This is a genomic window from Bradyrhizobium sp. USDA 4486, assembly GCF_054057995.1.
The window spans coordinates 452,498-507,197 of the sequence record NZ_JBSRZV010000001.1 but is presented as its reverse complement, the minus strand read 5'-3'; the positions used below and the strand labels follow the sequence as shown (position 1 = coordinate 507,197).

The window sequence follows — 54,700 nt, the reverse complement described above, 5'->3', positions numbered from 1 at the left end:
GCCCGAGCCGGGCGCCGTCGTGCTGCGCAGCGACGTCATTCGCAAGCAGTTGTTTCAGGTCGGGCAGACCGACCGGCTGCGGCCCTCCGCCTATGGGCCTGAGGTGACGGCGCGCGTCTACGAGGTGCTGATGCAACGTGCCCGGCAGGTGCTGGCGCAAAGCCATTCTACCATCGTCGATGCCGTCTTTGCGCGCGAATCCGAACGGGACGACCTCGCCGCCCTGGCCCGCACCTGTGGCGTGCCGCTCAATGGATTATTCCTGGTCGCAGACCTCGCCACCCGAAAGGCGCGAATCGGCGGCCGTCAAGGGGATGCTTCCGACGCCACGCAAGAGGTTGCCGCGCTGCAAGAGCACTATAGTATCGGCCATATCGGTTGGGCGACCATCGATGCATCCGGGACACAGGCGCAAACGCTGGAGCGCTGCCGGGACGCGATCGCTGAGGGCAAATAGGGCAATCTGATTGGCGCGGGCTAGGATGGCGCGACCCACCAAGAGTTCGGCGGCGGCGGTCGCGCTCGCCAAGCCCGCGGCGCGCCGTGGCGACCTGCCCGGCCGGCTCAGCCCCGGCATGGCCTGCGATACGGCATTCCGGATCATTGCCCGCCGTCATCTCGATGACGTCCTCGCCCAGCATGAGGGCACATGCCGCGGTGACCCGGAGGCGCTGCACCAGATCCGGATCGCACTGGCGCATCTGCGCACCGCAATCCGCTTTTTCGCACCCATGGTCGATGACGCGCTGCGGCCAAGCGTCTGGACCGAGCTGAAATGGCTGAACAGCCAGCTCGGCATGGTGCGGGACCTCGACGTGGCGATCGAGCGCGTCGTCGCCGAAAGCGGCGAGGAGCTCGCCGTGATCGCCGAGCTTCGGCATTGGGACGAGAAGCGCGCCGAGAGCCACCGCCTGCTGACACGCGCGCTGCAATCGGCGCGATATCGCCGCCTGGTCGAGCAGACCTCGGCCTGGATCAAGAGCGGCCCCTGGTCGACCCGGCGCAGCAAAGAGGCCGTCAGGCTGCGCCGCTGCACGCTCGCCGAGCACGCCACGGCGAAACTGACGGAATGGGAAAAGACGCTGCTCAAGAAAGCGCGCAAACTCCGCAAACTCGACACCGAAAAGCGGCACAAGCTGCGGCTGCTCAACAAGCGGCTGACCTATTCGATCGAATCGCTGCAGGATCTTTTCGCCGAGGATTCGCTGACGAAGCAGAAGTCGATCCTCAAGCAATTGCGCAGGGCGCAACGCTCCCTCGGACAGCTGAACGACGATGCGCGAGGGCAGACGCTGGCAGCATCCTTGAACGAGGCGGCCCCCGAGGCCCACATTCGCTTCCTCGACCGCAAGCGGGAAAAGAAGCTGCTGCGAACCGCCGCAGAAGCCTACCGCAACCTGGACAAGGCAAAGCCGTTCCGCTCGTCCGACCTCGCGCCGAATGCCGAGCCTGAGGATTAGGTGTGGACGTAATGGCCCGGCGCGTCGCCTAGATCGCCCCCGATCTGGGGTGGGCCGTAGAGCTCGCCCGAGTGCGCCACCAGCCATTGCCCTCATTTCCGGCCACCAGGAGCCTCCGACATGCGGCGCCAGCTTCAGCCACTCATCCGGGCCGACATAAGGCGCATCCGCAGCCTTGGTCATGACCTGATAGCTGTGCCCGGGCTCGCCCGGGGGCGACGACACAGGCATTGTGTCCACCGCTGGTCAACAGGAACGTCACGTCGGCCTCGACCTGATGGTGGACCTTGTACACGGATGTCCACGGCGCAACGTGATCCGCGACCGGCAAGCTCGGCAACGAGCCCGCGTATCGTGAAATCGCCGTCCTTGATCCCGACCTCCTGCGGCGAAAGACAGCCTCATTCATGCCACGCGAAAGTGCCGTGAGCGCTGGTTCACATACGCGGTCCGGACGCCGAATGGCGAGCTGCATTTCCTGCCAGCGCGGCCGACGCCAGCGACGATGCTCTTCTCGGGCCCGGGAGAGGCCCGAGAGACTCAGTCCATCCCGTCCTTCGGGACCGGCGAAGCATTGGCGCGGCGTTCGTAGTCTTCCGCCAAGGCCGTGAGCCACTGGATCACCTCCGGATCAGTAATCGAGGCAGCCAGGCGCCGGCACCTCCGCGCTTCGGCCAGCAGTCGGGCCTTCTCGTCTTCCATGGCAATCCCAGTTCGCTTCCTCCGAGCGGGTCGTGGCTTCCTCGCTGCCGTGTTCGTCAGCCGTCCTTCAACGCGTCCTTGACGTCCCCTACCGGCCAGCTCTCGCCCGCTGGCCTCACGCGCACCCTGCCGCTGCCGCCAAGCAGTTCGTGCGTGGCAACCTCGTCCTGGGCTTCAACGACTGTCAGTTCGGTCTCAGGTTTCCAGCCGAGCGTCAGGTCGAGATCGCCCGGAAATATCTGCCAGCGCGAGCCGTCCTCAAGCTCGACGATGTGGCTATCGGAGTGGGAGCGGATCTTCATCCAGCGCCTCCCTGATGCCGAGTGCGACGGCTACTTCCGCCCCGACGGCACTTGGGCATTCGAGTCGCTCGGGTTCTTCTGCTTGTTGGCCTCATGGTGCCCGATCGCGCATCCCGCCGCGGCGCCAAGCTTGCCGTGGCCCGCCACGTGGCCGGCGACGCCGCCGACGATGGCACCCTTGATGCAGCCCTTCGCTTCCGCCGGCGAGAACGACGCCAGCGCGAGCAGGCACAAGACGGCTAGGATTGGCTTCATGGTCTCCTCCACTTCTGCACTTGTCCGCCGGATCAAGTCGCGGGAATGCGGCGCGTTCCGGGAACCGTCGCCAAGAGGCTCAGGCGGCGTCGAGACCACCTTGCGAGGAGAGTGGCGAGAGGGCGGCACGCCGGAGCCGCCCGGCTTCCTCGTTGCCGCACTTGGGACATCGGAAGGCGATCTCGCGCTGCGAGAACGTGTCCTTCCCGGAGCTGATGGCCATCGGCCAGGTACCGCACCGGGGACACTTCACCAGCAGGTCATTCGTTTCCAGCATCGCTACGGCTCCTTAGATTGAAGGTCCATAGCCCGCCAACCACATGGCGGAGACGCCGTTCCGCGCAGGACTGCCATCGTTTCGCAGCCCCTCTCCGGAGTCGTCTTGCCCCGTCGATGCGTTGACAATCCTACGCGCGTGCTCGACGGAGGGCCGCTTCGACCTTCTCCCTTTGCTTGTCGTAGCGCTTCTGCTCAGCCTCGGCGCGTTTGTCCAAGGCCGCACGTTCGGCCTCGATCGCGGCCACCCTCTCCTGGTGCTCCCGCCTGGTTTTGTCAAAGACCGCCAGCGCCTTGGCGGTCGCCTTCTCCCAACGCTCGCGCTCCCTCGCCCGGGCAGCTCCTCCTTGCGGCGCTCGGCGTCGCGCCGTTTCCGCTCTCTCTCGGACACCAGTGCGGCCTTGCGGGCATCCTTGTCGCTGATCTTGGGAGCCGACCGCTTCTTCGGCTTCGGTCGCTTTCGCTCGCGCTTGCCCGAGCCCTCTCCGCGTCCGAGATCGGTCGGCAGTTCCGTGCTCGCTGAAGCGGCCGCTCGATCCCGCAGGACGCCTGAGCACGACGCAGGGCTTCCGGGCCAGGCTTTATCATTCGTGTGGGTCTCTTACGTGAACTCGTCGCACGGATACAACCTGATGAGAAAGAGCTCGCCGGGATCCGCCAACAACTCAAGGAGGAAGTTGCCGCCAGCAATAGGCCCCGCAAAAAGAAGGACCAAAAGAATGTCTGATACCCTTTGGTGCCCCACTTTCCAGCAGCGAGCATCAACGAGCACCGCATCTTTCTCGCTCAGCGATGTGCGGAGTGCGGCGGGTTCTTAGACTGGATTAAAACGAACGCACCGAGGTCGAGTTCAAAGAGATCGACATCGGGTACAAGCCTAAGGAAGAGGAGCAAGAAGAAGAAACTACGCGGGCCGAGGAAACGGAAACAATGCTGAGGCCGAATGCTGACCAAAGCAAGAAGAGCCCACCTAACATGTTAACGGCTTGCCACCTTTTTCCCGGTCAGCTGTAGAATCTTCTTCATGTGAGGATCTCGAAGGAATAGCTTCCGTTTAGTTCCAGATTTCGCAAATTCATTTGAAACATTGTGTGGGGGACGTTGCGATGGCAAAGTCTTCAGTTTCCCGTGAGGCCTTTCGTGGGTTGTTCGCCTTTTATGCGGCCAAGGCCCACCATGATCATAATGGTGTCGCCGAAGGCCGGCTTCTCACGCTATTTGGATCAAGCGAACACATCCCGCACGGGCTGTTGGAGTTGTGGTCATCACGGACCGAGCTGCTTGGCTCGGAGTCCATTGGCAACATAATGTCACCGCTCGCTCATCAGATCCTGGACGGCGGCGCAGAATACAACCACGCCAGCGACTTCCTTCATCGACTGTTGCGAGAGTTAGACCGAGACGACCATTAATCGCGATTACGAGTGGCTGACGCTGAGCTGTGGCAAACTACTCTGACAGCGTTGGTCGATCGCCTGGATTTTCGTTCGACGCTGCACCTCGAAACACGACGACGAACCGATCGCCGTCCCAAAGCTCAACCTCGTGCTCGCTATACATTTGTTCGGCTCGACGTCTCGCCGCCCGCTCGTCGATGCAGTCGAGTTTTGCGGCGCAGATCACTCGCCGGTTGCTGTCCACCACGAACACTGGCGTCTGCTATCAGACTGCGGGCCGTAGGCAGGTAAGCGGCTTGGGCCGAAGCATCGAGGATTTCATTTTCGCTGATGACGTAGGCTCTCAGCTTGGCCCCTTGAGCGTGGAGGCCCTGGACAGCGATGGCGCCGATTGCGATGCCCGCGAGCAATGTCATCGAATGTTGAATTTTCGTGACTTCCTCCCAGTTGCTTGCCGACAGCCAATAGTACTGCTTTTTAAGACCGTGCAGTGAGTAATCTAGGCACCGGCTTCGGAATCAGTCCGGCACCCGGCGTCCAACACAACATGAAAGAGGTTCGTCAGCTTCGGGGCCAGAACCGGAAGCTGCCGATCGTTTGTGGGTGAGGTAGCGATCACACGCGGCGTTCTTCAAATTGTTGATCCTGCCGATGCCCCGGTAGACCGCTCGCCCCGCGCCGATACGAAACTACTATGCTGGAGCTGACCAGCTCTAGCCCCCTAGTATTCGACGCACGCAGAGCACTCTGATTTCGTTAGTCCGACGCAGTTGCTCAGCGGTCGGGGTACTAATGGAGCCGAGAGTCTCGCTACCAAAATTCGCTTCCATCTCCGAGGCCATGCAGTTGCAAATTTGCAAGCAAGCGTCCGTTGAAAAGCCACCTTGCTGCTCGCAACCGCTTCGGCACGATGAGAGAAATTGCGGTCGCCAATCTGCAGCCTCGGCGATTGTTACAATATCGATTGCAGCTATCGTCAGAACCAAGAGAAACGCGTGCATTACTTTGCTTCCCTTTTCTATTTTGCTGGGGTGCCGCTCCAATTCGACTCCGCCTATTTGCCTCTAGCAAATATCTTGCTATCTGCGTGGTTTTACCCTGAAGCGGAACCACAAATGACCGATCAGCGATAGGGCGATGACGGCCACAATGATCGGGAGCCAAATCGAGATAGTTATGATGAACAGAGAAATGATGATCACACGTCCAAAGACCGATTCTGTGATCGGATTCTTAAGACCAGCGAAATAGGCGTAGATAATAAAAATGGTGGCTGGCACCATCCAGGCGGCGACAAGCACCAGTAACAGGTCAACAAGTTGGCTGGCATAATGGTGCATGAGCGCACCTCCTGACAGCGTCTGCGCGAATTGCTGTCACCGCTGCGAGAATTGCGGTGATCGTCGCGTTCGCGGGCATCTGCACGCTCGGCGCCGCTGTCCCGCCCGGCGCCCAAATTCATGCGAAGCCGCAGCCTTCAATTCGCCTGAGCTAGGGACTCTCAACGCGCACTCGCGGAGATGGCTCGGGCAAGGGCTCGCCCAATGCAGTCATATCCATCGGCCGTGTTGTGCAATCCGTCCCACGTTACAAGCTCGCTTTGCGCAACTCCGGCACTGATCGAATTTCGCATCAGCGCAAAACGAGAGAATAGCCCGACCCGTTCCTGCTTCGCGACATCCGCGATGATGCCCTCCATCGTTGAGTAGCTGGCGGAAGCAAGCACCTGCGGTGCATATTGCAGATCCATCAACACGACATCTGAAGACCCTGCCTTGAGTGCCCTTACCCCTTCAAGAACGGTCTTTTTGAGGCCTTGGTCTGGCCGCCCCCCCCAGGCGACGTCGTTGGTGCCCAGTTGCCAGATAACGAGATCAGGTGCATGGGCGAAAACATCACGCTCGAAGCGAGCGATGTTGTTCGGAATCGTGTCGCCGACTCGACCGCTGTTGATGACGTCGATCTTGGCGTTCGATCTAAGCCTCGACAGCTCCCGGCGCATCACCTCAGGATATGTGGCCGCGGACCTAACCTGCCAGAGTCCTACTGTCGACGATGATCCGATTGCGACAATCTTTAGCGGCTCACCAGATCTCAAGCGCACCGCCGTGCGGGGCAATTGTGCGCCCAGCGAGATATCCAAATTTGCCGCAAGACATCTCTCCCGAGATGATATCTCGTCCTGCGCTTGAGAGGGCGCCGTGCTGGACAATCCGATAATCATAGCAGCGCCGATCGACGCTATTGCTCGAGCGGTTCGGATTTCACCTCGCAAAATAAAACGACCCATGTTCCCCCATAACTGGTTGATTCTCTCTTGACAATCCTCAAACGTTCATCTCGTTTGATTACAGGTCGATTGACGCGTGGGCAGTGAGTAACACGATGAGTCCGCGGAGAGTCGCGTGTAAGACCATGGCCGAAAAGCCTGTAGCGAAGCGGCTGGTGTTCCATATCGGCGGCTATGATCCAATCACGGCGCATGTCAGCGCGCAACGACGCTTTGTGCGCGAGATTGCCAGGTTCCAACGTACGTGGTCCGTGAAAGCGGCCGTTGACGGTTCGCATGATACCGCCGACCAGATACAGTGGAATGTCACGACGAGGGGCCCCGGCTGGCTGGTCGAAACCGATTACCGTCTGGTCCGATGGCACGACGTAATTGAGGCCTTCGGGCGTCGGAGCACTGGCGCACGCATTTCCGTCGGCATTCTTGCGTTTCTGGATTTCGTTTGGGCCGGAACTCTTTGGCGTTACTTGCAGACGAACTGGCGCTACGCACTTTTCTTTCTCTATCCATTGGTCACGTTCGGACTGCTCGTCGCAGCCGCCTTCTTGATCGGCGTGTTTGCATTCAAGATCACCGGATCAATTGCAATTGCTAGCGGTGGCGGTCTCCTCGGGTTCGCAGCCGCTTTGGCGGGCCCGTGGCACTGGCTGCATCTGGGCGCCTTGTTCGATGACTGGATTTTTTCGCGCGAGTATATTCGATGCGGCAATTCGGCAATCGAGCAAAGGCTCGACAGGTTGGCCGCCGAGCTCGTGGCCGCGGCAAGCAACTCTGCCGCAGACGAAATTTTGGTCATAGCGCATAGTCTTGGCGCCGTACTTGCGGTTGATCTACTTGATCGCGCCTTGAAACTGGACCCTGCGCTCGGTCGGAACAAAACTCCCCTTACGTTCTTGAGCGTTGGTTCATCGATACTCAAGATCGGCCTGCATCCGAAGGCAATACGCTTTCGCACGGCGATGGAACGCGTCGCCAAGTCGCCCGCGATCTTCTGGGGCGATTATCAAGCGCTCGTCGACCTGTTGAACTTCTACAAAAGCCGGCCAATGGCCGAAATGGGCTTGTCGACGGAGAACGAGGCGACCGTGAGGGTCGTGAAACTTAGTCGAATGCTTGACGACGACATATATCGACGCATCCGTTTCAATTTCTTCCGCTTGCATTGCCAGTTCGTCAGTGGAAATGACAGGCGAACATCATACGACTACTTCATGCTCACATGCGGACCTGTTTCAGCCAAAGCCCAGACGCTCGCCCCGGATGGCGCCGTGTCGATGATCGCTGAGGACGGAGGGCTTATTGCGAGCGCGCCGCTGTCGGAAAGCGAACTGCCAGGCAGCCCGGTCGCGGCAGCCTAGTTTAAATGACGCCCACCATTTCAAAAGTCATTTTCGTTGCAATGGCGATCGGCTGGTACCTCATACGTCATAAGTACGCGCGGCGTTCCCGCCGTGAGAAGGTTGTGTGGAGCGCTCGCGGCCCCCGGGAAACTGCGCTTCTGCTCATATCCCTTTCAGGACTTGGACTTGTTCCGCTCGTCTACGTAGCGACAGGAATTCCTCATTTCGCAGCTTACAGCTTTCATCCCTCGTTGGCTTGGGCGGGGTCTCTCGTTGCGATTGCCGCATTGGGCGTATTTCACCTGACTCATCGTGCACTCGGCCGGAATTGGTCGATAAGTCTCGACGTGCGGGAGAATCATAAACTGGTGACGGACGGGATTTACCGGAGAGTTCGACACCCGATGTATTCGGCATTTTGGCTCTGGGCTATCGCCCAGGCATTGCTACTGCCCAATTGGATTGCCGGTTTCGCCGGCCTGGCCGGCTTCGGGATCTTGTTCTTTGGCCGCGTCGCAAGAGAAGAGCGAATGATGCTGCAGACATTTGGCGGCACCTATCGCGAGTATATGGCGCGGACCGGTCGTGTCTTCCCGCGGATCTTCTGAAGTAGGTGCCGAACGCTCGATTTGTGGGACAACGAAATCGATTGGAACCAAATACCTCAATTTGCGTGCTTTTTTCGCAACAGACCGCAAAAAACGGCTGTGAGGAGCGCCAATTCCTCGGTCTATTCATTGCCGTAGTGGCGAGCGTCAGGTTATCTCTATGCTTGTCAGGTGAATTCCAATTTACTCGAATCATGGTGGGGACCAATGTTGAGAGTTGTGATCCTTGGTATTGCTTCTTTGGCTTTCGTGGGAACAGCAGTCGCTGCCGACCTGCCACGGCCTCAGCCAGTTGCCGCTGCGCCCGCGCCGGTTGGCAAATATCCCGTCGGCAAATACCCCGTCGGTAAGAGCCCCGTGGGCAAGTACCCGGTCGCGGCTCCGGCCCCGTTGGTGACCAAAGGTTGATCTGAATATCCATTCGGACGCCCGCGGCGTTCGGGGGGGTAGGCGGAGTATCTGTGGCATCGGATCTTGGATCCAAGAGGATTCGAAGATGGTGGGAATGCTTCGGAGGTATCCCGGCCTGGAGCTTCTTGCAAAGGCCGCCTTGCTGGCGGCCTTTGTGAGCTGGGGAGTCAGGGCCAGTAGTGCCCAGCCGCTCGCCGCGCATCCCCGCCCTCAGCAACGGGACGCTCTCCTTAATTCGACGACGAAACATGCGGACAGCATGGCCGCCGCTGCGCCGAGCGCGTCATTGGCCACACCAGAAACAAAGCCGGTTCGAAGAGCGACTACCGTAGGTCCGTACTACGTTGATTTTCGTGCCCGCACGGCATCAACGTACGGTCATGCATTCGTCTGGTACGGAAAGACGAGCGAAAAGCAGGTCGAGGTCGCTGGTTTGGCCCCCGCCGGCGATGAGGTGCCGTACATCTTGGGACACATCATCTTTGTCCCCTCTGAGACAGGGGCGAGCTATGGTGATCTTGACGAGCAGTATCTGACGGCGAGCTATCGCGTCTACTTGAGTGAGGCAGATGCCAAGAGGGTCTTTGCTTACATCAAGCACCTGCAGGAGACTTCGCCGCTATGGAATGCGGCAACGACCAATTGCACTGCTTTCATCGGCCGCATAGCCACTTTCATGGGCCTCGAAGCTCCGTTTCATCTGCTAAAGCCTGAGGAATACGTAAACCGACTCAGAGAGCTGAACGGGGGAAGAAAAACGGTGCAGCTTGAACCAGATCGAGGCTAAGTCCCTCAGTATTGAGCTCATCAAGCTCTGATCAGTCATCTCGATGGCACTCGATTTCCCACGAATTCAGTGAACGGCATCATCGGAGAAAGTGCGGCGCAATGTTGACCGTCCAAAGCGGCCAAACAACGCTCGATCGTTTGGAGGACCCGCCGCGAACGGTCCAAGATACGTATAGGTCGCGATCGAGGCGATCGCGCCGCGCGCCGACGACCAGTCGTTTGGCGCAGTTGAGGGCGGTTAGCCAGTTCGAAGCGCTTCGCATAGGCAATGGTCGGAACGCCTCGATGTACGGTCTACGGCGCTCGTCCTGCGAGGTCATCGATACGCAGTTGTTGGCCTGCCTCGAACGGTCGAGCACTGACATCAATCGATCAAAGCGACTCGCGTAGGCGCCAGGTTGATAGGCGCTTTCCAGAATCTGTCTGTAGCCCATCAAAATTTCGCGCAGAGGACGCGCGGGGTCGAAATTTGTGCCAGCCGTGCACCGATCGCCGCTGTTCGTGCGCCGATAATCGGAGGACGCTAATGCGGGTCCATATCATTCTTGCCGGCCTGGTGCTCTTACTTATTGGGAGGGTCAGCGGCACGGTCGTCGATAAAGGAACTGACGCGCAGAAATCTTGCGGGCTCCTCGTTCAGAAATCGTTTCGTGATCAGGACGAAGCCCGGTTCGCCGGAGCATGTGAGGGAATGATCGAGACCGCCATGCTCTTTTCGCCAAATCTGCCAGCTGAGGTGCGTGCATGCCCCCCCGCGCAAGGCAGTGCGTTGGAAAGCGCCAAGGTCCTTCTTCAATACATTGACAACAATCCGGATCGACTGAAAGAACCGGGGATTACCCTCGCTCTCGAGGCATTCAGAGATGCTTGGCCTTGCCATGGGGACGATGCGGGGGCGCCAGGTGGCCCGAAACCAAAAAAGCGCGCGCCGAAAACAACAAAACAATGAGGCCTGCACCGCCTGCGAGCAGTCGGGACGGTGTCTTCGGACCTTGGTGCTCCCGCCCGCAGCATTGAACGTATGCCGCTCACAAAAAGAACGTACAGAAAGCGCTTTGTTGAAACGGCGAGCATGAAGGATTGCGGGAAGCGTAATCCAGGGAAGCCTTCAGTCAATTCCGCCTCGGGTCACAGGCAAATAACAGTGGCGAGGGCAGCCACCCTCCGTTCTCGCCTGGAAAGTCGGACCCGCTCGGCGCACAGCGAGGGGCACCGCGGGCCAGGAGCGGGCTTGAGCTTGCGGGCCGCTATCTCGCTCACGCGCTCGCCGCAAAGATCTCCCACTGGCCCCGCAACCCCTTCAGCTCGTGAGTCCCGCGGTCCAAGAACTTCAGCCCGGCTCCGGCAACAAGGTCATTGACAACTCGCGACACCAGCGCTTCATCTGGTCCGGCTTGTGCCATTACACGCGCGGCGGCCTGGCGAAGCTCGCCTCTGATCATCGCAAGCCGAACGGACAGTTCGTCATCTCACCAGAGATGGGCGCGGCCTTCGTCGAGACACTGCCGGTTGGCAAATTCCACGGCATCGGGCCGGCGACAAGCGCAAAAATGAATGCGCTTGGCATCTTCACGGGCTTGGATCTGCGCAACCAGGGCATGGATTTCTTGAGTGCGAACTTTGGTAAGGGGGCGCCTATTACTATTGGATCTCGCGCGGCGTGGACGAGCGGCCCGTCCGAGCCAACCGGATCCGGAAATCAGTGGGCGCGGAAAACACGTTCTCGTCGGACCTCAGCGAGTTCGGCGTCATGGCCGCGGCGCTTCAGCCGCTAATCGATAAGCTGTGGCGCCACTGCGAAGCTACTGGCGACCGAGGTCGTACGGTGACCCTCAAGATCAAGTTCGCGGACCTCGAGATTATCACGCGGGGCCGCTCGGTCTCCGCCTCGTTGTCGAGCCGTGCCGAGCTGGAGCGGCTGGCAATCGGGCTGCTCAAAGCCGAGATACCGATATCGAAACCGGTACGGCTGCTCGGCGTCTCACTGTCTTCTCTGCAGACAACCACAGAGCCTGAGCCGCAGCTCCACCTGCCGATCTGAACAAAAGTATGCGCTACCGGCCAGGCTATAAGGTGCAGCCAACTACCTGTCGAATGAGTCTATTGCCGGATGAACGCTTTGGCATGAGGAGGGCGCGGAGCAGTTTCAAATCAGGAGGCGCAATCACCGATACCGACGTTCAGTTCAAGCCACGATCTAACCACCTAGTGACCTGCGTCCCGAACGCAGTGAGTATCTTCTAAGTGATTGATTTTTATCGAGGTGACGGAGGTTACCGTCTTTTTTTCACGATCGTTTCACCTAATTCGTTGCGACATCGTTGCGGTCCTTTAGAGGCCAGAACGAGAGGTGCCGAAGACCTGAGATCGCCCGGGGCTTGGTCGCAGGACGAAGCGGCGCATTTCAAATGCCGAGTTCCAAATGACAGTCTCAGCTGAGCGCAGGGTCTTGGATTTGGCAGCAATGGGTTTAGGCGCATTTCAAGCGCAACAGTATCTTTCAGACGGGCCTTTCACCCTTCACAGAACCGAACCTATTTGCCGTCCTTTGCGAAAGATTTCGCGGCGTCCTTGATGGCCTGTACCGCGACCTTCGCGCCTTTCCAACCGATAATCTTGAGCTTCTTGTCCTCTAGCTCGTCCGTCGCGATGAAGAACTTCTCAAGTTCCTCTCGGATTGGCTTTGTCAGATCGTCGACGTCGCGCAGCGCCCGTTCCGAGTGCGAGTTGCGGGGCACAGCAAACAGGCGGTCGTTGCGCTCGGATTCCTTCTTACTCTTCTGTTCGATCTGAAGGACGCCAATAACGCGGCAGGTGACGACAAGTCCCGGAAAGGTTGCCGCGTCATGGATAACCATGATGTCGAGCGGGTCTCCGTCGTCTGCTTTGGTCGAGGGCACGAAGCCCCAGTCATGAGGATAGGTAAGCCCCGTCAGCAGTGACTTGCTGAGCGCGAAGCTTTCAAGCTTTGGGTCATAGGCGAATTTGGCACGGCTTCCGCGCGGCGTTTCCACAACGACATGGACCTCCCCATCTTCCGTAAAGGGCGGCAGATTGAAAAAGTTCGGCATGTTGTCTCTTTTAGGAAAAGCGCCAAGGAGGAGATGAGCGAGGAATTCCCCTCATCTTCGCGGAAATAATCCCGCCGCAGCGGCTGTGGGCGACATCGCACTCACTTTTGCCCCGAAGGCGCCTGGGCGTTTGCCTCGTTCGCATCAGCCTTATTCGTTTCGTGATGACCGACGACGCAGCCGGCGGCGGCGCCCAGCTTGCCGTGTCCCGCCAAATGGCCGGCAAACCCGCCGACGACCGCCCCCTTGATGCAACCCTTCGCATCCGCCGCAGGCGTGTAAGGGAGCGAAATCGCGGTCATGCAAACCGCGGCTAACATCCATCTCATGAGCGTTCTCCTGTTCGAAGTCGCAGGATCAATCCGTCCTGACAGCCTCGGTTCCTGTGTACAGGAGCAATGGCTTAGCAGTCCCGGTCGCCGGACGACCAAACCGAGAAGCTTGCCCGGATTTGGTTCCCCCTTGACCTTATCGGCAGCCATCCATATACCATCCACACAGATGGCAACAGGGATGTAAGATGCCCAGCAACATCCACGAAATACGACCAAGGCCCCCCGACACGGAGAAAATCACCATCAATCTTGGCTTCGTCGATCTCGGTCAGGTCGACTTGATGGTCCAGGAAGGCTTCTACTCGAACCGGACCGATTTCATCCGAACGGCAATCCGCAATCAGCTCGAACGTCATGCCGACGTGGTCAAGCAGTCCACGGTCCGAAAGAGTTTAGACCTCGGGCTTCGGCACTACAGCCGCGAGGATCTCGATGCGGCGCGGCGGGCCGGTGAGATGCTGCACATCAATGTTCTGGGCCTTGCCACCATCGCCCCAGACGTGACGCCCGAACTCGCTCGGGCGACGATTGCCTCGGTCTCAGTGTTGGGGGCCCTGCACGCCAGTCCCGCCGTCAAATCCGCTCTCGCTGACAGAACGAGGTAAGGCCATGCTGAAATTGGACAATGTTCGCGAAGCCACACGCCTCACGCGCTCGGGCCAGCTCGTCGAGGCCACCGCGCTGCTCCAACGCATGCTTCGGGGTGAGCACACACGGGATATCACCTCCCCCGCCACACAACGCTCCACCGAGACAGAAAAAGACGTGCCGATCATCGATGCAAAGCCGCATGCCGCGGAAACGAGGCGTCCGAGTCGCACGGTCCGTCCGCCGGTGGATCTCGCCCAGAACCTCCCTGGGCTCGGCCTCGGAGGACCGCTGCGGCGCGCCCGGCCATCCATGGCGGACATCGTGCCGGACGGCACCCGGTTCGTCGAAGGCAGCTACGGCAACGCCGCGGGAAGCCGCACCTACCGGCTCTTCATCCCCAGCGGCTATCATGGACAGGCCATTCCGCTGGTGATCATGCTGCACGGTTGCACGCAGTCGCCGGAGGATTTCGCCGCGGGCACCCGGATGAACTTCATCGCCGAAGAACAGACCTGCTTCGTGGCCTATCCCGCGCAGCGGGCCGAAGCGAACCAGGCGAAATGCTGGAATTGGTTTCGTCCAGCCGACCAGCAACGCGACGGCGGTGAACCCTCGCTCATCGCCGGCATCACCCGCCAGGTCATGCGCGACCATTCTGTCGATCCGCGGCGCGTCTACGTCGCCGGGCTCTCGGCCGGAGCTGCGGCTGCCGCCGTGATGGGATCGACGTACGGCGATCTGTACGCGGCGGTCGGCATCCATTCCGGACTGGCCTGCGGGGCCGCCACCGATCTGCCCTCGGCGCTAATGGCGATGAAGCAAGGCGGCGGGTCCGAGGCGATGCCAGGCGACGGCCTGCCCGTCCCGACGATCGTCTTCCACGGCGATCGCGACACCACGGTACATTCGAAAAACGGCGATCGAATCGTCCGTCAGTCCATCGGTGGGACGAGCACGACGGCGAAGGTGCATCGCGGACGGGTGCCGGGAGGGCATGCCTACACTCGCACCGTACATGTCGACGCCGGCGGACGCGGAATCCTCGAGCACTGGGAAATCCACCGAGCCGGACACGCATGGTCGGGGGGCAGCCCCGCCGGCTCTTACACCGATCCGGACGGACCGGACGCAACGAGAGAAATGCTGCGCTTCTTCCTCGAGCATTCGCTCCCACAGGGGCGGAATGGAGGTGGCATCCGCTTTTCATCTCGGTGATAGGAAGCGGACGTCACAATCGTTCTCCAGCGAACCGGAGCCTGCTGGCGCTAACCGCTTTAAGGGAATCAGGTCTTTGGCTTCTGTTTCGCTGCGGCCTCTCGAGCGATCCGCTCCGCCTTCAGGCGCTCCCGGTTTGCATGGAATGCCTGCTGAACGCGTTCATGCTCGCAAACCGGCGCCTTCGCGCCCGTGTCGCGAAACACCTTCTGCGCTTCCCATTCGGCCGAGGTCGGCATTCTCCTGTCCGATGTTCGATAGCTCATTGCCGCCTCCTTCGGGCGCAAACGGTCCTTGGGCTATGTTGCGCACTCGGACTGTCAACCTAGTGGGTAGGTTTTCACCCGGCGGGCTTTTGGGCCGGGGAGATGGATTCGACGATTCGCGCCCCCCATTTGTTCCGATCCCTGGTATTTCGAAAATCGCGCAGACTTCCGCTGCGCCTTGGCCGGCTTTTTCACCGTTACTTCCTTCGCCGGCTTCTTGCCCTCGATCGACATCAGCATCTCCTTCTGCCCCGCAGACGCCTTCTTCGGCTTCTTGGCCGGCGCTACCGCCTTGCCGACAGATCGGCGCAGTGCTTCCGTCAGATCCACAACGTTGCCCGCTGCCGGCTTTGACTTTGGGGTGATCGGCTTGCCGGCGCGCTGCTGGTTGATGAGATCGATCAGCTGGCTCTCGTAGTGGTCCTCGGACTTCTCGGGATCGAACCGCCCCGTCTTAGGGTTCACGATGTGCTTCGCTAGGTCGAGCAAGTCCTTGGTGACGTTCACGTCCTGGATCTCGTCGAAATACTCCTGCTCGCTGCGCGCCTCGTACGGATAGCGCAGCAGCGTGCGACGAGCCCCTTATCCATCGGCTCGAGCGCGATGATGTGCTCGCGGTTGGTCAGCACCACCCGACCGATCGCGACCTTGTCCATCTCGCGGATGGTCTCGCGGATCACCGCAAACGCGTCGTGGCCGACCTTGCCGTTCGGGCGGATGTAGTAGGGCGGATCAGGCAAAGGGGATCGATGCCGGACCTGTCGACGAACTCGTCGATCTCGATGGTGCGCTTGGATTCCAGGGCTATCTCCTCGAGCTCTTCTTTCGAGACCTCGATATACTGGTCCAGCTCGTAGCCTCGACGATGTCCTCGTTGGGCACCTCGTTGCCGGTGTCGGCGTCGCAGCGATCCAGGTCCGCCAGTTCGCCGAAGTGGCCCAACATATCAGAAAAATTCATCCAGGTGAGTGGATTCACTCGAGGCATCTCCGAACGGCGGAAGCATAGATCTACTTGCGCGGCACCCGCCTCAAGTGCGAGGGCTGCGTTGTCGAAGGCCGATGCACCAGCGCCGAGCATGCCGATGCGCTTTCCCGCAAGCTTGCGAAAATCGATATCATCGGCTGAATGCGCATAAAGATTTGCCGACAAATGAGCAATAAGTGACCTAGGAGCCCGCCAGCTGCCGCTCCCCTCAAAGCCCGTTGCTAGAACGATCTTTCTTGCATGCACGCGCTCGATCCCGTCAGAACGACGGAGATGGGCAAGGAGGATATCATCCACGGGCTCAATCAGCATCAACTCTACGTTGTTTTCGACCGGGAGAGCCAAGACATCGCGGTACCAATCCAGATAGGATCGCCATACTTCCTGATGGAGCGTATCTATACGCCCCATGCTTGCCTCCCAAATTGTTCCTCGTACCAAGCCCGCACCGTAAACTTGGAATACCGAAATCGATACCACTCACCTCTTTCGGCGTACGCAGCTGTTTCATCCGAGCGAAACTTCGCCAGGGGCCTTCAAAACCACGCCGGCGACGATCAATAATTCTGAAGTTTGTTATACGCTCAAGCCTCAAGCCGAAAGCAGTGCCCAAGCCGCTCTGTCCGCCGCCGACAATCAGCGCAGCCATCCTTGAATCGCGGGACGCTCCACTGCCGAGCGGGATAGTCCAAATAATTTAGCTCGCGCCAAACGCGCTTCGTGAGTTGGGAGACGCTCATCGGACGCCCCTGCCCTGCGATATCGCAAGACGAGATCTTGCCTTTCGACTTCGTTCCATCCCATTATCATAGGTCTAAGTTCAAAGAAATCGACGACCCCAACCGTGCAAGTTCTTGGCCTGCGAAACGGCGGAGACAAAGCAGAGCTGGGCGGACTGCGGCAGCTGTTACGTATCTGCCCGAGTCAGTCGCCGTTGGCCCGACCCCTGATTTGGGGTGCGCAAGAAACACGACACGGCAGATCAAACTGCGGCCAGGACGGGTGCCCTTCCAGCCGGCTCAACGGTCGCGCCGAATTGCGCGCTTCCATTCGTAACACGTCACCGTGGCTATTCGCCCGCGCTTAGGCGGGTTCATCGAATTTGCGAGAATTCATCTTCTTGGCCGCTTCGTTTGGAGGAGCGGTGATCCATCGCAAACGGAAACTGCTCAAACATCTGCTGTACGGACATGACGGCCGTGAGTCCGCTTTACGCTAAACGTGCCGGCGTGCATAGCCGGGCTTTTCGCGGTCGCGCCATTCGGAAATATCTTGAGCCGCGATGCGACCTCATAGGCAATGCCAAGCCGATCCAGCACTTCTGCAACGTGCTGCCCCGCTGTAGACCCGCCGCTTCACCAGACCGGCGCTTCCAAGTTCTTCAGCCGCGCTGCGATCATTCGCGCCTCGGTTCACACACGAAAGTGCCGCCGGTTCTGAAGCAGTAATCTGCCACAGCCCGCCGGCAACGAAGCGCTTCTCGGCTACCAGCTTTCTCCAAACGGCCGCAATTCAACATTGAACGACCATGCGCATCGATCTTGGTGAGTGACATGCCAGATCTCCTCGGCGATAGCGCGCGGTTTGATAAAGAAATCGTCCGGCCGATCTGGCCAGCGTTTCCGTGTCCACTCGAGCTCGATCACGGCATCGACCACGACGTAAGCGACGTGAACGCCCTGTGGCCCGAGATCGCGCGCCATCGTTTCGGCCAGGATTCGCTGCGCCGCCTTGGTCGGCGCGAAGCCGGCGAAACGGGCTTTGCCGCGCAGGGCCGAGGTGTTGCCGGTGGCAACGATCGCACCCTTTCCGGCCGTCACCATCGCGGGGACGAACCGCCGCGCCAGATACAGCAGTCCCATGGTGTTGACCTGGAAGTTGCGATTCAGGATCGACGGATCGATCTCGCGGAATGTGCCGAACGCGCCACCGACGGCGTTGTGGATGACCACGGCGGGATTGCCGAGATCGCGCTCCACGGCGGACCCTACCGCGTCGATCTGCTCGGGATCGGAAACATCGCGGCGGAATTCTTTCGCGCCTGGCAGTTCCTTCTCAAGGGCAGCGAGGCGCTCCTCGTTCCTGGCGAGCAGAGCGAGGCGATAGCCACCCTTGGCAAACCGCCTGGCGAGAGCGGAACCTGTGCCAGGTCCCACACCGGATATCAGGCAGATAGGCGCAGTCATGCGATTAGTCCTCCACGTTCGGGCAGCAGGTTAGTTGCCAGCCTCGCCAACAGCTTTTTGACGTATGGCTTCAGATCAGGCTGGAAATGCACGTGCGCGACGAGACGGGTGAAATGAGCACAGGTAAGTGGATAGTCATCCTGGACCGCCGGAGGCAGAATCCTCCCCAGCCCAAGCTTGCGCAACCGATCGGCCCGCGCATGCTCATTCATGAACAGCGCAAGCTCTGCGGCAAAGCAGGCGGCCAGCGATATTCCCGAACCACCAGTGCCTCGCGCCGCGGGGACAACGCCTGCTCGATCCCCGATGCATAGATCGCAAATCCTTCCTTTGCTCGCGCATGAACGGCCGCATCGACCGTGCCGCCCGACAGCGCCAAGAGATAGATCTGCGAATCCCGGGCAAACACCAAGCTGACGTCGAGAAAGCTGTCAATCCTGGACGCCTCATAGGCATCGTGCCCGTAGAGCGCGGACTGGAAGTGGCCGAGCCGTGCCACCGCCCGCATGATGCTGTTCGATTCAAAGATCCCGATTTAGCCATCAGGCCCGAAGGCAGCAGGCACATTGCCGCTCCCCTGACCTCGACGTCCACGCCGCAGAATCGCGCCGCGATGATCGCCTTCCAGATCCGGGGGTTCGGGCGGGGTCGACACCATGTCCGGCGTCTACTTGAACTCGCCGGAGGACGACGAGCTCGCCAAGGCGAGCTGAGCAAATTCAGCGGGGAACGACGGCGGTCGCCTCGATTTCGACGCGCGCCGCCTTCTCGACGAGTCGGACAACCTGCACCAGCGCCATCGCCGGATAGTGCGCGCCGAAGACGGCACGGTAGATCCTGCCGAGCTCCTTCAGGTTCGCCAGGTACTCGTCCATGTCGACGACGTACCAGGTCAGGCGCACCAGATGCTCGGGCCGCGCGCCGCCCTCCGCCAGGATCGCGGCAATGTTGCTCAGGGTCTGAGCGACCTGCGCGACAAAACCGTCGGCGAGGCGCTCCTCGGCATCCCAGCCGATCACTCCGCCGGTCACCACGATGCGCCCCTCAGCGGCCATGCCGTTGGCATAGCCCTTCGGCATCGGCCAGCCCGAGGGCTGAAGCACCTGCGCCCCCCGGCGGCTGTCGTCCTCGGCTGCGGTTGGCAGCACCGCGAGCTGTGGGCCTTTCGGCGTCGTCACGGACAATTCCTGATCCTCATCTCATTCTGCAGCGACGCCCGAGGACGTCGCTGCCGCCTGCGCCAATTGCCTGAGGGCAAAGCGCTTCAATTTGCCGGTCTCGGTCTTCGGCAGCTGCGTCACGAACTCGATCGCGCGTGGATATTTGTACGGCGCGATCTCGCACTTCACGTGCTCCTGCAACTCGGTTGCGAGCTGGGCGTCCGGCGTCACGCCGGGCGCGGCCACGACATAGGCCTTCACGATCATGCCGCGGGCTTCGTCCGGCGCACCGACGACGCCGCACTCGGCGACCGCAGGATGCGTCAGCAGCGCTGCCTCCACATCCGTACCCGCGATGTTGTACCCTGCCGACACGATCATGTCGTCGGAGCGCGACTGGTACCAGAAATAGCCATCGCTATCCATCAGATAGGTGTCCCCGGTGATATTCCAGCCGTTCCGGACATATTTGCGCTGCCGCTCGTCGGCGAGATAGCGGCAGCCGGTCGGCCCGCGCACCGCAAGATTCCCCATCGTGCCCGGCGGCACGTCCTGACCGTCATCATCGACGATCTTGGCCTCATAGCCGGGAACGGGCTTGCCGGTTGCGCCCGGGCGGATTTCGTCCTCGGTCGCGCTGATGAAGATGTGCAGCATCTCGGTCGAGCCGATGCCGTCCATCAGCTTGATGCCGGTGGCCTTGAGCCAGGCATCGAATGTCGGCTTGGGCAGGGTCTCGCCGGCGGAGACGCACTTGCGAAGCGAGGAGATGTCGCGGCCGGCGAGCTTGCCGATCATGGCACGATACGCGGTCGGTGCCGTGAAGCAGACCGTGGTCCTGTACTGCTCGATTGCCGACAGCATGTCGTCGGGCGTTGTCTTCTCTAGCACGACGAAGGAGGCGCCGATATGCATCGGAAACAGCACGCCGCCGAAACCGAAGGTGAAGGCGAGCGGCGCCGAGCCGACGAAACGATCGTTCTGCTCGGCGCGCAGGATGTTGCGCGCATAAGCGTCACAGACCGCCAGCATGTCCCGGTGGAAATGCATCGTGCCTTTGGGATCGCCGGTCGTGCCGGACGTGAAGGCGATCAGGCAGATGTCGTCGGCAGCCGTATCGACGGCTTTGAACTCCGGACTTGCATCCGCGATCAGCGCTTCGAGCGAATTCGCCGCGCCATTGCCCCAATAGACCACCTGCTTGAGACCGGGCGCAGCCAGCTTCGCCTTCTCCATCTCGTCGGAGAGCTTTCCGTCGCAAAGGGCCAGCGTGATCACCGCCTTCTGGATCGGATAGGACAGCTCCTTGGCACGGAGCAACGGCATCGTCGCAACGCAAATTCCACCGGCCTTGATCACCGCGAGATAGGTTGCGACCATCATAGGATTGTTGGCCGAGCGGAGCAGCACGCGCTCACCGGTGACGAGACCCAGCTTGCCGACCAGCACATTGGCGATGCGGTTCACCAGCGCCTGCAGTTCGCGATAGCTGTAGCTGACGGTGGGACTGATGACGCAGGGCGCCTCGCCATGACCCTGCTCGACCCAGCGATCGAGAAAATAGCTGACGCAGTTCAGTCGCGGCGGATAGTGCAGCTCAGGCCGCGTGAAGATGAATTCGGGCCACAATTCGGGCGGCGGCAGATGCTGCCGCGCGAACGTATCGACATGGGCCGTCGCGGCGTTGCCGTCATGCGAGCCCGAGACTTGAATCTTGGCGGCGTTGGCCATCGCACGCTCCTTTGCGCATGGGCACTCGGCAGCACTATCTGGAAAACATTTTAGGCTTAAAACAATTTGGCGCAATAGAGGATTTTGGGCATCCCGTGCTTTTTCCTGCGGCAAAAGGGATTGGAGGGCCGGTTCGGATGGGCTCAGGGCCGGCGGCGCGCGGCCGATTTCTGCGCCGACGCCTTGGTCTTGGCGAGGAGGCGCATCAGTTCCCGCACGTCCTTCGGCGTCAGGTCGGCGAAGAGATCGGCGATCCAGGTCTCATGCTCCGCGGCCATTCGGCGGAACTCGGCACGGCCGAGCTTCGTGAGGCGGATCACCTGGACCCGGCGGTCGGTGTCCGAGGTGCGCCGGTCGAGATGACCAGATTCCACGAGCCGTTCGACGAGGCCGGTGACGTTGCCGTTGGACACCATCATGCGCTTGGAGACGTCGGACAACGTCATGCCGTCCGACGCCTTGTCGAGCTGCGCCATCAAATCGAACCGGGGCAGCGTGACGTCGAAACGCTGCCGCAGCCGGCCGCGGACTTCGCCCTCGATCAGCGTCGTGCAGGTCAGCAGGCGCAGCCACAGCCGAAGCTCTTCGGCGTGGTCTTCAGGCGTTTCGACGGCCTTGGTCTCGGAATCGAGCATCTCGATGCAGTCACTCACGGCCGGCATTGGCGCCGGCTCGGATTCCCCAACGTTTTGAGCTTCAAATAAATCGGCGGCGGCCGCAAGTCCAAAGCTGCAACAATCGACCGCAGACGAATTTGTTTAGGCTTCAAATAATTGGCGCGCCGCTTGCATGCACCCTGCGCGCAGCATGGCAACGCCGCGCACTTTGCTTGCCGCGGCAGCCATCATCGGCATAAGCTTGGATCGGAGTACGCGGCTTGCAGCGCAAGCCCTGATGTCACGGGGGACAGACGATGAAGACGCAAACGACGTTGGCTGCGGCCTTGCTGCTCGGCACCGCGATGAGCCCTGCCCTCGCCCAGGAGAAGCTCAAGCTTGGCGTGATCGTGACCCTGTCGGGACCTGCCGCCGCGCTCGGCCAGCAGGTGCGTGACGGCTTTGCGCTCGCGGTGAAGGACCTCGGCAGCAAGATGGGCGGCCGCGACGTCGAGGTCGTGGTGGTCGACGACGAGCTCAAGCCGGATGCGGCGGTCACGAAGGTCAAGGGCCTGCTCGAACGCGAGAAGGTCGACTTCGTGGTCGGCCCGATCTTCTCCAACATCCTCCAGGCGATCCACCGCCCCGTGACAGAATCGAAAGTGTTCCTGATCAGCCCAAATGCCGGTCCGTCGACGTTCGCCGGCAAGGACTGCAACCCGTTCTTCTATGTGACCTCGTATCAGAACGACCAGGTCCACGAGATCCTCGGCAAGGTGGCGCAGGATCGCGGCTACAAGCGCATGTACGTGATGGTGCCGAACTATCAGGCCGGCAAGGATTCGGTCGCCGGCTTCAAGCTCGACTACAAGGGCGAGATCGTCGAGGAATCCTACATGCCGCTGAACACGCTGGACTTCCAGCCGGAACTGTCGAAGATCTCATCGCAGAAGCCTGATGCGCTGTTCACGTTCATGCCGGGCGGCCTTGGGGTCAACCTTGTGAAGCAGTACCGGCAGGCGGGTCTCGCCGACAGCATTCCGGTGCTCTCGGCTTTCACCGTGGATGAATCGACGCTGCCGGCGCAGCAGGATGCGGCGGTCGGCATGTTCGGCGGCGCGAACTGGGCGCCCAATCTCGACAATCCCCAGAACAAGAAGTTCGTTGCTTCATATGAAGCTGCCTACAACGTCGTGCCTGGTACCTACGCGTTCCAGGCCTATGACGCCGCCTTGTTGATCGACAGTGCGGTCAAGGCCGTGAAGGGCGACCTCACCAACAAGGACGCCGTTGCGGCTGCCCTGAAGAAGGCGGACTTCACGTCGCTGCGCGGCGCGTTCAAATTCAACACCAACGGCTATCCGATCCAGGACTTTTACCTGACTAAGGTCGCCAAGCGTCCGGACGGCAAATTCCAGACCGAGATCGTCCAGAAGGTTTTCGAGAATTACGGCGACCGCTATGCCAAGGATTGCAAGGCGACGAACTGAAGCCGCGCGTCGCGCTATGGGAGGACTGCAATGAAGAGCGAAATCACCGGCATCACGCGGGCCAATGAGGGCATCCAGGGCATTTCCTGGAACATCCTCGGCCAGACCTATGTGCCGAAAAGCTACGCCGAACACAGCTTCTCCTGGCACGCGACCTTGCCGCCGGGCACGTTCGTGCCGCCGCACATTCATCCGGACCAGGACGAATATCTCTACATGCTGGAGGGCAAGCTCGACTTCATGCTCGGCAATTCGGAGTCGCAGGCGACCGCGGGCGATTTGATCCGGCTCGGCATGGGCGTGCCGCACGGCATCTTCAACAAGTCGGAGCAGACCGCAAAGGTGCTGTTCTGGGTCTCACCGAGCCGCAAGCTGTTCGACCTGTTCTGGGGCCTGCACAACATGAAGGAGCAGAAGCCGGAGGACGTCGTGGCGATGGCCGCCGAGTTCAACATCCACTTCCTGCCGCCGCCTCCCGGCGGCGGCTAGGCGCGCACCGCCGCGAGCCCTGGCACCGCGGCGAAGCCGGCCTTGGTGGCGTAGCCGCGCACGATCGCCTCGCGCTGCGCGTAGCTCAGCACGTTATCGACATTGTCAAAACCGTCGGGCGCAAGCTGCTCGACGGCGTCGATAACGCGCTCGGGTCCGCCACGCCGGTTGGAGCGGACGATGTCGGCGGTCATCGGCAGGCGCTTCTTCTCGTATTCGAGCAGCGCCTGGCGCGGATGCTCGGCGCGCACCAGCGCATCGGCAAGGCAGCGGGCATCAAGGATCGCCTGCGAAGCACCATTCGAGCCGACCGGATACATGGGATGCGCGGCGTCACCGAGCAGCGTGATGCGGCCGGACGACCAGTAAGGCAACGGATCGCGGTCGCAGGTCGGATATTCGTAGAATTCCGGCGTTGCCGAGATCAGGCTCTTCACGTCGATATAGGGCACCGAGAAGCGCGCCACATGCGGCATCAGCTCCTCGCGGCGGCCCGGGCGCGACCAGTCTTCTTTCCGCGGCGGCGGGGCATTGCCCTCGCCGACCTTCACCAGCACCGCCCAATTGGTCAGCCGGCTCGCCGGGCTCGACCCTTCCGCGATCGGATAAATCACCACCTTGGCGTTGAGCCCACCGGCCACGATCATCGATTTGCCAGTGAGGAACAGCGGCCAGTCGCGTGCGCCGCGCCACAGCATCAGGCCATTCCAGCACGGCGGCCCCTCGTTCGGAAACAACGTTTCGCGCACGCGCGAATGGATGCCGTCGGCGCCGATCAGGATATCGCCGCGCGCGGTGTGGATGTGCGCGCCGGCACGGTCGAAGAAATAGGCGGTGACACCGCCCTCGTCCTGGGTGAAGGCGCCGAGGCGGCAGCCGGTGTGGATTGCTTCCGCGCCGAGCCGTTCTTCGACGGCGCGATGGATGACGCCCTGAAGGCGGCCGCGCTGGATCGAGAATTGCGGCACGTCATGACCGGCATCGATGCCGCGTGCTTCGCGCCAGACTTCCTGGCCGTGGCGATTGAGATAATAGAGCTGGTCGGTGCGGATCGCGACGTCGTCGAGCTTCTGCAACAGCCCGAGGCCGGCGAGCTCACGCATCGCGTGCGGCAGCGTATTGATGCCCACGCCGAGCTCGCGGATGGTGTCGGCCTGCTCGAAGATCTCGCAGTCCAGGCCACGCGAACGCAGCATCAATGCCGTGGTGAGACCACCGATACCGCCTCCGACGATAATCGCCTTCATCGCCCTTACTCCACTCGAAACGCGCCAGGCAATGCGGTTAACGTCGCACGGGCGGTCACTCCGCTGCAAGCGGCTTTGTCGCCTCCGCCTTGAGCTCGGCCCGGGTCTTCGGCTTAGCCTTAATTCGCAGCTCCTCGAGATCCTGCCTATCGCGCTCGCTGTTGCGGAAAATCTGGTCTTTCCCGGGCAGATATTGCGGCGGGCAGAACACATCGTTAGCGCCGTACCAGGCCGCCGCCTTCATGGTGAAGAAGGGGTCGACCAGATGCGGCCGCCCGAGCGCAACGAGATCCGCCCGGCCGGCGGCCAGAATGGTGTTGGCCTGGTCCGCCGTCGTGATGTTGCCGACGCACATGGTGGCGACACGCGCCTCGTTGCGGACCTGGTCGGAAAATGGCGTCTGGAACATGCGCCCGTAGACCGGCTGCGCATCGCGCACCGTCTGCCCGGTCGAGACGTCGACGAGATCGACACCGGCCTCGGCGAAGGCGCGCGCAATTGCAACCGCATCGTCGCCGGTGACGCCGCCATCCGCCCAGTCGGTTGCGGAGATACGGACCGACATCGGCTTGTGCGACGGCCAGACCGCGCGCAGCGCCTCGAACACCTCGAGCGGGAAGCGCAGGCGGTTTTCGAGCGAGCCGCCATATTCATCGGTCCGGGTGTTCGTCAGCGGGGAGATGAAGCTAGCCAGCAGATAGCCGTGGGCGCAGTGCAGCTCCAGCATGTCGAAGCCGCAGCGCTCGCCGCGCTCGGCTGCTGCGACAAAAGCGTCCCTCACCGCGCTCATGCCGGCGCGATTGAGCTCACGCGGCACCTGACTATCGGGGAAATAGGGCAGCGGCGATGCCGAGACCACATCCCAGCCACCCTGCTCCAGCGGACGGTCCATGCCGTCCCACATCAATTTGGTCGCGCCCTTGCGGCCGGCATGCCCGAGTTGCAGACAGATCTTTGCGGCCGAATTGCCGTGAACGAACTCCACGATGCGCCGCCACGCGGCTTCCTGCTCATCGTTCCACAGGCCGGCGCATCCGGGCGTGATCCGCGCGTCGCGGCTGACGCAGGTCATTTCTGTGAAGATCAGGCCGGCGCCACCGATGGCGCGCGAGCCGTAATGCACCAGGTGGAAATCGCCCGGCACACCCTCCTTGGCCGAATACATGCACATCGGCGACATCACCGCGCGGTTGGCGATCTCCATCTCGCGCAGACGGAACGGCTGGAACAGCGGCACGAGCGGCTTGCTGATGTCGACGTCAAAGCCGCTGCTGCGTACCTGCTTTGCGAAGGATTTTTCGACCTCGGCCAGGAAATCGGGCGCGCGGAGCTTGAGATTGTCATAGGTGATCGCCTTGGAGCGCGTCATCACGCCGAAGGCGAACTGCACGGGATCGAAATCCCAGAAGCGATCGACGTGTTCGAACCAGACCAGCGAGACGTCGGCGGCGTGCTGGGTCTTCTCGACTTCCTCGCGGCGGCCGTGCTCGTAGACATCAAGCGCGGCCTTGATGCTGGGCGCCTTCTCCATGGCCTCGGCGAGCGCGATCGCGTCTTCCATCGCGAGCTTGGTGCCGGAGCCGATCGAGAAATGCGCGCTCGCCTTGGCATCACCAAGCAGGACCATGTTGTCCTTGACCCAGCGCTTGCTGCGGATCATCGGAAAATTGCGCCACATCGAGCGGTTCGTCAGCAGCTTGTGCCCATCAAGGAACCAGCCGAAGATCTGGGCCATGCGCGCGGCGGACTCTTGCTCGTTCAGCCCGCTCAGCCCTGCCCGCTCGAACGTCGCCGGATCGGTCTCGAAGATCCAGGTCGAGTGCCCGGCCTCGTACTGGTAGGCGTGGGCGATGAACGGCCCCCACTCCGTCTCCTGGAAGATGAAGGTGAAGGCGTCAAGCGGCCTCGTCGACCCCATCCAGGCGAACTTGTTGGTGCGCAGATCGAGTTCCGGCTGGAAGTGCTCGACGTGTTTCTCGCGGAAGCGGCTGTTGATGCCGTCGGCAAGCAGGATGAGATCTGCGTCGGCGAAGCGGGACTCGTCGTCGACGTCCACTTCGAAATGCAGGCTGACGCCAAGCTCACGCGCCCGCTCCTGCAAGATCAGGAGCAGTTTTTGCCGCGAGCAGCCGCAAAAACCGTTGCCGCCGACCCGATGGACGGTGCCGCGGAAGTGCACGGCAATGTCGTCCCAATAGGCGAATTCCTGGGTGATGCGGCGGTAGCTCGGAAGGTCGTGCTTCTCGAAATTGTCCAGCGTGGCGTCGGAGAACACCACGCCGAAGCCAAACGTGTCGTCGGCGCGGTTGCGCTCATACACGGTGACATCGGCGCTTGGCCGCTGCTTCTTCAGCAGGATCGCCGCGTAAAGACCCGCAGGTCCGCCACCGATGATCGCGACTTTCATGGGAGCCTCGCCAATTCAACCGGCTATGAAACTATTTTAAGCCTAAAATAATTTCACGCAAGCCCCTATGACCACCTTGTTGCGGATAAGGCCGGCTCAGTCTCCCCTGAAGACCGGTTTGACCTTGTTGGCGAAGGCCTCGAACGCGCGCTCGAAATCGGCCGTTGTCATGCACAGGGCCTGGGCAACGGCTTCCGCTTCGATCGCCTCCTCCACCGACATGGCCCATTCCATTGCCAGCATCCGCTTGGTCATGGTGTTAGCGAAGGTTGGCCCCTCCGCGATCTGCTTGGCCAGGATTTGCGCCTGGGGCAGAACTTGCTCCGGTGTGATGATGCGGCTGAAGAAGCCCCAGCGTTCGCCCTCCTCCGCGGTCATGAACCGGCCAGTGTAGAGCAACTCGGAGGCGCGGGACTGGCCGATGATCCGCGGCAGGATCGCGCAGGCGCCCATGTCGCAGCCGGCAAGGCCGACCTTGTTGAACAGGAACGCGACCTTGGCACCGCTGGCTGCGAGGCGCATGTCCGAGGCCATCGCGATGATCGCGCCGGCGCCGGCGCAGATGCCTTCGACCGCGGCCACGATGGGCTGGGGGCAGGCCCGCATCGCCTTGACGAGATCGCCAGTCATCCGCGTGAAGGCGGTGAGCCCCTTGGTATCCATCTTGACGAGCGGACCGATGATCTCGAACACGTCACCGCCGGAGGAGAAATTGCCGCCGGCTCCGGTGACAACGATGGATTTGACCGCGTCATCGAACGCGCAGGCACGGAAGAAATCGGTGAGTTCGCGGTAGCTTTCGAACGTCAGCGGGTTCTTCCGCTCGGGCCGATTGAGCGTCACGATGGCAACGCCGTCGACCACGGCCAGCAGAAAGTGATGTGGCGAGTAGTCCGCGAGCGGCACGGTCACAGGATTGGCTGGTCTGCTCATGCGGTCTCCTTGCTTTCCTCGTTCCGCGCTTTCCGTGCGCTATATCTCACCACCGGCCACGGCAATCGCCTGACCCGTAATTGCACCGGCGCCCTCGCCGCACAGCCAAAGCACGGCATCCGCCACCTCTTGCGGCGCGATCAGCCGTCCCTGCGGATTGTGCTTTGCGAGTTCGGCGATCGCCTGCTCGCGGCTTCGCCCCGTCTTCCTCATGATGTTCTCGATGCTGCCAGCAACCAGATCGGTATCGGTGAAGCCGGGACAGACCGCGTTCACGGTCACGTTGCTGCCGGCCATCTCCAGGGCCAGCGAACGCACAAGACCTACCACGGCGTGCTTCGCCGCCGCATACGCGCTCACATAGGCATACCCCTTGAGCCCAGCCGTCGATGCAATCGCGACGATGCGGCCATACGGGCGATCCTTCATCCCCGGCAGCACTGCCTGGACGGCATGGACAACGCCCATGAAATTGACGTCCATCATGCGCGCGAACAGCGCGCTGTCCGATTTCGCGAACGGCGCGGATTCGGCGCTGCCGGCGTTGGCGATCAGGATGTCGATCGGCTTTCGCGCATGCGCTTCGGTGATAGCGGCTTTCAAAGAGGCTTCGTCCGAGACGTCGGCGAGGGTCGCAAAATGTGCAGCACCCCGCGCTGACTGCTTCTTCGAGCGTAGCGGCGTTTCGGCCCAGCACCGTCACGGTGGCGCCGGCCCCAACGAGCGATGCCGCGATCGCACGGCCGATGCCGCGGCCGCCACCGGTCACCAGCGCGTGCGGCGTGTGTGGCAATCCGGACATGCGCTGGCTCCCTGAAATCTGCTGATCGTTTCCTCGGATATATTTTAACCTTCAAGTTTTTGCAACGAAAACGCCGATCAGCATCCCTGAACGCCTGCATGCGAAGGAGCGGCCCCGAAAATTGCTTTAAGTATAAAATTATCGCTTTCCATCCTCTACAGGCCTGTTAGCATCATAGCGCCAAGCAAAAGGATGTCGCGTGTCGCAGCCTGCGCCAATGATAACAAGGGACGGACGCTTCGCCTACGAAGCCGCCGGCGATCCGGACGCGATGCCCTTGATATTCCTGCATGGCATCGGCGGCGCGGCACGAGCCTGGCGGCAGCAGCTCGCCACATTCAGTGGTCGTTTCCGCGCGATCGCATGGGACATGCCGGGCTATGGCGGGTCGGCGCCGCTCGCCAACGTCAGCATCGCTGCCCTGGCCGATGCGCTCCAGCAGTTCATCGGACAGATCGGCGCCAACCGGCCGATTCTCGTCGGCCACTCGATCGGCGGCATGATCGTCCAGAAATGGCTGGTGCAATCACCGAAACTGGCGCGCGCGGTCGTCCTGGCGCAGACCAGTCCGGCCTTCGGCAAGACCGACGGAGACTGGCAGAAGTCATTCATCGCAGCGCGGCTTGGGCCGCTCGATCGCGGCGAGACGATGAAGTCCCTGGCGCCATCGCTCGTGAAAGAGCTTGTCGGCGATGGTCCTGATCCCGGGGGCATGGAACTCGCGCGCGAGTGCATGGCGAGCGTGCCGGAGGCGAGCTATCGCGCCATGATACTGGTCCTGATTGGGTTCGATCAGCGCAGCACCCTCAAGGACATTTCCGTGCCTACACTGCTGCTGTCCGGCTCCAGGGACAATAATGCGCCCGCGTCGATGATGGCGAAGACGGCGACCTACATTCCTTCAGCTGAATATGTTGAGCTCGCCGGCGTCGGCCATCTTGCCAACCTTGAACGGCCTGCTGCCTTCGACGAGGCCCTCGGGCGGTTCCTGAACTCCGTCGCGACCAAAGCGTAAGGTGATGCGCAATGACCATGCAAGTCAGCAAGACGATCGGCACGACTGACAAGGTCGCGCTGGATACGCCTATCTTCGATCCCGTCGCATTTCGCCTGAGCGACGAGCAGGCCGGCATCATCACGCGTGCGCGGGAGATCGGACAGACCGTGTTCGCCGGCCGCGCCGCCACTTACGATCGCGAGGCGATCTTTCCGACCGAAAACTATCGCGACCTGCACCGCGCGGGCCTGCTCGGTATCGCCGTCCCCAAGAAACATGGCGGTCTCGGCGCGAACTACCAGACCTACGCCCTGGCGGCAGCCGAGATCGGCCGCTATTGCGGCGCGACGGCGCTCACCTGGAACATGCATGTCTGCTCGACCTTGTGGTCGGGACCGCTCGCCGACGATCTCGACATGGACGCGGCAACACGCGCCGAGCACGAGCGCCGTCGCGCAATTCACTACAGGCGCATCGTCGAGGAGGGCGCGATCTATTCGCAGCCCTTCTCCGAAGGCGGCGCGGCAGCCGCGGGCGGCGTCGCCTTCGGCACCGAAGCAAGGCCAGTCGAAGGCGGCTGGATCGTCAACGGCAAGAAGATCTTTGCATCGCTCTCCGGCCATGCCGACTATTACGGCGTGCTTTGCACCGAGATCGAGGAAGGCGAGAAGGCTTCGCGCCGCAATACCCTCTACCTCGCCATCTCCGCGAAATCGGAAGGCGTTTCCGTCGTCGGCGACTGGGATCCGCTCGGTATGCGCGGCACGGTCTCACGGACGTTGCTGTTCAAGGACGTGTTCGTGCCGGAGGATTCCGCGCTGATGCCGCGCGGCGTCTATTTCCAGGCCGCGATGCGCTGGCCGCACATGTTCCTGACGCTGTCGCCGACCTATATGGGCCTCGCGCAAGCCGCCTACGATTTCACCGTACGTTACCTGCGCGGCGAGGTGCCGGGCATGCCGCCGGTCAAGCGGCGGATGTACCCGACCAAGCAGATCGCAGTGGCGCAGATGCAGATCAAGCTCGAGCAGATCAAGGCGATCTGGTTCCAGGCGGTCACGGAGGCGCGCGCCAATCCGAGCAAGGAACAGGTCTTGCGCGCCTATGCCGCGCAATATTCGGTGATGGAAGGCGCCAACGAGCTCGCCGCGCTCGCGATCCGCACCTGCGGTGGACAGGCGATGCTCCGCTCGCTGCCGCTGGAGCGCGTCTATCGCGACAGCCGTTGCGGGTCGCTGATGCTGCCCTGGACCGCCGAGCTCTGCCTCGACCGCATCGGGCGCGAGGCGCTCTACGAGACCGGCGAAACGGACGACTGACGGTGGACCTCTGTAGTCTGATCGATCGCAACGCGGCTTTTGCGCCAGACAAGACAGCCATCGCTTTCGAAGGGAAGCGGCTCAGCTACGCCGCGTTCGCCTCGCGTATCGAACAGACCGCAACAGCCCTGAAGCGGGAGCTTGGCGTCGGCCGCGGCGACCGCGTCGCGATCCTCAGCCTGAACCGGCCGGACTACCTGGTTCTGCTCTACGCCTGCGCGCGGCTCGGCGCGATGCTGGTGCCGCTGAACTGGCGGCTGGCCGTCGCCGAGCAGCTCTTCATCCTCACCGATGCGGGCGCCAAGGTACTGGTGCTGGAGCAGGCATTTGCGGGAGTTCTTTCTGAACTTGCGGCGGGGACTGCCGTCGTCGGCCTAGATTTCGCGCCGCCGCGCGGAACGACGTTTGAAAGCCTGCTGACTCGCTGCGCAGGAAATGGCCGCAATCCGCACACTGATCTCTCCTGCCCCCTCCTGATCGTCTACACGTCAGGCACGACTGGGCGTCCAAAGGGCGCCGTGCTGCGGCAGGAGGCGCTGTTCTGGAACGGTGTCATGAGCCAGCACATGCACAACATGACCTCCGACGATCATGTGCTGACGGTGCTGCCGTTCTTCCATGTCGGCGGCCTCAACATCCAGACCACCGCAGCGCTCCAGCTGGGTGCGACCGTCACGATCCATGCCCGCTTCACGCCGGACACCGCGCTCGCTGCGATCGAACGCGAGCGGCCGACGCTGACGGTGATGGTGCCGGCGATCATCCAGGCCGTAAGCGAGCATCCTGCTTGGGCGGCGACCGATCTCTCATCGCTCAAGGCGGTTGCGACCGGTTCGACCATCGTGCCACCGCACCTGATCGAGCGCTTCGTCGCGCGCGGCGTTCCCGTGCTCCAGGTGTATGGCTCGACGGAGACCTGCCCCATCGCGGTCTACACGCGCCTTGGCGGCGATCTCTCGCGGGCGGGATCGACCGGACTTGCGGGCCTTTGCTGCGAAGCGAAGGTGATCGACCAGGCAGGCCACGAGGTACCCGCAGGCACCCCGGGCGAGATCGCGGTGCGCGGACCTAACGTGTTCTTCGAATATTGGGGCAATGCGGATGCCACGCGCGACGCCCTGAACGAGGGCTGGTATCGCACCGGCGATATCGGGCTGTGCGACGCCGACGGCTATTTTTGGGTCCGCGACCGCAAGAAGAATATGATCATTTCCGGCGGCGAGAACGTCTATCCTGCCGAGGTCGAGCGCGTCCTGCTTGAACACCCCGATGTCAGCGAATGCGCCGTGATCGGGCGGCCCGATCCGCGCTGGGATGAAGTGCCGGTCGCCTATGTGATCCCGCGATCCGGCTGCAAGCTCGACGCGGACGAGCTGCGCGTGCACCTTCAGGCCCAGCTCGCGCGCTACAAGGTTCCGCGAGATATCGTCTTTGTCACCGACCTGCCGCGCACGGCGCTGGGCAAGGTCCAGCATTTCCTGCTGAAGCAGCTTGATGCGCAGTCGCGCGCACAAGGAGAAGCATCTTGAAGATTGCAGTTCTAGGTGGGGGGAACGGCTCTTTCGCGGCCGCAGGCGATTTCGCGCTATCCGGCCATGAGGTCCGGCTCTGGCGTCGCGATGCCGGTCAGGTCGCGGCACATCGTGCCGCCGGCTCGCGCATTCTGGTGAAGGATCATAACGGCCGTCACGACGCGACGCTTGCGCTGGTGACGACCGACATCGCCGAAGCCGTCAGCGGGGTCGAGCTGATTCTGTGCCCTGCTCCCGCCTTCGCGCAGTCAGACATCGCCCGCCTGCTCGCGCCGCACCTACGCGACAGCCAGGTCGTATTCCTGCCGCCGGCGACATTCGGATCGATGATCTTCGCTCGGGCCGCAAGGGATGCCGGCAACCACGCCAAGGCGAGCTTTGCCGAGACCGGCACACTGCCCTGGCTGACTCGCAAGCACGGGCCGTTCGAGGTCGCGATCACTATCCGCGCCAAACGGCTGCCAGTCGGCGTGTTTCCGCTCGACCAGGCGCCGCACGCACTTAAAGTGATCGGACGCGCTTTCCCCGATGCAATCGAGCCTTGTGGAGACGCGCTCTCTGGCGCGCTGATGAATGCCGGGCCGATCATCCACCCGCCGCTGATCGTGATGAACGCAGGCCCGATCGAGCATTTCGAACGCTGGGACATCCACAAGGAGGGGACGCAGGCGGCGATCCGCCGGGTGACCGACGCACTCGACGCCGAGCGGGTCGCGGTGCGCGAGGCGCTCGGATACGGCGCGCCGCATTTTCCGCTGGCTCACCACTACGCCAGGGAAGGCGAAATCTGGATGTATGGCCGCGGCTCGCATGACCGGCTGACCGATTCCGGCGACTGGCGTGAGCGCCTCGTGCTAACCGAGCATCGCTACATGCGTGAAGATTTGCGGCTGGGGCTGTCGCTGCTGGTGTCCGTGGCCGGCTTGGCCGCTGTGGCCACACCGCTGGCCAAGGCCTTTCTGGCCATCGGTGGCTCCATCTGCGGCGAGGATTTTGCGCAAGGCGGCCGAACGCTCGCCACGTTAGGGCTCGGCAACCTCAGCAAGGCCGAACTGCAGACGCTGCTTCGCAATGGATTCTGATCAATGACCCGTCGCGCCAACATCGCCTGTCTGGGGGCCGGGCGCATGGGGCGCGGCATCGCCGTCGCGTTCGCCTACGCGGGTCACGCGGTTACGATGATCGACATCAAGGCCCGTTCCGCGGAGGATTTCGCCAAGCTGGAGACCGACGCACTCGGCGAGGTCAGAATGACTTTTGCCAGCCTATCGAAGCTGGGGTTGCTGACCGAGGCAGATGTCGATCCACTCATTGCGCGGATCTCGGTGGTACCGGCTAACCAGAGCGGTGCGGCGCTGGCCGAAGCCGGAATGGTCTTCGAGGGCGTTCCAGAGGTCGTCGAGCTCAAGCGCGAGGTGCTGGGCGCCGCTTCAAAACACGTTGGCGCCGACACGATCATCGCATCGACCACGTCGACCATCCTCGTCGACGATCTCTCCGGCGCGATCGTGAACCCTCGCCGCTTTCTCAACGTGCATTGGCTCAATCCGGCCTATCTGATCCCGCTGGTGGAAGTGTCGCCCGGCAAGGCTACCGATCCCGCCATCATCGATGAAGTCAAGGCACTGCTTGAAGGCATTGGGAAGGTACCGGTGGTTTGCGCGGCGACGCCGGGTTTCATCGTTCCGCGCATCCAGGCGCTGGCGATGAACGAAGCCGCGCGCATGGTCGAGGAAGGCGTCGCCAGCGCCGAGGAGATCGACAAGGCAATCCGCTTCGGCTTCGGCTTTCGCTACGCCGTGCTGGGGCTACTCGAATTCATCGACTGGGGCGGTGGCGATATCCTGTACTATGCCAGCCGCTATCTCGAAGGCGCCCTCGGCAGCGACCGCTATCGCGCGCCCGACGTCATCTCACGCAACATGCATGAAGGCCGGATCGGCCTGCGCACCGGCGCCGGCTTTCTCGACTATTCCGGCATGGACGTCGATGCCTATCGCGCAAAACGGCTTCAAGCCATGGTGGACCTGCTCCGGCACTTCGACCTGGCTCGCCCGCCCGTGCTCGATCGCGACTAGCCGAAGACGTCCTGAAGCACGCCTTCCCGCACCACCGCTACGCCATCAAGCTCGATGGTCGTTCCCATCATCGGCAGATCGAAATGACCGGCGGTGTAGCGGCCGGCGAATTCGTTGGCGCCGGTCGAGAACAGGAAGTTGCCGGAGACGGCGCGAATTTCCGTGCCGTTGGTGTCGCGCTGATCGTACATCGACAACGCCTCATAGCGCGCGCCCGGGTTCATCCCGAAACCGACATGCGAGACTGCATAGGCTTCGCGATCGCCCCAGGCAGCGAGATAAGCGCGCATCATCGCAGCATCCGTGCCCTCGCCTTCCAGCTCGACGACATAATCGTCCTTCAAGGTCATCTTCACCGGCGAGGTCAGGTAGCGCTTGAACGTCAAATTGATGTCGCCCGGTGCCATCACCAGCGTGCCGTTGATCGTCCCGCTCTTGGGGAAGCTGACGACGATGCCGCCAGGCCAATGCGCGAGCGTGCCCGGCTTGTCGGTCCATCCCCAGACGCCCACCGTGGACGCACCCTCCATGTCGACGTCGAGCGCCGTACCAGCCTTCGAGGTGACGCGCATCCGCTTGGTCCCGCGCAGCATCTTTGCTGCCGCGCGCACACGCCTCTCGAGCGCGGGATCCGGCACCATTCGCTCCAGCGCCTCGGGATGCTCGTTGGAAATCACCAGGATACGCGCACCGGCCTTGAGAATATCCGGGGTCTCCACCGCATGCATCAGGCCCTCGATGGTGCAATCCACCACGAAGCCGGCCTGCTGAAGCGCGGTGATGACGGGGCCGAGCTTCTGGATCGCTTCGCTGGCACCCGTCGAACGAACCGGAACGATATTGCGGTTGCGCGGCGTCGGCATCACCAAATGGAACGGCCGCGCGCCCATGCGCAGCAACGCGAGCTCCGCCAGATGCACATTCAGCGCGCGCGACTGGGTTTCCGAAAGGATCGCCGCGGTATCGCCAACCTTGACGGCGCAACGCTCGAAGATCTCGCAAAACGCGTCGATCCATTTTGCCTCGATGCGATCAGCCAGCATGGTTCACTCCCGGTCTTGCTTCTTTTCGTCTAGTTTCACGCTTCGGGGAAGCCGCGCAGCAGGTACGAGCGCATCGCCCCGAGCAGCCCATTCAGGATCAGGCCCAACAGCGAGATCGTGATCAGCGGCACGAACATGTCGACGGCCTGAAAGGTTCGGGCCGCCGTGACGAGGGCATGGCCCAGTCCGTCCGTCGACGTGATCATCTCGGCCAGAAACACCACGATGCAGGAAATGACAAGGCCGATCCGGCAACCTGTCAGGATCGACGGCATCGCTGCCGGCAACACCACCTTGAACAGGATTTCGTAGCGCGGCGTTCCCGCCGCCATCGCCGACCAGATCAGCTTCTGCTCGACGGTCGATGCCCCGTAATAGGTGGACAACAGGATCGGGAAGAGCGCGTCCGCCGCCACCAGCGTGATCTTCGAGCCGTGGCTGAAGCCGAGCAGCAGCAGAAGTGCCGGATAGAGCGCAACCTTGGGCAATGGTGCCAAGACGCGCACAATCGGCCGAACCACGGCATTGATCGCGGGATTGGCTGCGGCGGCGATGCCAATGCTGACGCCGAGCACGACCGCGACCGCGAAGCCCGCGAACAGCCGAAGCAGGGTCGCCGCGATCTCCTGCTGAAATGTCCACGTCACGAGCTGCTGGAGCAACCGGCTGAAGACCAAGCCCGGCGGCGGCAGCAAGACAGCAGGCGCAAAACCGAACGATACAAGGCCTTGCCACAGCGCGATCACCAGGACGATGGGCGCGAGCCCGAAGATCACGTTTGTGCGGAGAAGGTGCGAGGTCATGAGAAGCTCAGCGGCATGTCGAACTGAGGCTCGGACCAGCGCACCAGCCACGCGCGGATCCGCTCGAAGATCGCATCGAGGCAGATGCCCATTGCTCCGACGATGATGATCATCGCAAAGACGGTGTCGTACTGTCCCATATCGAGCGCGTTGAAGAGGATGTTGCCGGCGCCAGACTGGCGGGCGATCATCTCGCTCGTGATCATCGTGATCAGCGCCAGCACGAGCCCGGTGCGGCAGCCGGTCAGGATTTCCGGCAACGCCGCCGGCAGCACGATCCGCACCAGTCGTTGCAGGGCCGAGAGCCCCATCGCGGCACCTGACCACAGCATCTTCTCTTCGACCGCCTTGGCGCCCTCGAAGCTGTGGTAGATCACCGGCAGGCTGACGCCGAGGAAGATCACCAGCGTCTTCGTGACATCGCCGACGCCGAGCCACAGCATGATAATCGGCATCAGCGCCGCTTTCGGCACCGGGTAAATTACCATCAGCAGCGGATTGAAGAAAGCCGCGACGGCCCGGCTGCGGCCCATCAACAGGCCGAGCGGAATCGAAACGAGGACAGCTATGCCGAACCCGATCGCCATACGCCGAAGCGAGGCGAGGATATTGATCAGAGACTCCTTGTCGCCAAGGATGTCCGGGATCGCGCGGATCGCCTCGAGCGCCGTTGGAAAGCTGTCGTTCTTCAGCGCAAGCGAGGCAACCTGCCACAGCCCCAGCAAACCGATGCATGCGAGCACCGGGGCAGCGCGTCTGACCAAGGCAGCCGGCGACATCATGAGGCGTGTCCGGCCTCGTCGCTTTCATCGAACATGCGCTCGATCTCGACGACGTATTTCTGGTAGCGCGGGTCGAGCAACAGCTCGTTACGCCGGCGCGGCCGCGGCAGATCGATATCGATCACCTGCCGGATGCGACCAGGCGATTTCGACATCATCACGACCTTGTCGGAGAGGAACACCGCTTCGTCGACCGAGTGGGTCACGAACAGCACCGTCTTGCGATCACGCTCCCAGATGCTCAGAAGATCGTTCTGCAAACGTGTCCGGGTGTGAGCATCGAGCGCCCCGAACGGCTCGTCCATCAGCAAGACTTCAGGATGATAGGCAAGTGTCCTGGCCAGCGCGACGCGCTGCTTCATGCCGCCGGACAGCTCCTTGGGGTAGAAATTCTCATAGCCCTTGAGGCCGACCATCTCGATCAGGGCCCGGCTCTGCGCTTCCGCCTCGGTGGCGCGTACACCCTGTTGGCGCGGGCCGTACATGACGTTGCCCAGGACAGTCTTCCACGGGAATAGCGCGAACTCCTGGAACACGGGGCCGCGATCGGGTCCCGGACCCGTGATCGCCTGCCCCTTTATCTTCGCCGCGCCGCTGGTCGGGCTGACGAAACCGCCGACGATGTAGAGCAGTGTCGACTTACCGCAACCAGAAGGACCGAGGATGGAGACGAAAGCTCCTTCTTCGATTGTCAACGAGATGTCCGATAGCGCCAGATGATCCCTGCGCGCCGAGGTCTGAAACACCTGCGAGACGCGGTCGATCTCGATGATCGCAGAAGCCGGCTTTTGTGACGTCGCCGGTCCCACCCATTCGCCCGATCTCGAGGCCACCACAGTCATCCCGTCTCCCACTTCACTCGCGCGCGAATGTCGCGCGGCGGATCTGCTGATGTCCTCCATCAGCGGCACGAGCTTAGCAAGAAACCTGCCAGACCGGCGGGCATTTTCGCAAGACTGCGGCGCGGTCATTCGAACCAGGGCCATTCTGCCGGGCCTTCATGCGTGACGGCTCCGCCCGGCGCCTGCCCGACCAACCGCGCATATTTTGCCAGTGCACCTGCGCGATGGCGCGGCGGGCGCTGCTTCCAATCGCGTCGGCGCGTCGCGAGTTCCTGTTCATCAACCAGCATATCCATGCGCCGGTTTACGGCATCGATCCGGATCCGGTCGCCGTCACGAACGAGCGCCAACGGACCACCGACAAACGCTTCCGGGGACACGTAGCCGATGCACATGCCGCGGGTTGCGCCGGAGAATCGGCCATCGGTGATGAGGGCCACCTTCTCGCCCATGCCCTGCCCGTAGATCAGCGCGGTGACGCCGAGCATCTCGCGCATACCGGGGCCGCCGACCGGCCCTTCATTGCGGATCACGAGAACCTCGCCCGCCTTGTAGCTGCGGTCGCGAACCGCTTTGACACAGGCTTCCTCGTCTTCGAAGACGCGCGCGACGCCCTCGAAGAACTGGCTCTTCAAACCCGCGACCTTGATCACCGCACCGTCGGGACAGAGATTGCCCTTCAGCACCGCCACGCCGCCATCGGGCATAATCGGCGTGCGGGCTGCATAAATGATCTCGCCGTCGGGAGCGTTGGCCGCGCCATATTCTTCAGCGAGTGTGCGGCCCGTGATGGCGATGCAGCTGCCATCGACATGCCCGCTCTGGATCAGCTCGCGGATCACGACGGCAGCGCCGCCGATATCGTAGACGTCCTTGGCGGTGTATTTACCGCCCGGCCGCAGATTCCCGATCAGCGGCGTTCGGGCAAAAACCTCGCCGACGTCATCGATCGTGAACGCAACGCCCGCTTCATTTGCAATCGCCGGCAGGTGCAGTGCGGCATTGGTCGAGCCGCCGGTCGCGGCGACGATTGCCGCGCCATTCTCAAGGGATTTCCGCGTGACGATGTCACGCGGCAACGGACCGCCGCGTTCCAGCATCTCCATGATCAGCCGGCCGGCGCGTCGCGAGATCTGCGCGCGCTCGGCATAGACACCTGGCACCATCGAGACGTTGGGGATGGTGAGGCCCATGGCCTCGGACACCATTCCCATGGTGTTCGCAGTGAATTGGCCGGCGCACGCGCCGATGGTCGGCAGGCAGGCACGCTCGATCCGCTCGAGCGTCGTGCCGTCGATCTCACCTGTCATGAAGCTGCCGACGGCTTCATAGGAGTCGAGCACCGTCAAAGTCCGTCCGTCCACGCGGCCCGGCAGCGAGCTGCCGCCGTAGATGAAAATGGACGGCACGTTGCAACGAACCATGCCCATCATGACGCCGGGAAGCGTCTTGTCGCACCCGCCATATCCGATCAGCGCGTCATAGGCGAGGCCGTGGACGACGGCCTCGATCGAGTCGGCGATCAGCTCGCGCGAAAACAGCGAGAACTTCATCCCTTCATGATTCATGCTGATGCCATCGGACACCGAGACGGTCGAGAATTCGCGCGGCGTGCCGCCGGCCTCCTCGATCCCCGTCTTGGCCGCGGCCACTTGGAAGTCATGAGTCATGTTGCAGGGCGTCTGCTCGCCCTTCATGCTGACGACGCCCACCATCGGTTTGGCAATCGCGACGTCATCGAGCCCCATGGCACGCATAAACGCGCGGTGCGGCGCCCGGTCGCGGCCGTCTGTCGTGAGTCGTGATCGCAACTTCTTCATACTTGCATCTTCTTCATGCAACGTCCCGGATCACCTGGGACGTTGCGATCTCCTTGGGTTCGAGGTAGCGCCGCTCCCTATTCCAGTGGCGCGACGATTGTCGGGTGCTTGAACTGCGCCGCGTCCAGCTTCGGCAACATTCCCGTCTCGGCGTAGATGTCCAGCATCTTCTGGATCGCCGGAAAGTTTGGCGCGGCACCAGGATCGCGACCGAAATCATTGTCCTTGAGCAGATAGGTCTCCAGCACGGGAATGGGCGCTTTGAGAACCTCGTTGACGACCTTCAGCGTCTCGTCGCGGTTCGCCAGCGCCTTTTTCATTCCCGAGGTGATGTCGCGGACATAGGCCTTGACCACCTCCGGGTTCTTGTCGACGAAATCGGCGCGGCACGCTTCCAGAATGTGCACGATGTTTGGCATCGCCTGCGACAGCGAGAACAACTTCCTTGTTCCGCCCTTCGCTTCTGCACGCGCGGCAAACGGCTGGTTCATGTTGACCGCATCGACACGGCCCTGGCGTAGGGTATCTTCGGAGACGGCAAAGCCGACCTCAACAAGCTTGATATCTTTGGCCGGGTCGACGCCATTCTGGTTCAACAGCAGATTGAACGGCCCTTGCGTGCCACCGCCGATCACGGAGATGCCGACCGTCTTGCCCTTGAGGTCCGCGATCGTCTTGATCGGCGAGTCATCCATCACCGCCCAATAGACCGAGAAGCCGCCGGGCTTCTCGAAGACGTGCTGCGCCACGATATAGGCCTTGAGATTGCCGCCGACCACGCCGTTGGCGAGTGACAGCGGCGCCTGTGTCGCGCAGTCCAGCGCGCCGGCTGCCAATGCCTGTGTCATCGGCGCGGTGCCCTGAAACTGGGTCCATTCAATGTTGTAGGTCTTGCCGATATTGGGAAACTCAGCCGGGCGGCGCATCATCCAGTACTTGGATTCCTCGGCCGGGATCGTCCAGCCGACGCGGATCGTCTGCTGCGCCCATAACGGGCTCACGCCGGCGCTCACAGCTGCTGCCGCTCCCAAAGCCAGAATCCACTTCGAAATGCTCCACCTCGAAACGGTTCGCATCGTGCCCACTCCGCTGCTCCGGCGCCGACCGGCGCCACCCAACCCGACTGCCGCAAATGTTTCATGGTTCAAACAATCAAGCAAGCCATGCGGGTTGACCGGTTTCGCTGCCCGGCCTGCCATGTATGGTAAGGGGCGTTTGCGCTGCGACAGAACGAGGCAACCTATGGCTGATGCGAGCAAGACAAACCCGCAAGGCGTCGAGAGGCTCGGCTATGTCGGCCTTGGGCTGATGGGGACACCGATGACCCGGCGCCTGCTCAAAGCCGGCTATCAGGTCAGCGTCTGGAATCGCTCGGAGGGCAAGGTAGCACCGCTCGTCGCGGCTGGTGCAACGCGTGCAGCCACGCCTCGTGACGTCTTGGCGAACTCTGATATCGCGTTCATGTGCGTCACGGATGCGGCCGCCGTCGAAGAGGTGATTTTCGGGCCGGAGGGATTCACCGCAGCCCCCGGCGGAGGAAAGCTCGTGGTCGATTTCTCGTCGATCCATCCTGAGGCCGCGCGCGACCTTGCGGCGCGACTGAAGGCGGCGAATGGCGCTGCCTGGATCGACGCGCCGGTGTCCGGGGGCACCAAGGGCGCTGAGGAGGGCACGCTTGCGATCATGGCCGGCGGAGAAGCCGAGGAGATCGAGCGCGCGCGGCCCTATGTGCTGGCCATGGCCCGCAGATTCACCCACATGGGGCCCACCGGCGCCGGCCAGACCACAAAGCTCTGCAATCAGGTGATCGTCGGTTGCGCGATGGCCGTACTTGCGGAAGCGACACGCCTTGCCGTGAATGCCGGCATTGATGCCAACCGGTTGCCCGAAGCGCTCGCGGGCGGCTTTGCAGATTCCATTCCGCTTCAATTGTTCGTGCCGCGGATGGTCCAGGGGATTCATTCACCGCCCCTCGGTCATATCGCCACGATGCTCAAGGACCTCGATACGGTGGCCGACGTCGCGCAGACGACGTCGACGCCGGTGCCAATGGCCTCGCTGGCGGGGCAGCTGTTCAGGATGGCGAAAGCCGCGCGAGGCGCCGAGGCGGACGCGCTGGAGATCTACAAACTTTCAGCGGCAGAGGGCTAGGCTGTCGGACGGGAATGAGGCCTACGGTTTCTTCTTGCGATCATCATCCGCCAGGAACCGGCCATACGTCCCGCGCGCAAAAAGGAGAGGCTCCTTGGCATTGTAGGCATAGGCCTCGACCGCGCCGAGAAAGATCACGTGATCGCCACCATAATAGCGATTGACCGCGCGGCATTGAAAATTGGCGACGCTCTCGGCGAGCACCGGCGCATTGCCGAGGCCCGGCGTCCAGTCGACGTCCGCGAACTTGTCGCCGGAGGATTTTGCGAACTTGTTCGCAAGCGCCTGCTGCGAGGTGCCGAGCACGTGGACGGTGAAATGGCTGGCATTCTGAAACACGATCAGGCTCGACGAATAGATCCCGAGGCTCCACAGGACCAGAGGGGGATTCAAGGAGACCGACGCGAACGAATTGCAGGTGATGCCATAAGGCTTTCCGTCAGCCGCCGTGGCCGTAATGATCGTTACGCCCGTTCCATATGTGGCGAGCGCGTTGCGAAAATCGCGGGGATCGATCGACGAACTGTCGCTCGCAAGTTCATTGGCAGGATCGGGAACGGCCGGCTGCTTCGGCAGGTCAGTCATCGGCCGGCCTCAGAGCGTGAGGTTCTCGGACGGTAGCCCGAGAGCCACGCGTCCATAGTTGGTTCCGGCCGCATCGAAGTTGAACGCAAGATGCGAGTTGATGGCGTGGGCGTCACGGAATTGCCGCTGCAACACGCCCGTGGTGAACAGGCCGCGGGCCCCGCTCGCCGCAAACAGCATTGAGACCGCCTCGGTGCACAGATTCACCGAAAAGGCTCCATCGCGTCGATACCTGGTCTTCGTCGCCATATCGGGGATATGACCGCGTCTCGCATTCTCCACGGCTTCGATACAGGCCGAACGCATGATCAGGCGAGCAGCATCGATCTTGGCTGAAGCCTCCGCGATCTTGATCTGGGTACTCTGGAAGTCGCTCAGCTTGGCGCGGTTGTAAGTCGAGATGCGATGACGCGCGACCTCCGCATAATCATCCAGGCACGCTTGCGCATTCCCAAGCGCGACGCCGGACAGGACGTACGGAAACAGCGAGAACACAGGCAGCGTATACGACGGATTGGGATTGACTGCGCTTCCGGGCGTCGGCCCGCCGGCAAGATCGCCGACGGCGACCGTCATGTAGTCGGGCACAAAGATATCTCTGACCTCGACGTCAGAGGACCCGGTGCCGCGCAATCCCGCGACATTCCAGGTGTCCAGCACCTTGTAGTCGCCTTTCGGCAGCAGAAAGATTCGATATTCGATGCCATCAGCCTCGTCATCGGAGTAGACGACGCTCGCGAGCATGTTCCACTCGCAGGAGGCAACGCCCGACGAGAATGGCCAGCTCCCGTGCAGCCGGTATCCATCCTCGACCCTCGTGGCGCGACCGGCCGGAAAAATGAACGAGGACGCAATCAGCGCATCCGGATCGCGCCCCCAGACCAGATCTTGAGCCTTCTGCTCGAACATGCCGAGCATCCAGTGATGGCTCGCCAGGTTGGCAAGATTCCAAGCAACAGACGCGTCCGCCCGGCCGAGCAGCTCCGCGCAATCGACGAGGGCGACGTAGTCGAGCTCGGCACCGCCAACGCGCTTGGGCTGAAGCATCCGGAACAGACCGGCGTCGTGGAGGTCTTTCTCGGTTTCCGGCGGAAGATGCCGAAGCTCCTCGGTCCGCGCCGCCCTCTCACGCAGCTGCGGCAGGAGCGCCCGGGCCTTCGCGATCATGGCCGCATAGGCGCTGGCTTCTGGCCTTGTCGGCTGACCCATGCTCGGCTCCTGGTCAGGCGCCATTCGTCTCCCCTGCTGTCGCATAGTTATGCGGCGGGAGCAGCGCCAAATCAAGCGGATGCGGCACCAGCGTGTCACGCCCTGCTCAAGGCGAACGAGCGGGTTCAGACCGATGGCGACGGCTTGGCTGATCCAAAGGCGCCCTTTTGTGCCAACTCCGAGATCCGACGTTGGTCGTATCCCAGCGTATCACGCAGGACGTTTTCGGTATGCTCGCCCAGCAAGGGTGCCGCCACAGGATCAATCGCGCCGGTCAAGCTCATATTGATCGGAGGCTCGATATTGGGGACCCATCCCGCCGTAGGATGTGGAATCCGGCTCAAGCGGTGGCGCTCCCGGGCCTCTGGCGCGTTGAATCCCTCCTCAACTGTGCGGAGATAGCCGACCGGAATATTGGCCAGCTTCATCTTCGCCATCCAGTTCTCGAGTGTATCGCCCGCAAACACTTCCGCGATGGCGGCCCGCAGCAGCTCCTTGTTCTCGGACCGCGCCTTGCGCGAGGCGAAGCGCGGATCGGTGATCAGATCGGGCCGGTTCAGCACCTCGACCACCAGGCGGCGATAGAGCCGGTCGTTAGCGCAGGCCATGTAGAGAGGGCCGTCGGAAGCCTCGTAGACCCCGACGGTGGGAGACCCGCTCGGAGAATTGCCGAACCGTCCGGGGTTCTCACCGTTGATGAGATAGGCCATGCCGTAGAAGCCGGTCATCCCCATTGCGATGTCAAACAGGGCCACCTCGACATGCTGCCCGCGGCCAAGCCTGTCCCGCGCCAGGAGTGCCAGCAGAATAGCGTTGCACGCGGACATCCCCGTCGCCATGTCCACGATGGGCGGGCCGGTTCGCACCGCTGGGCCATCGGCAAACCCGTTGAGCGACATGAAGCCGCTTTCCGCTTGCGTAATGGGATCGAAACCGGGACGCGAGGCGAATGGTCCGGTTCGCCCGTAAGCGGAGATCGAGCAATAGACGAGCCGCGGATTGAGCGGCGCGACAGCCTCGTAGTCAAGGCCGAACTTCTTCATGACGCCGCTGGAAAAGTTCTCCACGACCACATCCGCCTTGCGGATCAGATCCAGCGCGATCTCGCGCGCTTCGGGCACGGCGAGATCGAGCGCGATGCCGCGCTTGTTGCGGTTCAGGCTGAGATAGGCCGCACTTTCGCCGCCGATTTCGGCATGCTCATAGGCGCGCGTATCGTCGCCGCCGTCCGGATTCTCGATCTTGATGACGCGCGCGCCGAAATCGGCAAGCGTCTGCGTGCAGGCTGGCCCCGCCACGACGCGCGTGAAGTCGACGACCAGAAGACCGTCGAGCGCAGCCGGTCCGCCTGTCGCCCGCGACGGACGTTCCGGCAATTGAGGCTTGGTGGGCATCGACAGCGCTCCCTTGCATCGGCTTATGGTCGCCGAATTTCCTGCAGCACCAACTTAAAGCCCGGCGGCAACGGCTTCGCAAGTGGTTCAGCCGCATCGTTTCAATACGCAAAAAGGGCGCGGCAGCCGCCAAGCTGCCGGGCCCTCATCAGTGTCGATAAGGCTGCCTTCCGCTTCACGGGAAACCCGCTCCCATTGTTCAGCGAAGCCATTTCCGCCAATAAAGACTTTGCGGAGCGGCCCAGGGTGCTTCGCATGTTTGGCGGAGGACGCGCGACCCAGGAGTGCCGCAGCCGATAGCCCACCCGGATGAAGTTATTCACAGAGACCGGATTGTCCGTCCTGTCGGAGGCGATATTGTTCCATCCCACACGCCGCCCTCTCGCCTCAATTGCGCGCGCCAGCCTGCACCGAATGCCGCGTCCCCAGCCGCTGCAACACGCCGACCCTGGACGAGCAACCTCCATCACGACCATATGTCGCAGTGCCGGCGAACGCGACCACCTCGCGACCATGATAGGCCAGCCACCAATCTCAGCTCGAATTGCCGCATATCCGCGCCATTGAAGACGACGCCATCTGATCCAGATCGGCCAGGTGTCGGCAATCTCCTTATCGGACGCATCACTTGCCCAGCACGACTTTGACGCAAAGCCAGATGGCGCCCATCAGACCGGTGGCAATCCCCGTGATCACGGCCTTGAACGTGTAGCTCTGAGCCTGCTCTACGCCCTTTCTCCATCTCCGCAGCTGCTGAAAATCAACCCTCAGCTCCTTACGGTCGTCCACTTCGATTCCAAAAGAGGCCAGCAGCGACGCGACAGCCTTCGACACCATCGCATCGATGCTCTCCCGCTGAATGCTGTGCTGCTCAGCGAGCGTTTTGGCGACAATCGCTCGAATCTCGTCGACTTGAACCTTCACCGCTTGATGATCTTCGCAACATTCTCGAACCCGCGATTGGCGAAGAAGGACACCACGAGATTGGCCGCAATGGCGGCAAAGCCGACCAACGCGTCGGTCGTAATGAGGGCGAGAACCTTGTCCCAGGCAACGAGCTTGACCCCAAGCGCGATCGAGAATCGCGTTAGCGGCGGCGACGCGCGCCGGCGGCGTTGCGTTATCGCTGCGCATTATGCCGACGAGCACATGGATAGCCGTTCTGGTATAGCTGCGCGCGAGCGAGCGGATCTCAGTCAGGGTGCGCGCCCTCGACATCTTCCTGGTCGCCAGCAAGCGAACCGGCGCACGCTCGAGCTCGCATTCGATGATTTCCTCGTTCACGAGAACTCTCCTACAGCACGATTGCAACAGGGCGGCGAGCGCGCGCAATGTTAGATAAGCGCTCATAATCTCTCCTTCATAAGAAGATGCGCGGCAGATCGCGTGACCAAGCGCGATCGTTTCAGGCGCGAACCCTGTCTCCGGCCTTGGAAAACGCAGCCGCACGAGCGAACAGGCCCCAGCATCGCGAGGCCGGCACGTTCGCAGCGCACGGCCAGCACTGGTTAGGACGTCGCCATGCCGATCGCTCAACGCGGATAAGCGAGTGCGTGGCCGGGACGCGTGGGCCACCGTCCGATTCTGGAATCGAAAATGAAAAAGCCCGCCGCGGATTGTCCGCGCGGGCTGAACCAAACTCGTTCGATGATGCCAGTATGCCAGTGTTTTGCCCGGCGTGTCAAACGAACGAATTGGGGGAAGCGGCGTTAGCCAATCGAGGGCACCGCCAATGACAATCAAGACCTCACGCAAGACATCGCGAGATCTGCCGGGATGGAAGTCACGCCACGAAAAGAAGCGCGACACGCAAGAGGCGATCATCGGGGACGCCGGCGAGAGCGAGGACAACGGCCGCGATCTCCTGCACGGCGATGGCGGCACCGTCGCTGTTCCCACTAAGCCCGGCGATATGTCGCAGGACGATTAGGCGGACCGGGAACGTGTCAAAGCGGCGCGCCTTGACGTAAAGCCCCTCCTCCCAGCTCAACATGTGGTGTGCAAGGGGCTTGCTTCAAGTCCCCGCTCCTGCAGTAGAACCCGCCGGCTCAAGCACAAGCCGAGGGGGCACCACATGCCTGTAGTGATTCCGACATCCAGCTCGCGCGGCCGAGCCAGCGCAACGCGCGCGGCCAGGGACGGCCATGCGGTCGTCATCGCTGGCGGCGGCCCGACCGGGCTGATGCTCGCCGCGGAGCTCGCGCTCGCCGAGGTCGACGTTGCCATCGTCGAGCGGCGCGCGGGCCACGAGCTCGTCGGCACGCGCGCCGGCGGCCTGCACGCGCGCAGCATCGAGATCCTCGATCAGCGTGGCGTCGCGGACCGTTTCCTGCGCGAAGGACAGGTTGTCCAGCTCGCGGGCTTCGCCTGGACCCGGCTTGACATCAGCGACCTGCCGACCCGCCACCCTTACGGCCTTGCGCTGCGGCAGAGCCAGATCGAGCGCATTCTGGCCGGCTGGGTCGAGGAGCTCGCGGTGCCGATCTACCGAAGCACCGAGGTCACGGGCTTCTCGCAGGACGAGACCGGCGTCGAGGTGACCCTGTCCGGAGACAAGACGCTGCGGGCGGAGTATCTGGTCGGCTGCGACGGCGGCCGCAGCCTGGTGCGCAAGACGGCCGGCATTGACTTCGCCGGCTCCGATCCGACGCTGAGCAATCTCATGGCCGAGGTCGAGATGAGCGAAGAGCCCGCCTGGGGCCTGCGCCACGACGCGCTCGGCTTCCACGGCCTCAGCAAGGCGGAGAGCGGACGCGTGCTGGTCGTCCTCACCGAAACGAAGCTCGAGCGCACCGGCGAGCCTGGCCTGCGCGATCTCAGCGAGGCTCTCGTCGCCGTCTACGGCACCGATTTCGGCCTCAAAAATCCCGCTTGGATCTCCCGCTTCACCGATGCGGCGCGGCAGGCCGTCTCCTATCGCAAGGGACGTGTGCTGCTCGCCGGCGATGCCGCGCACATCCATCATTCCGTCGGCGGGCAAGGCCTCAACATCGGCGTGCAGGACGCGGTCAATCTCGGCTGGAAGCTGGCGCAGGTCGTCAAAGGCATCTCGCCGCAAAACCTGCTCGACACCTACCACGCCGAGCGTCATCCCGTCGCCGCGCGCGTGCTGCGCAATACCAGGGCGCAGATCGCCCTGCTCCGCTGCGCCGAGGACGGCCTCAACTCCGCGCGCGAAATCATGTCAGAGCTGCTTGCCATGGACGAGCCGCGAAAACGCTTCGGCGCAATGATGAGCGGGCTCGAGATCCGCTACGATCTCGGCGAAGGCCATCCGCTGCTTGGGCGCCGCATGCCTGACCTTGATTTGATGATCAATGGACAGCAACGGAGATTATTCACGCTGCTACGTAACGCGCGATTCATGCTGCTCAATCTCGGCGTTGCGAACCGCTTTGACACCACAGCCTGGTCGGATCGTATTAGGCTCATCGACGCCAGTTACGAAGGTCCTTGGGAACTCCCCGCTATCGGACAGGTCACCGCACCTCAAGCCGTGCTGGTGCGGCCCGATGGACACGTGGCATGGGTGGGCGATGAGAGCCGGCGCGGCCTGATGGACGCACTCACGACGTGGTTCGGTTCGGCCGCTATGGCGTAAGGCACTCGGCTCAACATCTAGACATTCGCGCGATCGCTGCCGACAGCCTCGTCGACTTTGGCGAGCTTCTCAGGTGGCGGCGGCCGGCACGCAGGAGAGGGCATCGCGTCCCCACTGAGGCCAAGCGCCAAATCCACATTCTGTTTTGTTTGCAGCGAGTTTGGCGAGCTTGGAGGCAATATCGGCGTTTTCACGGTCATCGCGGCACCTTTTCGAGAGACAGAACCGCTTGCGGGCCTTCCAGCGACGGGGCCTCAATGGATCGCATTGGTGAGTTGCGGGAAGGCGTTCCGGATGGATGATGACGCGCTCGATCAGGTGGATCTGTTCAAGCGGCTCCTGATCGGGTTGCCAATGGCTGGACCGGTTTGCCCCAGCCGCGATCTGAAGGGCATTGGCTGTGACCAGCCGCGCGAGTGCAGACCTAGTCTCCCTGAACATGATGACGGAAAGCCGTTGATGACAGCTTCGGACTTGGTTCTTGCCAGCAGCCGAACATCCAGCAGCGTCGGGATCTGGAAAGCTTCGGTTGTCGAGCCGATTCGTCCCAAAGCTCTGCCGGTCAACCTGACCTCAACGGAAAATGGGATATTGAGCTCAGCGCGCGTTGGCATGAGGCCAAGGCACTGCAAAGCACCTAGCCGGATGACTAGTTGAGCATCGTGGTGCGCGGAGCTGACCAGGAAGATATGGCTTAAGCGGCAACCCACTCCAGCCCGCCGTAAGTCACTTCACAAACCTCATTCCGCACGGTCGTCGCCACCTGCCTCTCCGCCCTGCTGGTCTTCCATCCGCGGCGCATCCATCGTCTTGCGTCCCAGAAACGTATCGGGCGGCGGCTGCATCAGCACCTCGCGGCATTCGCGTACGAGTTGCCGCATGAATTCGGCCTGATCATGATCAATAGGCAATGGGCGATAGATCCGCATCACGCGCGCTCCCTGGCATTGCAGGCGGGAGCACGCTCGGTCTCTCAGCCACCGGCGCCCACGGACGAAGCCTTGGCCGGTGATGTCTTGCCAACGGCCCGAGGCCGCTATTGTTCAAAAGTGAACGCAAAGATCCGTCGCGGAGCGAAATGAGTAAATCGCTCAAACCTCTCAGACTTTGCCGAAAGATTCTTTGCAGGACGTATCAAATGATTAGGACTCGCGGCGCGTTGAAGGACTACGGTTGATCCATCAGCGCAAGGCTCGAGACATCGATCGGTGATGAGAACGCCAGTTGCGCTCCCGCCCTACTCGAAAGAGGGAGCACGCCATGCTGAAGCGGCGTCGATTCAAACAGACCAAGACACTCGACCAGCGGCTCGCCGAAGAGGTAAAGCGTCTGCGCGACCAGGCGCGCGCACTGCCGCCCGGCCGTAGCCGCGAGATGCTGCTGCGCAAGGCGCGGCAGGACGAGACGGCAATCCAGATCGAGGCCTGGCTTCGCTCACCGGGCCTGAGGGCTCCGACATGACGCAGCAATACCGCGCTTATCTCGTCGGCGAGAACGGTGTTTTCCGCTCCGCCGAAGCATTCGAGGCCCCGTCGGACGAGAAGGCGCTGGCCTTCGCGCGGCAGTTCACCCGACAAGGCAATGTCGAGGTCTGGCAGCTCGGCCGCAAGATCGCCCTGCTCAAGGCGACGTCCGATGCCGCTCCGCCACGCATCATCAATCCGTCACGCCCGTCCTGAATCCTCTTCTTTCGGAAAAGGCTCATAAGTCTTGCGGCCGAGGAAGGTGTCTGGCCTCGGCTCCTTCAGCACACTGGCCGCTTGCGCCGTCATCTCCCGGAGGCGGGCATTCTGCTCGTTGATGTGGGCAGCCGCCTCGTGCACGCTGTCGATGAGTGATCTGACGGTCATGGCCGGACTCCCTTCGCTGGCAGGCGGGAGCGCGATCGGTCTCTCAGCCACCGGCGCCTACGGGCAGAGCCTCGGCCGGTGATAATAACAGCATATGCCTTTCGACGAAAAGTTGTAGCGGCATTTTACCTCCAGATGCGTTTGCCGCACGCGCAGCGGCGGCGGAGGTGCACCACTGAATCTACGCGCTTTTCGCCCTCATCTGTCATTGTCATGCGCAGAAGAATGCAGCCTTCGAAGGGGCGTTCCTGCTCCGGGGTTACTCGGGAGCAATTCGGTTTCGGACCCGCTTTCGGACCGAGCTTCCGAGTTGGGCCAGACTTTGGGCCAGATCTGGGGTACGGGCGCGGCCAGCAGCGCCTCCGCGGACGCGATCATCTCGATGGAGCGTTGCAGCATCCGGAGCGTGACCTCGTTCCCGGTGCGGATGCGACTAATACGCTTCTGAACAACGATCTCCAGCCATTCCCGGTCATTCGGCAACATGGCGACTGCTCGCGGACAGAACCGGCAACTTAACTCATGTTAAGCTGATTGGTTCCTGCCAGTGAAGTCGCCGACGGCGATGCGAGCGCGGCAAGATCGGCAGCCGCGTTCGCCTCATTCCTCAGCCAGCTTGCGCTCGATGTAGGCATCCACCGTCTTGGCGAACGAGCGCTGCACGCCGATCGCAACGCCGTACTGATCGAGCGGGTCGCGCTGGATCACGCGCAGGCCGCGCCCGCGGGTGCTGAGCGGCGCGACGTTCAGATATTGGTCGATGGCGCCTTTGGCGAGCGGGATAGCCCTCGGATCGCCCCTTGCGATCAGCAGGCGCAAGAGGCTCTGGCACTCGGCAAGCCCAGGTATGGTGTCGTTCACCCTTGCCGCGATTTCGGCTTCGGCTTCTTTACGGGCTGGGTATGGGTGCCGAACAATGCCAGCAGAAACGCAACTTCTTCCTTCGAACCGATCTGGATCATGACCGTCTCCTTTGTCGCTCCGTTGGTCGGTGCCGGGAGCGAAGGAGTTCAGGACGATCTGGTTTCAGGACTGTTTCAGGCGTGCTTCGTCAGGATCTTGCGCCTGCGCGTGGGTGGCCTCAGCTCCGGTCGTCGCGGCGGGCCTTGCTCTCGGCGCGGGACATTGCGCTTTCGAGGATCGCGAAGCGAAGGGCCTCGATCTGCTCGGCATATTCGCGGTCGAGGCGCATTTTGTCCTCGCGCAGCCTGCGATTTTCCTCGATGACAAGAGCGGCGCGTCTGTGCAGCGAATCCGGCATGAGGCAGATATGCCAAGCCAGGGAAATCTCCGCCTTCACATGCGTTAAGTGAAGTGTCTCACGCCCGTAGCCCGGAGCGACAATGCTTCAGGCGCGCTCCGTCGTCTGGGCCACTGGCCTTCTGCTGCAATACCACGCAGCAAGGCCCGCAACCGCGCCGGCGGCGGCGTAGAGCATCCGGTCCCGGTCGAAGGGGCTGACGAGATAATTCCCGGACCAGCCCAGCGCCGCACCGATGCGACGAAGAGAGGCACGACAAGCTCCAGTCGCGCCTTGCGCACGCCGCACATCAACAGTCCGGCCGAAACGGCGGTGAACATGGCGATGAAAGCGAAGTGAACGACGCCGACAAAGAGCCCGGCGAATAGCAAGGCGAGCGTCAATCCCTTCGCCACCGCCGACACCAGTCCGCACACAAAGAGGACCGCCGTTGCCGCCGCGCAACCCGCGAACCAGCCCTTGATGTCTGCCGGGATCTCCGCGCCCCGTTCGGTCATGACCGCCATCCTGATACCGTCACCTTGCCGCTGGTTTGCCAGAAGGATCAAACTTTAATTCAAATGCAACGATGCGGATTCGGCGGAATGCAATGTCTTCGCGCCATGCTGGGACATGTCGGGCGAGATGATGGCGCCCGTGCTTCAATCGGGCTGGAGACATTGCCGATGTATTACGTCGCCGCTGCATTGCTGGTGCTGTCGGGACTGTTCTACTCCGCGAGCCATCACGAGCTCGGCCAGTTCGGCGCAAACATGTGCAGCTATGGCAGCGCGTTCTGCGAGAACCCGCTGATCGTCTTTTCCGGCGCGGCGCTCGCCGCGGCCTGGGGCATGTTCGTGAGCGTCAAATAGATTGCAAGGGGTCGCGTACGCGCATCTGCGGCGATCGAATTCCGCCGGCGGATGCGGTCGAGCCCGCTGCCAAGTGACCGCGCTTCGAGAGCTTTCGGGATGATGCCAATCTACAGGTGTTTTGCCCGACGGGTCAAGCAAATTTAGCATAATCAGAAATGCGCGACGGCAGCGAGCCGCAAGCCCAGGGAACTTTCGTTCCCTCCTTTGCATTTGTCAGGGAGACGCCGCACCGACCGACCCGAGCCCTTCGCCATGACTGACAGCGCCCTCACGCCGACGAAATCGGAGCCCACTCTGCTGCAGCGGCTGGGGCCGGGCCTCGTCACCGGGGCGGCGGACGACGATCCGTCGGGCATTGCCACCTATTCGCAGGCCGGCGCGCAATTCGGTTATGGACTGCTCTGGACGGTGTTTCTGACGACGCCGTTCATGATCGCGATCCAGCTCGTCAGTGCGCAGATCGGGCGCGTCACCGGTAAGGGGCTTGCCGCCAACGTCATGCGGATCGCGCCGCGCTGGGCGGTGCTGGCGCTGGTGGCCATGCTCGTTGCCGCCAACACGTTCAACATCGCCGCCGACATCGCCGCGATGGCCGAGGCGCTCTCGCTCGTCATCGGTGGCCTCAACCACGAGCACGCGCTGATCTTCGCGGCCGGCTCGACCCTGCTCCAGGTGTTCCTGCCCTATCGCCGCTATTCGCCGGTGCTGAAATTCTTAACCTTGGCGCTGTTCGCCTATGTCGCAACTGCCTTCACCGTGAAGATCCCATGGAGCACGGCGCTGCTGGCCGCGGTGTGGCCGAAGGCGAATGTCAGCGCCGACTATTTCATGATGGTGGTCGCTGTGCTCGGCACCACCATCAGCCCTTACCTATTCTTCTGGCAGGCCTCCCAGGAGGTGGAGGAAATGAATTGCGGCAAGCCCGACAAGCCGCTGCGCGAGCTGAAGCACGGCGGCAAACCGGAGCTTGCGCGTATCAGGACTGACACCATCTCCGGCATGCTGCTCTCCAACGGCATCGCCTTCTTCATCATCCTGACCACGGCGTCAGTCCTACATGCCAACGGCGTCACCAACATCAACTCGGCGACCCAGGCGGCCGAAGCGCTGCGGCCGCTCGCCGGTGATTTCACCTTCGCCCTGTTCGCAACCGGCATCATCGGCACCGGCCTGCTCGCGATCCCGGTGCTGGCGGGCTCGGCGGCTTACGGCGTTGCGGAGATCTTCGGCTGGCGCGCCACGC

Annotated in this window: 56 protein-coding genes and 4 pseudogenes (2 of these 60 cut by a window edge); 24 read left to right on the top strand and 36 right to left on the bottom strand. The window is 62.2% G+C overall.

The window, feature by feature from the left end:
* On the top strand, positions 1–457 hold the final stretch of the coding sequence (locus ACVWY3_RS02490) for a bifunctional aminoglycoside phosphotransferase/ATP-binding protein (RefSeq protein ID WP_456843269.1). It extends 1,067 nt beyond the left edge of the window; only the last 457 of its 1,524 coding nucleotides appear in the window; its start codon lies off the left edge, out of view; the stop codon is at positions 455–457.
* A 25-nt stretch (positions 458–482) separates the two neighbouring features.
* Positions 483–1,460 (top strand): CHAD domain-containing protein, encoded by a 978-nt coding sequence (locus ACVWY3_RS02485; RefSeq protein WP_456837037.1) that lies wholly within the window; start codon positions 483–485, stop codon positions 1,458–1,460.
* On the opposite strand, the pseudogene ACVWY3_RS02480 reads toward ACVWY3_RS02485, so the two are convergent.
* The 5 genes and pseudogenes from ACVWY3_RS02480 to ACVWY3_RS02460 all read right to left on the bottom strand — a co-directional run.
* A pseudogene (locus ACVWY3_RS02480) lies at positions 1,457–1,785 on the bottom strand (poly-beta-hydroxybutyrate polymerase); the annotation flags it as partial. The gene ACVWY3_RS02485 and the pseudogene ACVWY3_RS02480 overlap by 4 nt on opposite strands.
* A 215-nt stretch (positions 1,786–2,000) precedes the next feature.
* A complete protein-coding gene (locus ACVWY3_RS02475) occupies positions 2,001–2,162 on the bottom strand; it encodes a hypothetical protein (RefSeq protein WP_456837036.1) in 162 nt (53 codons plus the stop codon).
* A gap of 56 nt (positions 2,163–2,218) precedes the next feature.
* Complete coding sequence (locus ACVWY3_RS02470) at positions 2,219–2,464, bottom strand: hypothetical protein (protein ID WP_456837035.1); 246 nt, start codon at positions 2,462–2,464, stop codon at positions 2,219–2,221.
* Between the two features lie 30 nt (positions 2,465–2,494).
* Complete coding sequence (locus ACVWY3_RS02465) at positions 2,495–2,719, bottom strand: hypothetical protein (protein ID WP_456837034.1); 225 nt, start codon at positions 2,717–2,719, stop codon at positions 2,495–2,497.
* A gap of 79 nt (positions 2,720–2,798) precedes the next feature.
* Complete coding sequence (locus ACVWY3_RS02460) at positions 2,799–2,996, bottom strand: hypothetical protein (RefSeq protein ID WP_456837033.1); 198 nt, start codon at positions 2,994–2,996, stop codon at positions 2,799–2,801.
* A gap of 1,105 nt (positions 2,997–4,101) precedes the next feature.
* On the opposite strand from ACVWY3_RS02460, the gene ACVWY3_RS02455 reads away from it, so the two are divergent.
* On the top strand, positions 4,102–4,407 hold the full coding sequence (locus ACVWY3_RS02455; protein WP_456837032.1) for a hypothetical protein: 306 nt from the start codon (positions 4,102–4,104) through the stop codon (positions 4,405–4,407).
* A gap of 1,064 nt (positions 4,408–5,471) precedes the next feature.
* Here ACVWY3_RS02455 and ACVWY3_RS02450 read toward each other — a convergent pair.
* Both ACVWY3_RS02450 and ACVWY3_RS02445 read right to left on the bottom strand, forming a co-directional pair.
* Positions 5,472–5,732, bottom strand: coding sequence for a hypothetical protein (locus ACVWY3_RS02450; RefSeq protein ID WP_456837031.1), 261 nt, complete (start codon positions 5,730–5,732; stop codon positions 5,472–5,474).
* A 161-nt stretch (positions 5,733–5,893) separates the two neighbouring features.
* Positions 5,894–6,682 (bottom strand): SGNH/GDSL hydrolase family protein, encoded by a 789-nt coding sequence (locus ACVWY3_RS02445; protein ID WP_456837030.1) that lies wholly within the window; start codon positions 6,680–6,682, stop codon positions 5,894–5,896.
* 125 nt (positions 6,683–6,807) lie between these two features.
* Here ACVWY3_RS02445 and ACVWY3_RS02440 point away from each other — a divergent pair, with 125 nt between their 5' ends.
* The 3 genes from ACVWY3_RS02440 to ACVWY3_RS02430 all read left to right on the top strand — a co-directional run bounded on the left by ACVWY3_RS02440 (position 6,808) and on the right by ACVWY3_RS02430 (position 9,828).
* Positions 6,808–8,040, top strand: coding sequence for a hypothetical protein (locus tag ACVWY3_RS02440; protein ID WP_456837029.1), 1,233 nt, complete (start codon positions 6,808–6,810; stop codon positions 8,038–8,040).
* Between the two features lie 5 nt (positions 8,041–8,045).
* The gene (locus tag ACVWY3_RS02435; protein ID WP_456837028.1) at positions 8,046–8,630 is read left to right on the top strand and encodes a protein-S-isoprenylcysteine O-methyltransferase; all 585 of its coding nucleotides are present in this window, start codon (positions 8,046–8,048) and stop codon (positions 8,628–8,630) included.
* 496 nt (positions 8,631–9,126) lie between these two features.
* Positions 9,127–9,828 carry a hypothetical protein gene (locus ACVWY3_RS02430; protein WP_456837027.1) on the top strand — a complete coding sequence of 234 codons (702 nt, stop codon included), beginning with the start codon at positions 9,127–9,129 and terminating at the stop codon, positions 9,826–9,828.
* 79 nt (positions 9,829–9,907) lie between these two features.
* On the opposite strand, the gene ACVWY3_RS02425 is transcribed toward ACVWY3_RS02430, so the two are convergent.
* Positions 9,908–10,267, bottom strand: coding sequence for a hypothetical protein (locus tag ACVWY3_RS02425; protein ID WP_456837026.1), 360 nt, complete (start codon positions 10,265–10,267; stop codon positions 9,908–9,910).
* A gap of 89 nt (positions 10,268–10,356) precedes the next feature.
* Between ACVWY3_RS02425 and ACVWY3_RS02420 the strand changes: the two genes are divergently transcribed.
* Both ACVWY3_RS02420 and ACVWY3_RS02415 read left to right on the top strand, forming a co-directional pair.
* On the top strand, positions 10,357–10,779 hold the full coding sequence (locus ACVWY3_RS02420; RefSeq protein WP_456837025.1) for a Rap1a/Tai family immunity protein: 423 nt from the start codon (positions 10,357–10,359) through the stop codon (positions 10,777–10,779).
* A gap of 469 nt (positions 10,780–11,248) precedes the next feature.
* Positions 11,249–11,871 (top strand): annotated as a pseudogene (locus ACVWY3_RS02415) (DinB/UmuC family translesion DNA polymerase); the annotation flags it as partial.
* A gap of 493 nt (positions 11,872–12,364) precedes the next feature.
* Here the strand turns inward: ACVWY3_RS02415 and ACVWY3_RS02410 are convergent.
* On the bottom strand, positions 12,365–12,901 hold the full coding sequence (locus ACVWY3_RS02410; RefSeq protein ID WP_456837024.1) for an inorganic diphosphatase: 537 nt from the start codon (positions 12,899–12,901) through the stop codon (positions 12,365–12,367).
* A gap of 101 nt (positions 12,902–13,002) precedes the next feature.
* Complete coding sequence (locus ACVWY3_RS02405; RefSeq protein WP_456837023.1) at positions 13,003–13,203, bottom strand: hypothetical protein; 201 nt, start codon at positions 13,201–13,203, stop codon at positions 13,003–13,005.
* Positions 13,204–13,421: 218 nt separating this feature from the next.
* Between ACVWY3_RS02405 and ACVWY3_RS02400 the strand changes: the two genes are divergently transcribed.
* A complete protein-coding gene (locus ACVWY3_RS02400; RefSeq protein ID WP_456837022.1) occupies positions 13,422–13,841 on the top strand; it encodes a CopG family transcriptional regulator in 420 nt (139 codons plus the stop codon).
* Between the two features lie 4 nt (positions 13,842–13,845).
* Positions 13,846–15,042: an extracellular catalytic domain type 1 short-chain-length polyhydroxyalkanoate depolymerase gene (locus ACVWY3_RS02395; protein WP_456837021.1), complete on the top strand. Its 1,197-nt coding sequence runs from the start codon at positions 13,846–13,848 to the stop codon at positions 15,040–15,042.
* 68 nt (positions 15,043–15,110) lie between these two features.
* Here the strand turns inward: ACVWY3_RS02395 and ACVWY3_RS02390 are convergent, their stop codons facing one another.
* The 7 genes and pseudogenes from ACVWY3_RS02390 to ACVWY3_RS02360 all read right to left on the bottom strand — a co-directional run bounded on the left by ACVWY3_RS02390 (position 15,111) and on the right by ACVWY3_RS02360 (position 22,034).
* The gene (locus tag ACVWY3_RS02390; protein ID WP_456837020.1) at positions 15,111–15,281 is read right to left on the bottom strand and encodes a hypothetical protein; all 171 of its coding nucleotides are present in this window, start codon (positions 15,279–15,281) and stop codon (positions 15,111–15,113) included.
* A gap of 186 nt (positions 15,282–15,467) precedes the next feature.
* A pseudogene (gene ku / locus ACVWY3_RS02385) lies at positions 15,468–16,214 on the bottom strand (non-homologous end joining protein Ku); the annotation flags it as partial.
* 1,565 nt (positions 16,215–17,779) lie between these two features.
* Positions 17,780–18,481, bottom strand: coding sequence for an SDR family NAD(P)-dependent oxidoreductase (locus ACVWY3_RS02380; RefSeq protein WP_456837019.1), 702 nt, complete (start codon positions 18,479–18,481; stop codon positions 17,780–17,782).
* Positions 18,482–18,689: 208 nt separating this feature from the next.
* Positions 18,690–18,989 (bottom strand): hypothetical protein, encoded by a 300-nt coding sequence (locus ACVWY3_RS02375; protein WP_456837018.1) that lies wholly within the window; start codon positions 18,987–18,989, stop codon positions 18,690–18,692.
* 211 nt (positions 18,990–19,200) lie between these two features.
* On the bottom strand, positions 19,201–19,659 hold the full coding sequence (locus ACVWY3_RS02370) for a RidA family protein (RefSeq protein WP_456837017.1): 459 nt from the start codon (positions 19,657–19,659) through the stop codon (positions 19,201–19,203).
* Positions 19,660–19,680: 21 nt separating this feature from the next.
* The gene (locus ACVWY3_RS02365) at positions 19,681–21,372 is read right to left on the bottom strand and encodes a benzoate-CoA ligase family protein (protein WP_456837016.1); all 1,692 of its coding nucleotides are present in this window, start codon (positions 21,370–21,372) and stop codon (positions 19,681–19,683) included.
* Positions 21,373–21,515: 143 nt separating this feature from the next.
* Positions 21,516–22,034, bottom strand: a complete 519-nt coding sequence (locus tag ACVWY3_RS02360) for a MarR family winged helix-turn-helix transcriptional regulator (RefSeq protein ID WP_456837015.1) — start codon at positions 22,032–22,034, stop codon at positions 21,516–21,518.
* A gap of 251 nt (positions 22,035–22,285) precedes the next feature.
* On the opposite strand from ACVWY3_RS02360, the gene ACVWY3_RS02355 reads away from it, so the two are divergent.
* Together ACVWY3_RS02355 and ACVWY3_RS02350 are read left to right on the top strand one after the other, a co-directional pair.
* Positions 22,286–23,458, top strand: a complete 1,173-nt coding sequence (locus ACVWY3_RS02355; protein ID WP_456837014.1) for an ABC transporter substrate-binding protein — start codon at positions 22,286–22,288, stop codon at positions 23,456–23,458.
* A gap of 30 nt (positions 23,459–23,488) precedes the next feature.
* Entirely contained in the window at positions 23,489–23,947 is a 459-nt protein-coding gene (locus ACVWY3_RS02350) for a cupin domain-containing protein (RefSeq protein ID WP_456837013.1), read from the top strand.
* Here ACVWY3_RS02350 and ACVWY3_RS02345 read toward each other — a convergent pair.
* From ACVWY3_RS02345 to ACVWY3_RS02330, 4 genes and pseudogenes are all read right to left on the bottom strand, one after another.
* Positions 23,944–25,194, bottom strand: a complete 1,251-nt coding sequence (locus ACVWY3_RS02345) for a flavin-dependent oxidoreductase (RefSeq protein WP_456837012.1) — start codon at positions 25,192–25,194, stop codon at positions 23,944–23,946. The genes ACVWY3_RS02350 and ACVWY3_RS02345 overlap by 4 nt on opposite strands.
* A 55-nt stretch (positions 25,195–25,249) precedes the next feature.
* Positions 25,250–27,601 carry a bifunctional salicylyl-CoA 5-hydroxylase/oxidoreductase gene (locus ACVWY3_RS02340; RefSeq protein WP_456837011.1) on the bottom strand — a complete coding sequence of 784 codons (2,352 nt, stop codon included), beginning with the start codon at positions 27,599–27,601 and terminating at the stop codon, positions 25,250–25,252.
* A gap of 96 nt (positions 27,602–27,697) precedes the next feature.
* A complete protein-coding gene (locus ACVWY3_RS02335) occupies positions 27,698–28,534 on the bottom strand; it encodes an enoyl-CoA hydratase family protein (RefSeq protein WP_456837010.1) in 837 nt (278 codons plus the stop codon).
* Between the two features lie 39 nt (positions 28,535–28,573).
* A pseudogene (locus tag ACVWY3_RS02330) lies at positions 28,574–29,336 on the bottom strand (SDR family NAD(P)-dependent oxidoreductase).
* A gap of 199 nt (positions 29,337–29,535) precedes the next feature.
* On the opposite strand from ACVWY3_RS02330, the gene ACVWY3_RS02325 reads away from it, so the two are divergent.
* Genes ACVWY3_RS02325 through ACVWY3_RS02305 form a run of 5 tightly spaced genes read left to right on the top strand, consistent with a single transcriptional unit; the run spans position 29,536 to position 35,262 of the window.
* On the top strand, positions 29,536–30,351 hold the full coding sequence (locus ACVWY3_RS02325; RefSeq protein WP_456837009.1) for an alpha/beta fold hydrolase: 816 nt from the start codon (positions 29,536–29,538) through the stop codon (positions 30,349–30,351).
* 11 nt (positions 30,352–30,362) lie between these two features.
* Positions 30,363–31,652, top strand: coding sequence for an acyl-CoA dehydrogenase family protein (locus ACVWY3_RS02320; protein WP_456837008.1), 1,290 nt, complete (start codon positions 30,363–30,365; stop codon positions 31,650–31,652).
* 2 nt (positions 31,653–31,654) lie between these two features.
* Positions 31,655–33,181, top strand: a complete 1,527-nt coding sequence (locus ACVWY3_RS02315) for a class I adenylate-forming enzyme family protein (RefSeq protein ID WP_456837007.1) — start codon at positions 31,655–31,657, stop codon at positions 33,179–33,181.
* A complete protein-coding gene (locus tag ACVWY3_RS02310) occupies positions 33,178–34,266 on the top strand; it encodes an NAD/NADP octopine/nopaline dehydrogenase family protein (protein ID WP_456837006.1) in 1,089 nt (362 codons plus the stop codon). The genes ACVWY3_RS02315 and ACVWY3_RS02310 overlap by 4 nt, the downstream gene beginning before the upstream one ends.
* 3 nt (positions 34,267–34,269) lie before the next feature.
* Positions 34,270–35,262 (top strand): 3-hydroxybutyryl-CoA dehydrogenase, encoded by a 993-nt coding sequence (locus ACVWY3_RS02305; protein WP_456837005.1) that lies wholly within the window; start codon positions 34,270–34,272, stop codon positions 35,260–35,262.
* On the opposite strand, the gene ACVWY3_RS02300 is transcribed toward ACVWY3_RS02305, so the two are convergent.
* From ACVWY3_RS02300 to ACVWY3_RS02275, 6 genes are all read right to left on the bottom strand, one after another.
* The gene (locus ACVWY3_RS02300) at positions 35,259–36,305 is read right to left on the bottom strand and encodes a peptidase M29 (RefSeq protein WP_456837004.1); all 1,047 of its coding nucleotides are present in this window, start codon (positions 36,303–36,305) and stop codon (positions 35,259–35,261) included. The two genes, ACVWY3_RS02305 and ACVWY3_RS02300, sit on opposite strands and share 4 nt — an antisense overlap.
* A gap of 35 nt (positions 36,306–36,340) precedes the next feature.
* Complete coding sequence (locus tag ACVWY3_RS02295; protein ID WP_456837003.1) at positions 36,341–37,108, bottom strand: ABC transporter permease; 768 nt, start codon at positions 37,106–37,108, stop codon at positions 36,341–36,343.
* On the bottom strand, positions 37,105–37,890 hold the full coding sequence (locus ACVWY3_RS02290; RefSeq protein WP_456837002.1) for an ABC transporter permease: 786 nt from the start codon (positions 37,888–37,890) through the stop codon (positions 37,105–37,107). Before ACVWY3_RS02290 ends, ACVWY3_RS02295 begins: the two co-directional genes overlap by 4 nt.
* Complete coding sequence (locus tag ACVWY3_RS02285; protein WP_456837001.1) at positions 37,887–38,732, bottom strand: ABC transporter ATP-binding protein; 846 nt, start codon at positions 38,730–38,732, stop codon at positions 37,887–37,889. Before ACVWY3_RS02285 ends, ACVWY3_RS02290 begins: the two co-directional genes overlap by 4 nt.
* 125 nt (positions 38,733–38,857) lie before the next feature.
* Positions 38,858–40,552 (bottom strand): dihydroxy-acid dehydratase, encoded by a 1,695-nt coding sequence (gene ilvD, locus ACVWY3_RS02280; RefSeq protein ID WP_456837000.1) that lies wholly within the window; start codon positions 40,550–40,552, stop codon positions 38,858–38,860.
* Between the two features lie 77 nt (positions 40,553–40,629).
* The gene (locus ACVWY3_RS02275; RefSeq protein WP_456843268.1) at positions 40,630–41,628 is read right to left on the bottom strand and encodes an ABC transporter substrate-binding protein; all 999 of its coding nucleotides are present in this window, start codon (positions 41,626–41,628) and stop codon (positions 40,630–40,632) included.
* Between the two features lie 166 nt (positions 41,629–41,794).
* Here ACVWY3_RS02275 and ACVWY3_RS02270 point away from each other — a divergent pair, with 166 nt between their 5' ends.
* Positions 41,795–42,703, top strand: coding sequence for an NAD(P)-dependent oxidoreductase (locus ACVWY3_RS02270; RefSeq protein ID WP_456836999.1), 909 nt, complete (start codon positions 41,795–41,797; stop codon positions 42,701–42,703).
* A 21-nt stretch (positions 42,704–42,724) separates the two neighbouring features.
* Here the strand turns inward: ACVWY3_RS02270 and ACVWY3_RS02265 are convergent, their stop codons facing one another.
* The 4 genes from ACVWY3_RS02265 to ACVWY3_RS02250 form a co-directional block, all read right to left on the bottom strand.
* On the bottom strand, positions 42,725–43,288 hold the full coding sequence (locus ACVWY3_RS02265; RefSeq protein WP_456836998.1) for a flavin reductase family protein: 564 nt from the start codon (positions 43,286–43,288) through the stop codon (positions 42,725–42,727).
* 9 nt (positions 43,289–43,297) lie between these two features.
* On the bottom strand, positions 43,298–44,497 hold the full coding sequence (locus tag ACVWY3_RS02260; RefSeq protein WP_456836997.1) for an acyl-CoA dehydrogenase family protein: 1,200 nt from the start codon (positions 44,495–44,497) through the stop codon (positions 43,298–43,300).
* A 125-nt stretch (positions 44,498–44,622) separates the two neighbouring features.
* Positions 44,623–45,891, bottom strand: coding sequence for a CaiB/BaiF CoA transferase family protein (locus ACVWY3_RS02255; protein WP_456836996.1), 1,269 nt, complete (start codon positions 45,889–45,891; stop codon positions 44,623–44,625).
* Between the two features lie 624 nt (positions 45,892–46,515).
* Positions 46,516–46,815 carry a hypothetical protein gene (locus tag ACVWY3_RS02250; protein ID WP_456843267.1) on the bottom strand — a complete coding sequence of 100 codons (300 nt, stop codon included), beginning with the start codon at positions 46,813–46,815 and terminating at the stop codon, positions 46,516–46,518.
* 808 nt (positions 46,816–47,623) lie between these two features.
* Between ACVWY3_RS02250 and ACVWY3_RS02245 the strand changes: the two genes are divergently transcribed.
* Both ACVWY3_RS02245 and ACVWY3_RS02240 read left to right on the top strand, forming a co-directional pair.
* Complete coding sequence (locus ACVWY3_RS02245; protein ID WP_456836995.1) at positions 47,624–47,821, top strand: hypothetical protein; 198 nt, start codon at positions 47,624–47,626, stop codon at positions 47,819–47,821.
* A 144-nt stretch (positions 47,822–47,965) separates the two neighbouring features.
* Positions 47,966–49,492: an FAD-dependent monooxygenase gene (locus tag ACVWY3_RS02240; protein WP_456843266.1), complete on the top strand. Its 1,527-nt coding sequence runs from the start codon at positions 47,966–47,968 to the stop codon at positions 49,490–49,492.
* Positions 49,493–50,232: 740 nt separating this feature from the next.
* Here the strand turns inward: ACVWY3_RS02240 and ACVWY3_RS02235 are convergent.
* Positions 50,233–50,421, bottom strand: a complete 189-nt coding sequence (locus ACVWY3_RS02235; protein ID WP_456836994.1) for a hypothetical protein — start codon at positions 50,419–50,421, stop codon at positions 50,233–50,235.
* 331 nt (positions 50,422–50,752) lie between these two features.
* Here ACVWY3_RS02235 and ACVWY3_RS02230 point away from each other — a divergent pair, with 331 nt between their 5' ends.
* Positions 50,753–50,953: a hypothetical protein gene (locus ACVWY3_RS02230; protein WP_456836993.1), complete on the top strand. Its 201-nt coding sequence runs from the start codon at positions 50,753–50,755 to the stop codon at positions 50,951–50,953.
* Positions 50,950–51,171, top strand: a complete 222-nt coding sequence (locus ACVWY3_RS02225; RefSeq protein WP_456836992.1) for a hypothetical protein — start codon at positions 50,950–50,952, stop codon at positions 51,169–51,171. The genes ACVWY3_RS02230 and ACVWY3_RS02225 overlap by 4 nt, the downstream gene beginning before the upstream one ends.
* On the opposite strand, the gene ACVWY3_RS02220 is transcribed toward ACVWY3_RS02225, so the two are convergent.
* The 4 genes from ACVWY3_RS02220 to ACVWY3_RS02205 form a co-directional block, all read right to left on the bottom strand.
* Complete coding sequence (locus tag ACVWY3_RS02220) at positions 51,157–51,342, bottom strand: hypothetical protein (RefSeq protein WP_456836991.1); 186 nt, start codon at positions 51,340–51,342, stop codon at positions 51,157–51,159. The two genes, ACVWY3_RS02225 and ACVWY3_RS02220, sit on opposite strands and share 15 nt — an antisense overlap.
* A gap of 600 nt (positions 51,343–51,942) precedes the next feature.
* A complete protein-coding gene (locus tag ACVWY3_RS02215; RefSeq protein WP_456843265.1) occupies positions 51,943–52,191 on the bottom strand; it encodes a hypothetical protein in 249 nt (82 codons plus the stop codon).
* A 232-nt stretch (positions 52,192–52,423) separates the two neighbouring features.
* Positions 52,424–52,642 carry a hypothetical protein gene (locus tag ACVWY3_RS02210; protein WP_456836990.1) on the bottom strand — a complete coding sequence of 73 codons (219 nt, stop codon included), beginning with the start codon at positions 52,640–52,642 and terminating at the stop codon, positions 52,424–52,426.
* 5 nt (positions 52,643–52,647) lie between these two features.
* Positions 52,648–53,100, bottom strand: a complete 453-nt coding sequence (locus ACVWY3_RS02205) for a hypothetical protein (protein ID WP_456836989.1) — start codon at positions 53,098–53,100, stop codon at positions 52,648–52,650.
* A 168-nt stretch (positions 53,101–53,268) separates the two neighbouring features.
* Here ACVWY3_RS02205 and ACVWY3_RS02200 point away from each other — a divergent pair, with 168 nt between their 5' ends.
* Entirely contained in the window at positions 53,269–53,454 is a 186-nt protein-coding gene (locus ACVWY3_RS02200; RefSeq protein ID WP_027562464.1) for a hypothetical protein, read from the top strand.
* A gap of 255 nt (positions 53,455–53,709) precedes the next feature.
* Positions 53,710–54,700, top strand: partial view of an NRAMP family divalent metal transporter gene (locus ACVWY3_RS02195; protein WP_456836988.1) — the 5' portion only. Its footprint extends 296 nt past the window's final position; the window shows 991 of its 1,287 coding nt (coding positions 1–991); the start codon lies at positions 53,710–53,712; the stop codon falls past the right edge of the window.

What these genes read in the sequence shown, in the direction of transcription:
- ACVWY3_RS02365 (WP_456837016.1), bottom strand. Translation starts at nt 21,372, where the DNA reads ATGGCCAACGCCGCCAAGATTCAAGTCTCGGGCTCGCATGACGGCAAC.
- ACVWY3_RS02440 (WP_456837029.1), top strand. Translation starts at nt 6,808, where the DNA reads ATGGCCGAAAAGCCTGTAGCGAAGCGGCTGGTGTTCCATATCGGCGGC.
- ACVWY3_RS02395 (WP_456837021.1), top strand. Translation starts at nt 13,846, where the DNA reads ATGCTGAAATTGGACAATGTTCGCGAAGCCACACGCCTCACGCGCTCG.
- ACVWY3_RS02340 (WP_456837011.1), bottom strand. Translation starts at nt 27,601, where the DNA reads ATGAAAGTCGCGATCATCGGTGGCGGACCTGCGGGTCTTTACGCGGCG.
- ACVWY3_RS02410 (WP_456837024.1), bottom strand. Translation starts at nt 12,901, where the DNA reads ATGCCGAACTTTTTCAATCTGCCGCCCTTTACGGAAGATGGGGAGGTC.
- ACVWY3_RS02240 (WP_456843266.1), top strand. Translation starts at nt 47,966, where the DNA reads ATGCCTGTAGTGATTCCGACATCCAGCTCGCGCGGCCGAGCCAGCGCA.
- ACVWY3_RS02200 (WP_027562464.1), top strand. Translation starts at nt 53,269, where the DNA reads ATGTATTACGTCGCCGCTGCATTGCTGGTGCTGTCGGGACTGTTCTAC.
- ACVWY3_RS02350 (WP_456837013.1), top strand. Translation starts at nt 23,489, where the DNA reads ATGAAGAGCGAAATCACCGGCATCACGCGGGCCAATGAGGGCATCCAG.
- ACVWY3_RS02390 (WP_456837020.1), bottom strand. Translation starts at nt 15,281, where the DNA reads ATGCCGACCTCGGCCGAATGGGAAGCGCAGAAGGTGTTTCGCGACACG.
- ACVWY3_RS02380 (WP_456837019.1), bottom strand. Translation starts at nt 18,481, where the DNA reads ATGACTGCGCCTATCTGCCTGATATCCGGTGTGGGACCTGGCACAGGT.
- ACVWY3_RS02205 (WP_456836989.1), bottom strand. Translation starts at nt 53,100, where the DNA reads ATGACCGAACGGGGCGCGGAGATCCCGGCAGACATCAAGGGCTGGTTC.
- ACVWY3_RS02225 (WP_456836992.1), top strand. Translation starts at nt 50,950, where the DNA reads ATGACGCAGCAATACCGCGCTTATCTCGTCGGCGAGAACGGTGTTTTC.
- ACVWY3_RS02260 (WP_456836997.1), bottom strand. Translation starts at nt 44,497, where the DNA reads ATGGGTCAGCCGACAAGGCCAGAAGCCAGCGCCTATGCGGCCATGATC.
- ACVWY3_RS02320 (WP_456837008.1), top strand. Translation starts at nt 30,363, where the DNA reads ATGACCATGCAAGTCAGCAAGACGATCGGCACGACTGACAAGGTCGCG.
- ACVWY3_RS02435 (WP_456837028.1), top strand. Translation starts at nt 8,046, where the DNA reads ATGACGCCCACCATTTCAAAAGTCATTTTCGTTGCAATGGCGATCGGC.
- ACVWY3_RS02235 (WP_456836994.1), bottom strand. Translation starts at nt 50,421, where the DNA reads ATGCGGATCTATCGCCCATTGCCTATTGATCATGATCAGGCCGAATTC.
- ACVWY3_RS02220 (WP_456836991.1), bottom strand. Translation starts at nt 51,342, where the DNA reads ATGACCGTCAGATCACTCATCGACAGCGTGCACGAGGCGGCTGCCCAC.
- ACVWY3_RS02460 (WP_456837033.1), bottom strand. Translation starts at nt 2,996, where the DNA reads ATGCTGGAAACGAATGACCTGCTGGTGAAGTGTCCCCGGTGCGGTACC.
- ilvD (WP_456837000.1), bottom strand. Translation starts at nt 40,552, where the DNA reads ATGAAGAAGTTGCGATCACGACTCACGACAGACGGCCGCGACCGGGCG.
- ACVWY3_RS02300 (WP_456837004.1), bottom strand. Translation starts at nt 36,305, where the DNA reads ATGCTGGCTGATCGCATCGAGGCAAAATGGATCGACGCGTTTTGCGAG.
- ACVWY3_RS02355 (WP_456837014.1), top strand. Translation starts at nt 22,286, where the DNA reads ATGAAGACGCAAACGACGTTGGCTGCGGCCTTGCTGCTCGGCACCGCG.
- ACVWY3_RS02255 (WP_456836996.1), bottom strand. Translation starts at nt 45,891, where the DNA reads ATGCCCACCAAGCCTCAATTGCCGGAACGTCCGTCGCGGGCGACAGGC.
- ACVWY3_RS02375 (WP_456837018.1), bottom strand. Translation starts at nt 18,989, where the DNA reads ATGCGGGCGGTGGCACGGCTCGGCCACTTCCAGTCCGCGCTCTACGGG.
- ACVWY3_RS02290 (WP_456837002.1), bottom strand. Translation starts at nt 37,890, where the DNA reads ATGATGTCGCCGGCTGCCTTGGTCAGACGCGCTGCCCCGGTGCTCGCA.
- ACVWY3_RS02405 (WP_456837023.1), bottom strand. Translation starts at nt 13,203, where the DNA reads ATGACCGCGATTTCGCTCCCTTACACGCCTGCGGCGGATGCGAAGGGT.
- ACVWY3_RS02465 (WP_456837034.1), bottom strand. Translation starts at nt 2,719, where the DNA reads ATGAAGCCAATCCTAGCCGTCTTGTGCCTGCTCGCGCTGGCGTCGTTC.
- ACVWY3_RS02230 (WP_456836993.1), top strand. Translation starts at nt 50,753, where the DNA reads ATGCTGAAGCGGCGTCGATTCAAACAGACCAAGACACTCGACCAGCGG.
- ACVWY3_RS02445 (WP_456837030.1), bottom strand. Translation starts at nt 6,682, where the DNA reads ATGGGTCGTTTTATTTTGCGAGGTGAAATCCGAACCGCTCGAGCAATA.
- ACVWY3_RS02245 (WP_456836995.1), top strand. Translation starts at nt 47,624, where the DNA reads ATGACAATCAAGACCTCACGCAAGACATCGCGAGATCTGCCGGGATGG.
- ACVWY3_RS02450 (WP_456837031.1), bottom strand. Translation starts at nt 5,732, where the DNA reads ATGCACCATTATGCCAGCCAACTTGTTGACCTGTTACTGGTGCTTGTC.
- ACVWY3_RS02335 (WP_456837010.1), bottom strand. Translation starts at nt 28,534, where the DNA reads ATGAGCAGACCAGCCAATCCTGTGACCGTGCCGCTCGCGGACTACTCG.
- ACVWY3_RS02485 (WP_456837037.1), top strand. Translation starts at nt 483, where the DNA reads ATGGCGCGACCCACCAAGAGTTCGGCGGCGGCGGTCGCGCTCGCCAAG.
- ACVWY3_RS02455 (WP_456837032.1), top strand. Translation starts at nt 4,102, where the DNA reads ATGGCAAAGTCTTCAGTTTCCCGTGAGGCCTTTCGTGGGTTGTTCGCC.
- ACVWY3_RS02275 (WP_456843268.1), bottom strand. Translation starts at nt 41,628, where the DNA reads ATGCGAACCGTTTCGAGGTGGAGCATTTCGAAGTGGATTCTGGCTTTG.
- ACVWY3_RS02295 (WP_456837003.1), bottom strand. Translation starts at nt 37,108, where the DNA reads ATGACCTCGCACCTTCTCCGCACAAACGTGATCTTCGGGCTCGCGCCC.
- ACVWY3_RS02265 (WP_456836998.1), bottom strand. Translation starts at nt 43,288, where the DNA reads ATGACTGACCTGCCGAAGCAGCCGGCCGTTCCCGATCCTGCCAATGAA.
- ACVWY3_RS02420 (WP_456837025.1), top strand. Translation starts at nt 10,357, where the DNA reads ATGCGGGTCCATATCATTCTTGCCGGCCTGGTGCTCTTACTTATTGGG.
- ACVWY3_RS02345 (WP_456837012.1), bottom strand. Translation starts at nt 25,194, where the DNA reads ATGAAGGCGATTATCGTCGGAGGCGGTATCGGTGGTCTCACCACGGCA.
- ACVWY3_RS02400 (WP_456837022.1), top strand. Translation starts at nt 13,422, where the DNA reads ATGCCCAGCAACATCCACGAAATACGACCAAGGCCCCCCGACACGGAG.
- ACVWY3_RS02470 (WP_456837035.1), bottom strand. Translation starts at nt 2,464, where the DNA reads ATGAAGATCCGCTCCCACTCCGATAGCCACATCGTCGAGCTTGAGGAC.
- ACVWY3_RS02360 (WP_456837015.1), bottom strand. Translation starts at nt 22,034, where the DNA reads ATGCCGGCCGTGAGTGACTGCATCGAGATGCTCGATTCCGAGACCAAG.
- ACVWY3_RS02270 (WP_456836999.1), top strand. Translation starts at nt 41,795, where the DNA reads ATGGCTGATGCGAGCAAGACAAACCCGCAAGGCGTCGAGAGGCTCGGC.
- ACVWY3_RS02305 (WP_456837005.1), top strand. Translation starts at nt 34,270, where the DNA reads ATGACCCGTCGCGCCAACATCGCCTGTCTGGGGGCCGGGCGCATGGGG.
- ACVWY3_RS02430 (WP_456837027.1), top strand. Translation starts at nt 9,127, where the DNA reads ATGGTGGGAATGCTTCGGAGGTATCCCGGCCTGGAGCTTCTTGCAAAG.
- ACVWY3_RS02285 (WP_456837001.1), bottom strand. Translation starts at nt 38,732, where the DNA reads ATGACTGTGGTGGCCTCGAGATCGGGCGAATGGGTGGGACCGGCGACG.
- ACVWY3_RS02475 (WP_456837036.1), bottom strand. Translation starts at nt 2,162, where the DNA reads ATGGAAGACGAGAAGGCCCGACTGCTGGCCGAAGCGCGGAGGTGCCGG.